Raw genomic sequence first — 52,465 nt, forward strand, 5'->3', positions numbered from 1 at the left:
TATGATTTGTGGAAAGTGACAACAGGTAAATGACATCAATAGCTTTGCGCCTTGGCGTCTTAGCGAGATTTAATTTTCTCGCAGAGGCGCAAAGACGCGAAGTTTTGCACAATGGTTTTCTATGGGCTAATCCTGATTGGGAATTTCAACTATGATTTGCGAAAAGCGAAGGCAGAGTGAGTTTTTGGATAGATAGGACCGCTGCGCTAGGGCCGAGCGTTAAGAAACAGTCCGGTGGACTGTTTTAGAGAAGGAGCCAGGAGGCGCGATGGCAAAAGACCGCTTCGCTGTAGGACAGAATCGCATTGGAACCGATAGCCCTAGCCCGGATAGCAGCGGCATCTTTTTGCGGCGGGGTTCGCCGTAAAAAATAGAGCGGACAGCCGGATGAGCTTCTAAAAAATAACATCAATTTCACAAAGTAAAAGTGTATTTTTGCGGCCTGAATCTTAGCATATGATTATCCAGAAAACACGCGAAGAAATTGAGCTGATGCGCGAAAGTGCGCTGATCGTTTCCAAAACTTTAGGCATGATTGCGGGCGAAATCAAACCCGGCGTGACCACATTATACCTTGACAAACTGGCCGAAGAATTCATTCGCGACCACGGTGCGGTGCCGAGCTTTTTGGGGCTTTACGGCTTTCCGAATTCACTTTGCATGAGCCCGAATGCGCAGGTGGTTCACGGTATTCCGAACAACAATCCGCTGCAGGAAGGCGATGTGATTTCGGTGGATTGCGGCGCTTTCAAAAATGGTTTTCACGGCGACCACGCTTACTCGTTTGAGATTGGCGAAGTAGCTCCGGAAACCAAGAAATTGTTACAGGTGACTAAGGAATCTTTGTATGTCGGGATTCGTGAATTCCGCGTTGGAAATCGTGTGGAAGATGTGGGAAATGCCATTCAGAAATATACCGAAGCGCATGGTTATGGTGTTGTTAGAGAACTCGTCGGTCATGGTTTAGGACAGAAAATGCACGAAGATCCGGAAATGCCGAATTACGGTAAAAAAGGCCGTGGCAAATTGTTCGTGGAAGGCATGGTCGTAGCCATCGAACCGATGATCAACATGGGCACACGCAACATCAAACAGCTCAAAGACGGCTGGACGATTTTAACAGCTGATGGGAAACCGAGCGCACATTTCGAACACGATGTGGCGATTATTGACGGCAAACCGGAATTGCTTTCGACTTTTGCTTACATCTATAAAGCGTTGGGCATTGAGAGTAATGAAGAAGATGAATTCAGACGTGAGCCTTTGAAGATCTAAACACAGATTTCACGGATTATCACAGATTTTGCAGAATATCAGAAAATTATACAAGCCTTAAAATGATTTTATATGCCACGTTTTTATTTGACCGAACAAACCTATCGGATTATTGGGGTTTGTATGGAAGTTCACAAAATTCTCGGGAAAGGACATTCTGAAGTGATCTACGGAGATGCAATTGAGTACGAATTTGTAAAAAATAAAATCCCTTTTGAAAGGGAAAAGAAATATAACATTACTTATAAGGATATTGTTTTGCCGCACCACTATTATTCTGATTTTGTTGTTTTCGATGAAATCATTTTAGAGATAAAAGCAATTCAATGCTTGACCAGTAGTGAAACCAAACAAACTTTGAATTACTTAGCAGCTTCCAAAAACAAATTAGGATTATTAGTAAATTTTGGAGAAGACAGCTTGAAGTATCGACGAATAATATTGTAATCAATAATTTGTGCAAATTCGTGCAATTCGTGTTTGCCTATTTTCTTTTATGAAATCTGTGTTCAAATTTATTTTAAATACCATTCCGCGCCCATTGCTAATCCGGTTGAGTTACCTCACACGGCCGATTCTGGCTTTGGCGTTGAAAGGCAACCGCTACACCGACCCGATTGATGGGAAAAGTTTCCGCAGTTTTTTGCCCTACGGTTACAGCACGCAGCGCAATAATGTATTGTCGCCGAGTACGCTTTCACTAGAGCGCCACCGTTTGCTTTGGTTGTATCTGAAAAACGAAACCGATTTTTTCACCGCGCCGAAGAAAGTGTTGCACTTCGCACCCGAGCAAGCTTTCTACCAACTTTTCCGCAATCAGAAAAATCTAGATTATACCACGACCGATTTGCTTTCTCCATTGGCTGATGTGAAAGCAGACATTTGCAACCTTCCCTTTGAAGACAATACCTACGACGTAATTCTTTGCAACCACGTTTTGGAACATATTCCCGACGATACCAAAGCGATGCAGGAACTTTACCGCGTTTTGAAACCCGGCGGATTGGGCATTTTTCAGATTCCACAGGATTTGAGCCGCGAGACCACTTTTGCCGACAACAGCATTACCGACCCGAAAGAGCGCGCAAAAATTTTCGGGCAATACGACCATGTGCGCGTGTACGGCCGTGACTACTTCGAGAAACTCCGAAGCATTGGTTTTGAGGTTCAGGAAGTAGATTATACTAAGTCACTTTCCCCTGAATTGGTGGAGCGTTATTGTTTGGCGCCGGGCGAAATCATTCCGGTTTGCAGCAAAAAATAAATGCCACAAAAGTTAATTTTCGTGGATTTCAAATCAATATAGTCTTATATTTACTGCTACAGAAATTCAAGCACTATGTTTAGAAACTTTTACGCGATTTTATTATTGGTGGTTTTTTCAATGACAACCTACGCTCAAGTAGAAACCGAAATCGTTCCGCCTTACAATATCAAAACAGTGACTTTCGTCCAAAACGGACAAAACATTATCCCGATTTTCCAACTCGGCGATACTTTCGAATTGCAGTTCGATGATTTATTCGGCAACGAAGCCAACTACTATTACCAAATCGTACATTGCGATTACGACTGGAAACCTTCGCAACTTTCGATCAACGAATACCTGCAAGGCTTCGACAACCAACGTATTTTGGATTATACCAATTCATACAACGCACTACAGCTTTATTCGCACTACAAAATCCAATTTCCGAACAAAAACACCCGTTTTCGGGTCAGCGGTAATTTCATCATAAAAATTCTCAACGAAGACCGAGAGGTAGTTTTCTCACGCAAGTTCATACTGTATGAGAATTTGGTCAGTGTTACTTCGCAAGTCAAAAGAGCACGCACCGTAGCCGATGTGAATACCAAGCAAAACATGGAGTTCACCATCAAATCTTCCAACATTACCTTTCAAAGCCCACTGAGCAACGTAAAAATTTTATTGTTGCAAAACGGTCAGTTCAACACCGCTATTACCAATGTGAAACCCATGTTTACCATTGGCAACGACCTGATTTACAAATACGACAAAGAAACCCAATTTTGGGGCGGCAACGAATTCCGTTGGTTTGAAAACAAAGACATCAGAAACGCGGTGAACAATGTGGCGCGAATCGATTCACAAGGCGGCGTTTACAACGGCTATTTGTATCCAGACGAAGGGCGCGCCGGACAGCCTTATACATATAACCCAGATTATAACGGAAACTTTCTCGTGAAGAGCATCAATACAGAAAACAGTGAAATCGAAGCCGATTACGCCTGGATTTTCTTTACCCTTTCTGCTCCTTCATACTACGGCAAAAAAGACATTTATGTGAATGGCATGTTCAACAATTATGCGCTGTCTGCCGAAAACAAAATGGATTACAACGCCGAGAAAGGTGTGTATGAAAAAGCCATCATGATCAAGCAAGGCTTCACCAACTACCAATATGTCGTGGCCGATAAATCAGGAAAGGTAGACAGCGAAAACGCCATCGACGGCAATTATTTCCAAACCGAAAACAACTATTTCACGCTGGTTTATTACAAAGAAAACAACCAACGTTACGACCGTATTATCGGTAAAACTGTAGTCACTTCTGAAAACATTATCAACTAGAAAATTTAACTTTAAATTAGCCGCTGGCATTCAATTTTTCGTAAATTTGACAGCAATTGATTAAGAAAATCATGGTTTCACAAATCACTAGAGGTATAAAAATTTCGGTTTTGACGACTTTTGAAGGCACGTACTTCAAGAATCACAAAATCCATTTTGCCTTCAGTTACGAGATTTCGATTGAAAACCACAGCAAAGATTCCGTGCAGCTCACTTCGCGCCACTGGGAAATTTTCGATTCGCTCAACGACATGGAAACCGTAGATGGCGAAGGCGTTATAGGCAAAAAACCAGTGCTCAAACCTGGCGAGACGCATACCTACAATTCCGGTTGTTTGCTGGCTTCTCCGTTTGGTGCCATGCGCGGCCACTTCAACATGATCAATTTTTCTTCGGCCAGAAATTTCAAAGTCATCGTGCCGACCTTTAAGCTTAGTGCTCCTTTTGCTTTAAATTAGCAGCTTATCCAGCCATCCGCTACAAGTTTTTGTGTGCCCATCTTTTTTTGAACGGCAAAAAAAGAGCTCCTTTTAGTTGCTTTTTTTTACCAACAAAAAATAGCCGGCCACCCAAAAAGCTTTCCACTACTGTCTGGGCTAAACCCCTCGAAACCAAAGCACACTTTTCCAAATTTTGAACATTAACTTTACAATAAACCTTTGTACTTTTGTAACCGAATTAGAAGCAAGAAGCAAGAAGTATTCTCAATCGGAACGAAATGTCTTGGCTCTCGTATCTTGACTCTTTTACCTTTCTAAAAAACAACAACTAATACCCAAAAATATGCTCAAAGGATTTTTTCACGTACCCAAAGCAGTTAACGAACCTGTAAAATCGTATGCTCCGAATTCGCCAGAAAAAGCCGCTGTGCTTGCCGCTTATAAAAAAATGTGGAACGAAAAAATCGATGTCCCGCTTTACATCGGCAGTGAGGAAATCCGCACCGGAAATACCCGCAACATGACCGCGCCACACGACCACCAACATGTGGTAGGAACTTATCATTTGGCCGAAAAATCACACGTCGAGAAAGCCATCGCCAACGCACTTGAATCTAGAACCCGTTGGGCCAATATGGCTTGGGAACAACGCGCTGCCATTTTCTTAAAAGCCGCCGAACTCATTGCTGGTCCGTACCGCGCCAAAATCAATGCGGCCACGATGATTGCCCAGAGTAAAAATATTTTTCAAGCCGAAATCGACGCTTCTTGCGAATTGATTGATTTCTTAAGATACAACGTCGAGTTCATGACGCAAATCTACAACGACCAGCCCAAATCGGATTCTGCCGTTTGGAACCGCTTGGAATATCGCCCACTAGAAGGCTTTATTTATGCCATTACGCCTTTCAACTTTACCGCAATTGCTGCAAACCTTCCGGCGAGCGCTGCCATGATGGGCAACGTAGTGGTTTGGAAACCGAGTGACAGCCAAGTATTTTCGGCCAAAGTCATCATCGATGTTTTTAAAGAAGCCGGTCTTCCTGATGGCGTGATCAACGTAGTTTTTGGCGATGCACAAATGATTAGTGAAACGATTTTTGCCAGCCGTGATTTTGCGGGCGTACACTTCACCGGATCCACACACGTATTCAAAGACATCTGGAAAACTATCGGTGGCAACATTCACCATTATAAAACGTATCCGAGAATTGTGGGTGAAACCGGCGGAAAAGATTTCGTTTTGGCCCATCCATCAGCCGATGTAAGCCAAGTGGTAGCCAACACTTTGCGCGGCGCTTTCGAATTCCAAGGGCAAAAATGTAGTGCGGCTTCCAGAGCTTACTTCCCAAAATCGCTTTGGCCGGCCATTAAAGAAGAAATGGGTAAAGAGCTCGCCAGCATGAAAATGGGCAGCCCCGAAGATTTTTCCAATTTCATTACCGCCGTGATCCACGAAGGCTCGTTTGACAAATTGGTAAGCTATATTGAGCAAGCCAAAAAAGACACCGATGCCGAGATTATCTTTGGCGGCAATTACGATAAATCTAAAGGATATTTTGTTGAACCTACGGTGATTCTCGCATCGAACCCGAAATACACCACCATGGAAACCGAGCTTTTCGGGCCGGTGCTTACGGTATATATCTATGAAGATGCCAAATGGAACGAAACTTTGAAACTCGTTGATGAAACTTCAGAATATGCTTTAACCGGAGCCGTGTTTAGCCAAGACCGTTACGCGATTGAAGAGGCAACCGTAGCTTTACAAAATGCAGCCGGTAATTTCTATGTAAACGACAAACCTACCGGAGCAGTCGTCGGCATGCAGCCCTTTGGTGGCGCCAGAGCTTCGGGAACCAATGACAAAGCCGGTTCTGCACTGAACTTATTGCGCTGGGTTTCTCCAAGAACCATCAAAGAAACCTTTGTAACGCCTAGAGATTATCGTTATCCGTTTCTAGGCGAATAGTGAAAAAGCGAATAAAATTAAGAGGTCTGGAATAGTTCAGGCCTTTTTTTATACTGTTGATTATCAGTTTTTTTTCTTACATTCGGGACGTCAATTCAAAATCCTTATTATGAAAAAAACTTTACTTTGTTCAATATTATTAATAGCCAGTTTGGGTTTCGCGCAAACGCCGATTAGTTCCTATTACGGACAAGATCAAGCGGCATACGCACTAGGTCAATCTGCCGCGCCTTTAGACCAATCTGCAACCGGAGCCAATATTAATTGGAATTTTACTCTGGAACCCGCTGGTACTTCAATCCATACTTTTGGTGACTTGAGCGCAGAAGAACTCGCCAGTTATCCGGGGTCGAATTTCGAAGAAGATGTTCTTTGGACTCCTTTGTCAGGCACACCATCAGAATCTGCGATTTACTCCCGGAATGTTTCTAGTACCGTGTCATTGACCGCTTTTAGAAACGACCTGCTCGAACTCAACTGCAACACCAACAATGCCACAATCGGAGCGTTTCCGATGAATTATGGCTTTAGCAATACCGATCCGATTGCCGGAACCTACCAATATGACACTTATAGCGGTACTTTTACCGGAAATATAGTAACTACTGTAGATGCCTACGGAACGCTGACCGTCAACATTGGTAGTGTGCCAGCAGGTAGTAGTGTGACACGACTGAAAACTGTGCAGACGATTTCACTTTTTTACGGCCCATTTCCGGCTAGTGTCGGTACGGCTACCCAAACGACTTATTCATACTACGGCAGTATCGGGGTTCCGTTGCCTTTGATGCGCACCAGTAACACCGTGATTAATGTTCCTTTGCTTTCGGTCAATACGAACACCACCGATATCGAAGTTTTTGAGGCCTTGCTATTGTCGACCGACAGTTTTACGACGTTGAATGATTGGCAGGTGCAAAACCCAATTGGTGACTTGATGGAGATTAGGTTAAAAGACCTCAGCGTGGAATCAGTTCGAATTACCGACCTAACCGGAAAATTAGTTCTGGAAGCTAAAACAAACAATGCCTCTATTGATGTAAGTCAGCTCAGCAAAGGAATCTACGCCCTGACTGTTATGACGAACCAAGGTGCCCGAACACAAAAAATTGTAAAAAATTAGCGTTTCGCTATCACTGCAAAAAAAGCCACGGAACACAAAATGTACTGTGCCTTTTTATTTACGGTTTAAACTTCAATGGCAAATGCACCACTTTTTTGGTTTCAAAGAATTCATCGTCGAAAAAATCAGCGATGTTGTATTGTGTTGCCCTCGTAAATGAAGCCAATTCTTCAGTCAAGTCGCCTCCCTTGAGGTAAAGAATGCCGTTGTGTAATTCGTGTTTGTTTTGCTTCTTGATTTTGTCTTTAATCCAAGAAACAAAATCGGGCATATTGGTCACGGCGCGGCTTACAATGTAATCAAAATCGCCTTTGACATTTTCGGCGCGAATTTGCTCAGCTTTGACATTCTGAAGACCTATGGATTCAGCTACAGCTTTGACCACATTAATTTTCTTAAGAATTACATCGATCAGGTAAAACCGCGTTTCGGGAAATAATATCGCCAACGGAATTCCGGGAAAACCGCCACCGGTGCCAACATCCAAAATAGACGTTCCGGGTTCAAACGGCTGCACTTTCGCAATGGCTAATGAATGTAAAACGTGCTTGGTATACAACGCATCGATATCCTTTCTGGAAATTACATTGATTTTGGCATTCCAATCTTGGTACAAAGCTTCAAGCTGCCTGAATTGACGGATTTGTTCGTCCGTTAGATTGGGAAAATAGCGAAGGATTTCGTCCATACTTTTTTTAACAAAAGTAATACTTTAGTGTTGAAATTTTTATGGGAACTTTGGCTATCCAAAAATTATTAATAAGTACATTTGCCGCATTATTTCCCCAATTATGAGTACAACCGTTCCGACTTTTTCAACCCAAGATAACTTGAAGTTTTTCAGAACTTTGAATTCACGCGTCAACAATTACTTCAAGGAAAACAACATCCCGAAAACCGGAAACTGGAAAATACACCTCAAGGCCATCATTCTTTTTACCGTTTTTCTGACACCTTACTTAATGATTTTAAGTTTGGAAATGTCAATATGGTACCAGCTTTTGCTAAACATCTTAATGGGTGTCGGAATGGCTGGCATCGGAATGAACGTCATGCACGACGGCAACCATGGCGCTTATTCCTCGAAATCGTGGGTCAATAAAATCATGGGCGGCAGCATTTATGTTTTGGCCGGAAATGTATACAACTGGCAAGTACAGCACAATGTTTTGCACCACACTTACACCAACATTCACGGCCACGACGAAGATCTTGAAGCCGGACGAATTATCCGATTTACGCAAGATGCGCCTTGGTATAAATTCCACAAGTTTCAGCATTATTATTCGTTCTTTTTGTACGGATTGCTCACGGTGAACTGGGCGCTCACGACCGATTGGAAACAAATGCGCAGCTATCTGAGAAGAAATCTGTCATACGGTGCGGCACAAAGCCCAGCCAAACTTTGGACGGTTTTGGTCATCACTAAAATCATTTACGCCCTCATTTGGATTGTGTTGCCCATTTTGGTTGGAGTAACTTGGTGGAAAGTGATTCTCGGTTTCTTTGTGATGCATTACACCGCAGGAATCATACTAAGTATCGTTTTCCAATTGGCTCACGTAGTAGACGATACTGCCAATCCGGTGCCGAATGAAAACGGAGAAATCGAAAACACTTGGGCCATTCATCAGTTGTACACTACCGCGAATTTCGCCCCGAAAAATAAAATCGTGAATTGGTTTACCGGCGGATTGAACCATCAAATCGAACACCACTTGTATCCGCATATCAGTCACATCCACTACGGGAAAATTGCAGAATTTGTCAAGCAAACTGCCAAAGAGTGTAATCTTCCTTATCACGAATTCAAAACAACGCGCTCAGCCATCTGGGCACATTTCAAACATTTAAAGAATCTGGGCCAGAAACCACAACTCGCCTAAATTTAAAGACGCCAACCACGCGTCTTTTGCTTTTTAATAAGACCCGAAAAATTACAAGCATGGAGCATTTCCTTTCAGAGAGAATCAATAAGTTATCGACTTCACAAACCCTCGCCATGGCAGCATTGGCCCGAGAACTCAAAGCACAAGGCAAAGACATCATCAGCCTAAGTTTGGGCGAGCCTGATTTCAATACACCTGATTTTGTCAAAGAAGCTGCAAAAAAAGCCATCGACGATAATTACAGCACCTATACGCCGGTGGATGGTTATGCTGATTTGAAGGAAGCCATTTGCCGCAAATTCAAACGCGACAACAATTTAGATTACAAACCTGCGAATATCGTGGTGTCGACTGGCGCGAAACAATCGTTGTACAATATTGCGCAAGTCATGCTCAACGACGGTGACGAAGTAATTTTACCAGCGCCTTATTGGGTAAGCTACTACGAAATCATCAAAATGGCCGGTGGCATTCCGGTAGAAGTACCGACTTCAGTCGAAACTGATTTCAAAATCACACCCGAGCAACTTGAAAAAGCCATTACACCAAAAACCAAAATGATTTGGTATTCTTCGCCTTGCAACCCTAGTGGCTCTGTTTATAACCGCGAAGAAATGACCGCATTGGCTCAGGTTTTAGAAAAACACCCGAGTATTTTTGTGGTAGCTGACGAAATCTACGAGCACATCAACTTTTCTGGAACTTTTTGCAGCATCGCTTCAATTCCGGGCATGTTCGAGCGAACGATTACTGTTAATGGAGTAGCCAAAGCCTTTGCCATGACCGGTTGGAGAATCGGTTACATCGGCGCGCCAGAATTTATCGCGAAAGCTTGTACCAAAATGCAAGGACAAGTCACCAGTGGCGCGAATTCGATTGCCCAAAGAGCCACGATTGCCGCTGTAGATGCCGACCCGAAAGTATTGCAGCACATGGTGGAAGCCTTTCACCGCAGACGTGATTTAGTCGTCGGTTTGGTGAAGCAAATTCCGGGTTTCAAACTCAATGTTCCCGAAGGCGCTTTCTACGTTTTCCCTGATATTTCGTATTATTTCGGAAAGACTTTGCGCGGAAAACTAATCAACAACGCCGACGATTTCTCGATGTATCTTTTATCTGAAGCCAATGTAGCTACAGTTACCGGCGACGCTTTCGGAAACGCCAACTGCATCCGTTTTTCTTATGCCACCAGCGAAGATTTGCTTACCGAAGCGATGAAAAGAATTAAAGAATCAGTATCTTAACTGAAAATTATTATCATGAAAAAAATAAGTACATTTTTATTGGTCTTTTTTTGTTTGGCGATACAGGCACAAACTGGAGCCAAAAGCCAAATAGTCGAAGCTTCTTGCGGCCAATGCCAATTCGGAATGAAAAGCAAATCAGGTTGTGATTTAGCAGTGCGTATTGACGGAAAAGCTTATTTCGTAGAAGGCACCGACATTCACAAACATGGTGATGCTCATGCTGCCGACGGATTTTGTTCGGTGGTCCGGAAAGCTGAAGTGACCGGCGAGGTCAAAAACGACAAATTTGTAGCGACCAGTTTCAAGTTGCTTCCCATGCAACAGCACCAACATTCGGAACACGACGGACACAAACATTAAAAGACCAGCGGAACTCACTTCCGCTTTTTTTTTATTCCTATGGATAGGATTCTTCAAAATATCTCCAGAATTGTTGCACTGACTCCGCAGGAACAGGAATTGTTTTTATCGAAAATCGAAACCAGAGACTACAAAGCCAAAACCCTTATTTTGAACGCGGGTGAGATTTGCCAGTATTCGTATTTCGTGAATTCGGGTATCCTGCGCAGTTTCAATATCAATGACAACATTGTAGAACATGTGTTGGCTTTTGCTTGTCATGGCTGGTGGATTAGCGATATGTATAGCTTGCTTTCGCAAAAACCCGGCAACCTGTTCATTGAAGTGCTGGAAGATGCCGAAGTGGTTTTGCTCTCTAAAGAAAATCAGGAACAACTGTATCTGGAAATCCCGAAACTCGAACGTTTTTTTAGGATATTGACCGAAAACTCGCTCGTCGCGCATCAGGAACGATTGATGGATAACTTGAGCTTATCCGCTGAAGACCGTTTTGAAAAATTCTGCTCAAAATATCCCACCTTGATTCAAAAAGTCCCGCAGAAACATATCGCTTCTTATATTGGTGTGACTCCTGAATTTTTTAGTAAAATGAAAGCGCGGTTGTTGAAGAAGTAGCGCTGTTTATATACCAATGCGTGAGGGATAGCAGTGAAAAGCCCGCAGCCCAGCGAGGACTTGCAACGAATAGCCCGACGGCGGCGCAATAGATTCGTTTGCAAACTGGATTGGAATGCCGCCGGCACGCCCCAACCAATAACAAACAACCGACAACTTCTTAACCTAGATTAAGTGCTTGCAAGAACTACCCCGCGTACCTTTGTATCGTAATAATACTTAAATTTATACGATATGAACAATACAGTAATTCACCCAGCCAATACCAGAGGTCACGCCAATCACGGCTGGCTCGATGCCCACCACACTTTCAGCTTTGCGAGCTATTATGATCCGAACCGCGTTCAGTTTGGTGTTTTGCGTGTTCTGAACGATGATATTATCGCACCGGGCATGGGTTTCGGAACGCATCCGCACGACAACATGGAAATTATCACCATTCCGCTCGAAGGCGACCTCGCGCACAAAGACAGCATGGGCAATACCGAAGTGATCAAATTCGGCGATGTGCAAGTCATGAGCGCCGGTACCGGAATCCAACATTCGGAATTCAACCCGAATCACGACCAAAGAACCAATTTATTGCAAATCTGGGTTTTCCCTAAACACCGTAATGTCGAGCCTCGTTATCAGCAAATCACACTTAATGTCACCGACCGCCACAACCAATTCCAGCAAGTGCTTTCACCTAATGCTGATGATGACGGCGTTTGGATCCATCAGGATGCGTGGTTCCACATGAGCAATATGGACGCAGGAACTTCGCTGGAATACAAACGCAAACTCGAAGGCAACGGCTTGTATGTTTTTGTGATTAAAGGAAACGTAACCGTGGACGGACAAGATTTATCCCAACGCGATGGTATGGGTTTTACCAATTTTGAAAAAATAACTTTCGAGGCCACTTCTGATGCAGAAATTTTGCTAATGGAAGTTCCGATGCAACAATAAATAAAATATCATGAGCGAAACAGTAGGAATGGAACGAAGCGGCAACAAAGGACATTTCTTTGTAAAAGCCGATGGCAAGCAAGAAGCGATGATGACTTTCGTTTTTGCAGGTGAAGACAAATTCATCATCGACCATACGGAAGTAAACCCAGGAAACAACGGCAAAGGTTACGGTAAGAAAATGGTGTTGGCGGCCGTAGATTACGCTCGTGAAAACCACTTCAAGATTTTGCCGCTTTGCCCTTTTGCCAAAAGTGTTTTCGACAGAACACCCGAAATTCGAGACGTTTTATAAATCTGAATCCGATGGCAAATCTTTTAGAAGACAACCTAATTGGCAGCATTAGCAAGCAGAAATACCTTTGCACAATCAATTGGAGAAACGGCATATTGGTGATGGACGAACCGGTTTCAATCGGCGGGCAGGATTTGGGCCCGGATCCTTATTCTACTTTGTTGGCATCTTTGGCCGGTTGCACTTTATCGACTTTAAGAATGTATATCGACCGCAAAGGCTGGGATGTTCCCGAGATACAAGTCTCGTTGAACATGAGTCAAGAAAACGCAAGCGAATTGATTACGAACATTGAACGGGTGATTTCGTTTCCGCAACCCTTGGCGCCAGAAATCAAAGACCGACTTTTGTTTATTGCCGAAAAGTGCCCAGTATCGAAAATGCTCAAAAATAAAATCAATATTAACTCAAAAACTTTATAACCATGGATCCGAAAAACCTCACCAAAGAATACAGCAACGGCGAAGTGACCATCGTCTGGAAATCGGGCTTATGCGAGCACGCCGCCGAATGTGTACGCCACAATCCGGAAGTTTTCAAGCCGCGAGAAAAACCTTGGATCCACGCCGAGAATTCGACTACTGAAAAAATTATCGAAACCGTAAAAAAATGCCCTTCAGGCGCACTGACTTTTTATCTGAACTCATGAAGCCACCTAAAAAATGGAAATTTGCCTTAATGGTTTGGATGGCCATTTATCCGGCGATTACCTTGCTTTCGTATGCGATTGGTGACGCACTTAAAGCGCTGCCCATTCCCGCAAGAACACTTATTATGACCGGAATTCTGGTGCCGCTAATGGTGTATTTGCTATTACCGATGCTCAGAAAAATTCTGGGAAACTGGTTAAACACTTAAAAACTAATGAAAAAAATTATTGCCTTTGGCGGTTCCTCGAGCCGCAATTCGATTAACAAACAACTGGCAGTTTACGCTGCGAATTTATTTGAAAATGCCCAAGTCGAAGTACTCGATTTGAACGATTACGAAATGCCACTGTTTTCAGTAGACCGCGAAAAAGAAAACGGCATTCACAACTTAGCCCATGACTTTTATGCCAAGCTAGGCAGCGCCGATTTAATCGTGATTTCGCTGGCCGAGCACAACGGTGCTTATTCGAGTGCTTTCAAGAACATCCTCGACTGGACCTCGCGTATCAACAACAAAACTTTTCAGCAAAAGCCGATGCTATTGATGGCCACTTCGCCCGGAGCCCGCGGTGGCGCGACCGTTTTGGATATCGCGTCAAAGCGTTTTGCGTTTCAAGGCGCTGAGTTGAAAGGAACTTTCTCACTACCGACTTTCTTTGAAAACTTCGACGCGGTGCATGGCATTATCAACCCGGGACACAAAAAAGAATTGGACGATATTATTCAATCGATCGAGTTTTGATTTAATTGTTATTTTTGTTGCTCAAACTTGTAAACTCGCAACATGAAAGCATACGTTTTTCCGGGCCAAGGCGCCCAATTTACCGGAATGGGTAAAGACTTATACGAGAATTCGCCACTGGCCAAGGAATTATTCGAGAAAGCCAACGACATTTTAGGTTTCCGCATCACCGATATCATGTTCGAAGGAACAGCCGAACAACTCAAGGAAACCAAAGTGACGCAGCCTGCGGTATTCCTACATTCTGTAATCTTGGCCAAAACATTAGCCGATTTTGCTCCAGAAATGGTCGCCGGGCATTCTTTAGGGGAATTTTCAGCTTTGGTCGCCAATGGAACCTTATCATTTGAAGACGGATTGAAACTGGTTTCACAGCGCGCAATGGCGATGCAGAAAGCCTGCGAGATTACCCCAAGCACTATGGCCGCAGTACTTGGTTTAGATGATAAAACGGTGGAAGACGTTTGCGCTTCAATTGATGGTGTAGTAGTCGCTGCGAATTACAACTGCCCGGGACAACTCGTAATTTCCGGTGAATTTTCAGCCGTGGAAAAAGCTTGTGAAGCGATGAAAGCCGCCGGTGCAAAAAGAGCCTTATTACTGCCTGTTGGCGGCGCCTTCCACTCTCCAATGATGGAACCCGCAAGAGAAGAATTGGCCGCAGCGATTGAAGCCACTGAATTCAAAACGCCGGTTTGCCCGGTTTACCAAAACGTAACAGCCAATGCCGTTTCGGATGCTGCCGAAATCAAGAAAAACTTGATTATCCAATTGACGGCTCCGGTCAAATGGACGCAATCGGTACAACAGATGATCAAAGACGGAGCCACGAGTTTCACCGAAGTCGGCCCGGGAAAAGTTTTGGTCGGTTTGGTGAATAAGATTGATAAAGACGTGGAAACCATTTCTGCTTAATTAGCAAGTTGTAGCTAAAAAATTAAAAATCCCGGACTTAAAAGTCCGGGATTTTCATTTAGATCCAAAAGAATTATTAACTATTAATTATTCATTATTAATTAACTCCTTATTTTCTGTTCCCATTTCCAGGCGTAAGTCAAAGCTTCTTCTAGAGTAGATTGTGCTTTCCAACCTAAAACCTCGTTGGCTTTGTCAGTACTGGCGTAGGCCGAGATGATATCACCTTCTCTTCTACCCACAATCTTGTAGGGCAATTTTTTGCCGCTCACTTTCTCAAAAGTATTGATCACTTCCAGTACTGAGCTTCCGGTGCCGGTACCTAGGTTGAACACTTCTACTTTCTCCAAGTTCTTTTTAGCAAGTAATCTTTGCAAGGCGACCACGTGTGCTTTGGCCAAATCAACTACATGAATATAGTCTCGGATGCAGGTACCGTCTGGTGTTGGGTAATCATCGCCGTAAACCGAAAGTTGTTCGCGCAAGCCGATGCCGGTTTGGGTAATGAATGGAATCAAATTCTGTGGTACTCCGATTGGCAATTCTCCGATATGTGCTGTTGGATGCGCTCCTATCGGATTGAAATAACGAAGTAAAATAGAATTGATGTTGCTTACTTTACAAACTTCGTTGATGATTTCCTCGCCGATTTGTTTGGTGTTTCCGTAGGGCGAAACTGCCGGTTTTACTGATGCGTCTTCAGTGATTGGCATTTTGTCGGCTTCTCCGTAAACGGTACAGGAAGAACTGAAAATAAAATGCGCTTCGGGCTTTTGCTGCAATTGTTGCAAGATATACACCAGCGTATTGATGTTGTTCTCGTAATACAATAGCGGGTTTTCGACGCTCTCGCCGACTGCTTTGGAAGCTGCGAAATGGATGACTCCGGATACATCAGCATGTCTTTTAAAGAAATCCTCGACTGCGGGTTTATCGCGTAAGTCCATTTTCTCGAAAATTGGTTTTTTGCCCGTGATGGCCACGATACCGTCGAGCACGTTTTCTGAAGAATTGGAAAGGTTGTCGATGATGACCACTTCAAAACCTTCGTTCTGCAATTCGACTACGGTGTGTGAACCGATGAAACCTAAACCTCCTGTGACTAATACTTTCATTTTCTGGATTGTTGTTGATGTTTGGGTGGAAGCCCTAGCCCTGATTGAAGCGGTTATCCTTTTGCGCCATTTTCGGCGGAAAAGATAGTAGCGTAAAGCAGGTTCCCGGCTCCTGATTCTATTTAAAAAATTCTTTAACGGTATTGGTAATGTATGCAATCTGCTCGTCATCGAGTTCGGTGTGCATCGGCAACGAAATGACTTCCTTGACGAGTTGGTTCGTGATCGGGAAATCTTCCTCTTTGTAGCGCGGGTCAAGGTAAGCTTTCTGGCTGTGCAGCGGAATCGGGTAATAGATGGCGCAGGGAATGCCTTTGTCTAGCAAGTGCTGCATGAGCCCATCGCGGTCGCCATTGATGATGCGGAGCGTGTATTGGTGGAACACATGGCAATCGCAAATATCGCAAATCGTTGGGGCGACGATGTTCGGATGGCCTTCAAACGCTGCGGAATATTTGCGGGCGGCATCTTGACGGGCAGCTCCGTATTGGTCTAAAAATGGCAACTTAGCGTTAAGCACTGCGGCCTGAATGCTGTCAAGCCTTGAATTCACGCCGACTACATCGTGGTGGTAACGCACATACATGCCATGATTCACAATGCCCCGAATGGTGTGTGCAAGCTCATCGTCGTTGGTGAAAATCGCGCCGCCGTCTCCGTAGCAACCCAAGTTTTTAGATGGAAAAAACGAAGTGGATGAAACGTGACCAATGGTTCCCGCTTTCTTTTTAGTGCCGTCTGAGAATTTGCAATTGGCACCAATGGCTTGGGCATTGTCTTCGATGACGTATAGATTATGCTCGTTGGCAATTTGCATGATGGCTTCCATATTGGCCGCGCGGCCGAACAAATGCACCGGAACAATCGCCTTAGTTTTTGGCGTGATGGCTTTTTTAATCGCCTCAATCGAAATGTTCATGTTAACCAAATCGACATCGACCAAAACCGGTGTAAGCTGCAAAAGGGCAATGACTTCAACGGTAGCTGCGAAAGTGAAATCGGCGGTAATGACCTCGTCTCCGGGTTTTAGGCCCAAGCCCATCATGGCGATTTGCAAGGCATCGGTTCCGTTGGCGCAAGGAATCACGTGTTTCACGCCCAGGTATTCTTCGAGGTTTTTCTGGAAAGCGTGTACTTGTGGACCATTGATGTATGTGGTGGTATCGAGCACTTCCTGAATAGAAGCATTGACCGTTGCAGCGATTTTGTCGTATTGACTTTTGAGGTCAACCATTTGGATTTTTCTCATCAATTGCAAAAATTTAATTCGCGACAAAATTAGCAATTTAATGCAGCAAACCACAAAATTTCTATAAAGTGGTGTATTTTAGCGACGCAATTACTCGACTATGTTTTTTTGGTACCAACTTATCGTGGCCTTCGCGGGTTTTGTGGTGAAAGTCTTGGCGGTTTTCAGCCCAAAAATGAAGCTTTTCTACGAAGGACGAAAGGTAGTTTTCAGTACTTTACGCGATAAAATCCACGCTGGTGATAAGACCATTTGGTTCCATGCCGCTTCACTGGGCGAATACGAGCAAGGCCTTCCGGTGATGGAGCAAATCAAGCAAATGTATCCGAACCATAAAATTGTACTGACGTTCTTTTCGCCTTCGGGTTATGAAATCAGAAAAAACAATACCGTGGCTGATGTTACTGTTTATTTGCCGCTTGACAGTAGAAGCAATGCCATTCGGTTTATTGAGATTGTGCAGCCCGAATTGGTGTTTTTCATCAAATACGAATATTGGCCGAATTACCTGAAAGTTTTGCAAGAAAAGTCGATTAGGACGTTTTTGATCTCGGGGATTTTCCGAAAAGACCAAGCTTTCTTTAAATGGTACGGCGGATTTTACAAAAACGCCCTGCAGGGTTTCGAGCATTTCTTTGTGCAAAACTCGGGTTCAAAAGACCTTTTATTGTCACTCGGTAAAACCAATGTAACCGTTTCGGGCGACACGAGATTTGATCGTGTGGCCACAATTCTGCAAAAAGACAACCATCTTGATTTTATTTCGGAATTCAAAAACGATGCGCTCACCATTGTGGTAGGCAGCAGTTGGCCCAAAGACGAATCGTTGTTGGTGAACTTCATCAACACCTCCAATTTACCAGTAAAGCTCATCATCGCGCCACATAATATTAAGGAAGAACAAATCGGGAATTTGCGGAAATCAATTACCAAGAAAACGGTGCTCTATTCAGAAAAGGAAAATAAAACACTGGCTGACTTTGAAGTTTTCATCATCGACACGATTGGCATCTTGACTAAAATTTACAGCGAGGCCGATATTGCTTATGTCGGTGGCGGTTTCGGAAATCCGGGCGTGCACAATATTTTAGAACCGGCAACTTTTGGTGTTCCGATTCTCATCGGGCCGAACTATTCGCACTTTGCCGAAGCAACAGCACTGGTGAATATGGGCGGTTGTGTTTCGATTTCTGATGCTTCAGAATTGCAAACGACACTCGAAAAATTGATCCTAGATGTTACAATCCGGGCCGAAAAAGGACACATCTGCAGCACTTTCGTTCAGATGAATACCGGCGCGACTGCTTCCATTTTAAATTACATCCAACAAAATAAAAACTAAACCAATTCAATTTATGAAATCACTCAAATTACTCCTTTTATTATTGGTCTTTCAGATGCAAGCGCAACAAGGCGGTATGTGGATTCCGTCGTTATTGCAAGGCATGAACGAAAGAGAAATGAAAAATCTGGGCATGAAAATGTCGGTCGAAGATATCTACAGCGTCAACAAATCGAGCCTTAAAGATGCTGTTCCGCATTTCAATGGCGGCTGTACTTCGGAGGTGATTTCGCCCAAAGGATTAATCTTGACCAACCATCACTGCGGTTTTGATGCCATCCAGACCCATTCTTCGGTGAAAAACGATTACCTGACCAACGGCTTCTGGGCCTATAAAATGGAAGACGAATTACCCAACGAAGACCTTGAAGTGACGTTCATTGTGCGCATTGAAGATGTTACCGCGAAAGTACTCGAAGGTATTGCGACACTGACTTCTGAAGCCGATAAGCAGAAAAAAATCCAGGAGAATATTGCTTCACTCAGCAAATCACTTCCGAAAGAAAGCTGGCAGGAAAACAAAATTAGAACCTTTTACGAAGGCAACCAATACATGCTGTTCGTGACTGAAACTTTTAAAGATGTGCGTTTGGTAGGTGCGCCGCCATCGGCCATCGGGAAATTCGGTTCGGATACGGATAATTGGGTTTGGCCCAGACACACCGGTGATTTTTCTTTGTTTAGAATTTACGCCGACAAAAACAACCGCCCGGCTGCTTACTCAAAAGAAAACGTTCCTTATGTACCGAAACATTTTCTACCCATTTCCCTCGACGGCGTTGCCGAAGATGACTTTACTTTAGTATTTGGTTATCCGGGAAGAACCAGCGAGTATCTTCCGGCGGTGGCGATTGAACAAATTGTCAATGAACTGAATCCGGCGAAAATCGAAGTGCGAGACAAGGCGCTTAAAGTACAAGACGGTTTCATGCGCAAAGACAACGCAATTAAAATACAGTATGCTTCTAAATATGCCGGTATCGCTAACTATTGGAAAAAATGGATCGGGGAAACCCAAGGTTTGAAAAAGTCGAATGCAATTGAAATTAAAAAGAAACAAGAAGCTGCCTTTCAAGACAAGGTTGTCAAAGCCGGAAAGCAGGCTGAATATGGCAATTTGTTGGCTGACTTCGAGAAAAACTACAAAGAAATTGCGCCATATGCTTTGAGCCGCGATTATTTTATTGAAGTCGTTTTGCGCAACACCGAACTGCTGAGCGTGACTTATAAAATGTACCAGCTCGAACAACTTCTAAACAATAAAGGCGAGCAGGCATTCAATGACAGAAAAACCAACCTCATCAACGGACTGGGTGAATTCTACAAAGATTTCAATGCGGCCGTAGACGAGAAAGTATTCGAACAATTGATTGACCTTTACATCAAAAAATCTCCGAAACAGTTTGTGCCGGAAAGTTTGAACAATGTGAACATCAAAGCCTTGACTGCCGAAGTTTACGGACAATCTGCGCTGGTAGATTATAAAGACGTACGCGAACTACTTACCGGCGATAGCAAAACCGTGATTGAAAAACTCAAAAATGACAAGGCTTATCAGTTGGTAAGGGAAATGGCCGACAAGTTCACCAAGGAAGTCGCACCCAAATATGACGAAATCAATCTTCGCATCAGCTCGTTGCAACGCACTTACATGAAAGCCCAATTGGAGCTGAACAAAGAGGCTCGAAATTTTCCCGATGCCAACAGCACTTTAAGAGTAACCTACGGAAAGGTAAAAGGATACGAACCGAAAGATGCCACGATTTATAAACCTTTCACTTATTTAGATGGTGTACTGGAGAAATATATTCCGGGCGATTACGAATTTGATGTTCCAAAAAAACTCATCGACTTATACAACGCAAAGGATTATGGTATTTATGGGAAAAACGGAAAAATGCCGGTTTGTTTCATCGGAACCAACCATACCACCGGTGGCAATTCCGGAAGTCCGGCCATTGATGCACAAGGGAATTTAATAGGTTTGAATTTCGATCGCGTTTGGGAAGGAACTATGAGCGATATTTACTACGATCCGGCCATTTGCAGGAACGTTATGGTGGATATTCGGTACGTTTTATTCATCATGGACAAGTATGCAGGCGCCAAAAACCTGATCGACGAGCTAAAAATTGTTCATCCAAAACAGAATATAAGCACCACAAAAATCAAAAAATTAAGATATAAAAAAAGATAAATAATACATATTAACTTTTTTATTGAAATTTTCATGAAAATTATTCATCGGATTTTTATGGCATAGTACTTGTAAAATGCGCGGCAGTGCAACAGATTAGATTTTTTTAAAAAAATTTTCAAAAAAAAATTTCCATATTAAAAAATTTATATCTTTGCCTCGAATTAATAATTAACCTTTTATAATTAAGTAAGATGAAAAAAGTATTTTTAAGTTTAGCTGTTATCGCTGCATTAACTGTAGTATCTTGTAAACAAGCTGAAGCTCCTGCTGAAGAGGCTCCAGTAACTGAAGAAGTAGCTCCTGCTGTTGAAGAAGCTCCTGCTGTAGCTGACACTGCTGCTGCTGCCGCTACTGAGGCTGCTCCTGCTGAGGCTGCTGCTACTGAAGCTGCTCCTGCTGACGCTGCTAAAAAATAATTAGAAGACATTCTAAAAATTTTAAAACCACACTTCGGTGTGGTTTTTTTATGTCTTTACCGAAAACACCTGAGGGACAATCTTCAAAGTTGACATATAAAAAAAGCTCCAAACGATTAATTTGGAGCTTTTTCTTTTTTTTGTACTCAGAGCGGGACTTGAACCCGCACGAACATTGCTGTTCACTGGATTTTAAGTCCAGCGTGTCTACCAATTTCACCATCCGAGCCTACTGTGACTTAATTGGAGCGAAAAACGGGGCTCGAACCCGCGACCTCGACCTTGGCAAGGTCGCGCTCTACCAACTGAGCTATTTTCGCATTTGTTTTTAAGAACGACGCAATATTTCTTCCGTATTGCGAGGGCAAATTTAAAACTTTAATTCAATTCCGCAAGCCTTTTTTTAAAAAAAGATAGTGTTTTTTTCATCTCTATAACCGACCAGAACGATTAAATCGCTAACTATTTCTTAGTCAGCATTCTTTTAATTTCGTTGAGCTTCATCATGGCTTCAATAGGCGTCAATGCGTTTAAATCAAGCGTCAAAATCTCGTCTCTGATTTCTTCTAATAACGGATCGTCTAAATTAAAGAAACTCATTTGCACTGTCGCCTTTTCATCCTTAACACCCTGAAGCGCATTACCCGAATGATTCTTTTCGAGCTTCTTCAAAATAGCTTGCGCCTTTGAAACTACCAACTGCGGAATTCCGGCCATCTTCGCCACATGAATTCCAAAACTATGTGCACTGCCACCTTTCACTAATTTTCTCAGGAAAAGTACCGTGTCTTTCAATTCCTTGACCGACACATTATAATTCTGGATTCTCGGCAAAAGATCCGTCATTTCATTGAGCTCGTGATAATGCGTGGCAAATAAGGTTTTTGGTGTTGAAGGATGTTCATGCAAAAACTCAGCAATGGCCCAAGCAATTGAAATGCCGTCATAGGTGCTGGTGCCGCGACCGATTTCATCAAGCAATATCAGGCTTCGCTCCGATAGGTTGTTCAGGATAGATGCCGTTTCATTCATCTCAACCATGAACGTAGATTCACCCATCGATATATTATCGCTTGCCCCAACTCTGGTGAAAATCTTATCTACTACACCCATCTTCACCCTTTCCGCAGGGACAAAACTTCCCATCTGGGCCAATAAGACAATTAAAGCCGTTTGACGCAAAATCGCCGATTTACCCGACATGTTCGGTCCGGTAATCATTATAATTTGTTGGGTTTCCCGATCCAGAAAAACGTCGTTGGCAATATACGGCACACCGATAGGCAACTGTTTTTCAATGACTGGATGGCGGCCGTTTTTGATTTCCAAAGCAAATCCTTCTTCCAATTCAGGACATATATATTGATTGTCAATAGCGAGTTGTGCAAATGAAGCCAAGCAATCCAGTTGAGCAACCAAATTAGCATTGCGCTGAACCGGCTGAATATAAGTAGCCATCCACTGCACCAGCTCTTCGAATAACGCCACTTCGAGTTGGTAGATTTTTTCTTCGGCACCAAGAATTTTGGTTTCGTATTCTTTTAATTCTTCTGTGATATAACGTTCGGCATTGACCAGCGTTTGCTTGCGAATCCATTCCTGCGGCACTTTGTCTTTATGCGTGTTACGAACTTCAATGTAATACCCGAACACATTATTGAACGAGATTTTGAGCGACGAGATTCCGGTACGTTCCGACTCTCGAACTTCGATGGCTTCGAGAAACTCTTTCCCCGAATTGGAAATCAACCGCAATTCATCTAATTCGCTGTGAACACCGCTTGCAATTGCATTACCCTTTGCAATAGCGACCGGTGCTTCTTGGTTCAAGGTTGATTCTATTCTGGAGCGCAATAAATCGCAACTGTCTAGATTTTCACCTATTTTCTTGACTGAAGACTGATTGCTTTGCAAAGCCATAGACTTAATGGGAAGAATGGCGTTGAGCGAGTCTTTAAGATAGATGACTTCGCGAGGAGTTACTTTTCCGGCGGCAATTTTCGAAATCAACCGCTCCATATCCGAGATTTTTTTTATCTGGTTTTGAATACTTAGAAGTATCTCTGCATTCTCTTTTAGATATCCGACCACTTCATGACGGTCTTGAATCTTTTCACGGTCTTTGAGCGGCAAGGCCAACCAGCGTTTGAGCATACGACTGCCCATAGGCGAAAGCGTTTTATCAATCACATCGAGCAATGTCACGGCGTTTGGGTTAAAACTGTGATACAGTTCGAGGTTCCGCACGGTAAAGCGATCCATCCATACATAAGCGTCTTCGGCAATGCGCTGGATATTGGTAATGTGCTGGCGTTTGTTGTGTTGGGTTTCTGACAGATAATATAGAACGGCGCCAGAAGCGATAATACCTTCGGTGAGCTCGTCAACGCCAAAACCTTTTAAAGTAGCCGTTTGAAAATGATTGGTGAGCGTCTCAATAGCGTAATCTTCCTTACAAACCCAATCTTCTAAATAAAAATGATTATAATCTTCTCCGAAAATCTCGCGAAATTGACCTTTGTGGATTTTCGCCACCAATACCTCACTCGGGCCAAAGTTCTGCAACAATTTGTCTATGTATTCCTCGTTGCCTTGAGCCACCAAAAATTCTCCGGTAGAAACATCCAGAAAAGACACCCCAATAATTTTCTTCCCAAAATAAACCGAAGCCAGAAAATTATTAGACTTGGCGTGCAAAACTTCATCATTCATGGAAACTCCCGGAGTAACCAATTCTGTAACGCCTCGCTTGACAATTGTTTTGGTCATTTTGGGATCTTCGAGTTGATCGCAAATCGCCACCCTAAGTCCGGCCTTTACCAGTTTCGGCAAATAAGTATTCAGGGAATGATGCGGAAATCCTGCCAATGCCGTTTCAGTTTCAGACCCTGCTCCTCTTTTGGTAAGTACAATCCCCAATATTTTCGATGCCCGGATAGCATCTTCTCCGAAAGTTTCGTAAAAATCGCCCACACGGAATAGCAAACAAGCGTCGGGATACTTCCTTTTAATCTCGTTGTACTGCTTCATCAGCGGCGTTTCCTTTACTTCTTTTTCTTTGACTGCCAAGGGTTCTGGGATTAGGGTTACTATAATCGAACAGCGAAAATAATTATTTTAAAGCGAATAATTGTCACCACAAAAATTAATTAATTTTAAGAAAGATTTAGGAGCTGGTATATTTTTTTTATATAGTTTTGTCTTGTAATTTTTAAAATTAAACCAACAATGAAAAAAATAGTACTATTAGCTGTGTTAACTGTTTTTGGAGTAACCACTTCAAATGCTCAAGCTAAAAAAACTGCTGCTAAACCAGTTGCTAAAAAAGAAGTTGCTGCAACCAAAGCTGACGCTCCTAAAGTAGACGGCGCTGGAATGTTGTTCGAAAGCGAAACCATCGATTACGGAACACTTCCACACAATGCTGACGGAAAGCGCGAATTCGTTTTCGTAAACAATGGTACCAAACCACTAATCATCACTAACGCTACTGGATCTTGCGGATGTACAGTTCCTTCTTTCCCAAAAGAGCCTATCGCTCCTGGAGCTAGAGCTGTAATCGGTGTAAAATACGCTACTGACAGAGTTGGCGCTTTCACTAAAACAGTTACTGTAACTTCAAATGCGGAAGGAGCTGCATCAAAAGTATTGACCATCAAAGGAACTATTCTTGGTGACGATGCGTCAAAAGAAACTCCAAAAGGATAATCTTTTCCACCATATTCTAAAAAGCTTCCATACATTTGGGAGCTTTTTTTTTGTATTTATTTAATTCCTGAAAAATGCGAAAGCTCGAAAACAGCGAACTCGACCGCAAGTCAGTAATTGACTTTAAAGCCGCCGAGAAAACACCAATCATTGTTATCCTTGACGACATCAGAAGCCTTAATAATATTGGCTCTGTATTTCGTTCTGCCGATGCGTTTCTGATTGAAAAAATCATCTTGTGCGGAATCACCGCTACGCCTCCCAATAAGGAAATTCATAAAACCGCTCTAGGTGCTACTGAAACCGTTGCTTGGGAATACTGCCAAGATGTTGTTACCGCTATAGAAAACACAAAGAGTCAAAACATAAAAGTATTTGCTATCGAGCAAGTCGAAAAGGCAATCTTTCTTCAGGATTTTGAACTGAATGCCAACCAACAATATGCTCTGGTTTTTGGCAACGAGGTATTCGGCGTGAACCAGAAAGCGATTGCAATATGCGACGGTTGCATCGAAATCCCGCAATTGGGCACCAAACACTCATTGAATATCGCCGTCAGCGCCGGGATTGTTCTTTGGGATTTTTTCAAAAAAATGCGCTATTAAGCCGGAAGCGCCCGCTGGATTTCTTCTAAAATAAAAATATAATCGCTTTGATTCTTGACAAAATCGCGGTCTGAAACATCGATTACTAGTACATTCAAATCGGTCTGCGACTTGATATAATCGAGGTAACCCCGATTGATTTTATCGAGATATTCCGCCGGAATTTCCTGCTCATAAGCCCTACCCCTGAGTCTGATATTTTCTAAAAGCCGTGGCGTATTTTGGTACAAATAAATATACAAATCCGGTTTGGGCATTTCCTTGTAGATAATTTCGAACAGCTTTCGGTACAATCGGTATTCGTCTTCAGTGAGTGTGACCTTGGCAAAAATCAATGATTTGAAGATGTGGTAATCGGCGATAATAAAATCTTTGAACAAATCGAACTGCGCCAAATCGTCGGCAATTTGCTGGTAACGGTCGGCCAGAAACGACATCTCCAACGGAAAAGCATACCGCGCTTGGTCTTCATAAAATTTAGGCAAAAACGGATTGTCTGCGAAACGTTCCAGCACCGTTTTGGCATTGAAGTCCTCAGCAATTTTGGTAGTTAATGTTGTCTTTCCGGCTCCGATATTTCCTTCAATCGCGATATAGTTGAGTTGCTCCAAGCTAATTTTACTCAGAGGCAAATCGAGTGACTGAATAAGCTTACAATGACTTTTGTCTTCGGATGCTTTAAGGATTTCGGGTAAGTGTTTCTGCAAAATAGGATGACGCCAATCTAGGTTCAAATCGCGCATCGGGAGCAATACAAACATACGTTCTTGCATTGCTGGATGTGGCACTTGAAGGTTTTTTGAATTGATGATTTCCTCGTTGAAAGCAATCAAGTCTATATCAATTGGACGCGATTCGTAACCCGGCTTTTCTGAACGCACACGCCCGAGTTGTTGCTCAATGTCAAGTATTTTTTTGAGTATGGTTTCACCGTCGCTTAAACTGTGGATGAGCAGCGCGCAATTGTAAAAAGCATCGCCTTGAAAACCCAAAGCGGGCGTTTCATAGAGTTTTGAAATTTTAATGACCGTTCCTACCTTACGGTGAATGAAATCAATGGCGGATTGGATGTTTTTTAAACGGTCACCCTGATTGCTTCCTAACGATAAAATAACTTGGTGCTGCGTGCTCATATTAACCGCAAATTAAGTAAAAGAATTTTAGAATAGGAGTATATTTGCACCGACTGTTAATAAATTTCGCGCAGGCAGAATTTGTAACTTTCAAAGCCGGATATCAACTTACCAGAAAAAAATAATGATGCGATTTTTAGGAAATGTATTGGCAACTATCATAGGACTTTTCGTGTTCTGTATGATTAGTTTTTTTGGAATTTTACTTATCGGAGCTCTTTTCGGTGGCAATGCAGAAACAGTTTACGTAGAAAGCAATTCAGTTATTGAACTCGATCTATCGCAAGTAAATCAAGATTATGCAGGAAAGTTCAACTACAAAGACTTTGACTATTTCGATGCCAGACACGATGGGCTTTCAGATGTAATAAAAGCCATCAAAGCAGCCAAAAACGACAACGATATTAAAGGAATTTCAATCCTGAATAATGAGTCACAATTAGGTATGGCGCAGATTAAAGCCGTTCGGAAAGCCCTTGAGGATTTCAAAAAATCAGGCAAGTTCGTTTGGGCTTACGGCAATACTTTTTCTCAGAAAGAATATTACTTGAATTCTGTAGCCAATACTATATATATGAATCCCATCGGAGAAATGGAATTTAAAGGCTTGTCTTCAGAGCTTCTGTTTTTCAAGGATTTTCAAGACAAATACGGCATCAAGATGGAAGTCATCCGCCACGGAAAATACAAAAGTGCCGTCGAACCTTTTCTAGAAAACAAGATGAGCGAGGCCAACCGCGAACAGATTAGTGCTCTTTTAAATTCTATCTGGAATTCGATGCTTAACGATATTTCCGTCAGCCGAAAAATTCCGGTTTCCAAACTCAATGAAGTGGCCAATCAATTGGGGGCACGGTCGCCTGATTTGGCACTTAGTCAGCATTTGGTAGACAAAGTGGTTTACGAAGATGTTTATCACGACGACATCCGCCGGATTTTAAAAGTCGATAAAGACGAAGATTACCACCGCATCAAAATTTTAGATTACGCCCAAAATATTGCTTCAACTTCGAGTGAATTTTCTTCTAAAAACAAAATTGCAATTATTTATGCCCAAGGTGAAATTGGCAGTGGCGAAGGTGATGTAAACATGGTAGGAGAAGGTTCTATGCGCCGCGCTTTGCAAGATGCGAGAAAAGATGACAAGACCAAAGCTATTGTCCTTCGGATAGATTCTCCTGGCGGTAGCGCGTTGACTTCTGATTTGATATGGCGCGAAATTGAAGTCACTAAAAAAGTTAAACCAGTGATAGTTTCCATGGGCAATGTTGCGGCTTCAGGTGGTTATTACATTGCTTGTAATGCCAATCGAATCTTCGCTGAGAACAACACCATTACGGGCTCTATTGGTGTGTTCGGACTTTTGCCCAACTTCACTTCGCTAACCACTAAAATGGGCATCAATTCTGAACAAGTAAGTACCAATCAAAATGCAGCGGATTACAGCGTTTTCAGGCCGCTAGCAGACAATTACCGGTTTATTGCCCAAGAAGGCGTGGAGAAAATTTACACCACTTTCGTAAACCGTGTAGCCACCGGAAGAAAAATGACTTTTCAGCAAGTCGATGCGATTGCGCAAGGCCGCGTATGGTCTGGTGCTGAAGCAGTAAAAATCGGTTTAGTAGATCAGCTTGGCGGATTGGACGACGCGCTGAATTATGCGGCAGAATTAGTCAAAACCAAAAATTACAAAACGCAGAACCTCCCGATTTACGAAAAGAACTTTGAAGATTGGCTCAGCGAAAGAGGCTTTCCATTTCTGAAAACCCGCGAAAGTTTCATCAAAGAAGAACTCGGAGAAGAGAATTACAAAGTGATCGAACAAATCCGTCGCGTGCAAAGTAAAAAGGGCGTTCAAGCCGCATTGCCTTTTGAGCTGAATATTCATTAATCACAATCGTATCGCATTTGCGTTATCCTAATAAAACTATACTGTCATGATCAAGAAAATCTTAAAAATCGTTGGAGTTGTTTTACTGTTATTAATCTTGTCATTAGTGGCCATTCCGTTTTTCTTTCAGGATGCGATTAAAGCTAAAATCACCGAAGCCATCAATGAGAAAGTCGATGCCAAAGTATCGTTTGCTGATGCCGATTTGAGTTTGCTTAGAAGTTTCCCTCAAGCAAGTATTGCCGTCGAAAAATTGCTGATTATCAACAAAGCGCCTTTTGAAGGAGATACGTTGATTTCAATGGGCGAACTCCATTTGAAAATGTCTGTCAAGGAACTGTTCAAAAGCAAAGACGAATCGATGAACATTGAAGCCATATCGACCGAAAATGCCTTGATCAATATTATTTTCAACAAAGATGGCATAGGTAATTTCGACATTGCGCTGAAAGATGACCAGAAAAGCGACGACGGTAAAAGCGATCCTTTGTCGTTGAAACTCAAGGAATACAAAGTCACGAATTTAAGGTTCACTTATTTCGATGAGCGTTCGAAAGTGAAAATGGTCATTGACAGTTTGAATCACAACGGAACGGGCGATTTTGCTCAGAACAAACTCGATCTCGACACACATTCATCGGCCAAAGTTTCGCTCTTTATGGACAAAGCGAATTACATGGACAAAGTCGCGCTAACCCTAGACGCGGTTTTGGGCATTGACCTGGATCAAAGCAAGTACACTTTCAAGCAAAACAAGGCGCTCATCAACCAACTGCCGCTCGAATTCGACGGTTTTATCCAAATGGTCGAGAACGGGCAGCAATATGACCTGAAATTCAAAACCCCAACTTCAAGTTTCCAGAACTTTTTGGGTTTGATACCGGCTTCCTACGCAGCGAACATCAAAGACGTAAAAACCACCGGAGACTTTACCGTAGCCGGCTTTGCCAAAGGATTGTTATCCGACACCACGGTTCCGAAATTCAATGTAGCCATTGCTTCAAACAACGCTTCGTTCCAATACCCGAACTTGCCCAAATCGGTACAAAGCATTGTGATTGACACCAAAATCATCAACGAAACCGGTGCTCCGAATGATACCTATGTGAACCTTGACCAGCTTTCGTTCCGTATTGATCAAGATGCTTTCAACGCTAAAGCCAATATTAAAAACATGGCCGAAAATGCTTTAGTAGACGCCCAACTCAACGGCGTGATTAATTTGGGTAATGTATCGAAAGCTTACCCGGTAAAACTCGAAGTGCCGCTGTCCGGAATTTTAAAAGCCGATGTAAATACCAAATTCGACATGAAATCGGTGGAGACCAATCAGTACGAAAAAATGCAGAATTCGGGAAACATGACCCTGACCGGTTTTAAATACGTAGACGAGAACAAGAAAACAATGAACATCAACAAGGCCGCCGTTGCTTTCACCAATACTCGGATTAACTTGCAAGAACTCGACATGACCACAGGCAAAACCGACATGAAAGTCAGTGGAGTGCTGGAGAATTTCTACGGATTCATGCTCAAGAACCAAGAGCTTAAAGGCAATTTTAATTTGCAGTCGAACCAATTTGCCGTCTCGGATTTCATGACTGCCGAAACGCCAAAGACCAAAACTGCCGAGAAACCGAAAGAAGCGGTAAAAATTCCGGCGTTTTTAAATTGTTCGCTCACAGCCAAAGCCAATACGGTACTTTACGACAATCTTGCCTTGAAAAATGTTTCGGGTAAAGTCATCATAAAAGACCAAAAAGTAGCGCTAGAGAATATTAAAACCGATATTTTCGGCGGACAAATTACGGCCAGCGGCGATGTATCGACCAAAGGAAAAATACCGAATTTTAACATGAACCTTGGCATGAAAGCGGTCGATATCCAGCAAACGTTCACCCAAATGGAAATGATGAAAAAGATTGCTCCAATTGCCGGTGTCATCAACGGAAAACTCAACACGAACATTAAAGTATCTGGTAATCTTAATGCAAAGGAAATGACTCCGGACATGAATACGCTCTCGGGCGATTTAATTGGGCAAATGCTTTCTACGACAGTAAACCCAAGCAATTCAGAGGTTTTAAGCAAGATAGACCAAAACCTGAAATTCATTGATTTAAAAAAACTCAACCTCAACGATTTGAAAGCAGCACTGACCTTTAAAGACGGTAAAGTCAACGTGAAGCCTTTTGATTTGAAATACCAAGATGTAAAGCTTTCCGTAGGCGGTCAACACGGTTTTGACCAGAACATGAATTATAGCCTCAAACTTGATGTGCCGGCCAAATACATGAGTTACCTTGGGCCTGAGGTAAACAAACTAATTTCAAAACTCTCACCGACTGACATCAGCAAACTAAACAATATTCCGATCAATGCCTCGATGACTGGCAATTTCAAAAATCCGAAAATGACTACCGATCTGAAAAGTGGCGTGACGAACCTGACCAATCAAATCGTGCAACAGCAAAAACAAAAACTTGTTAAGCAAGGCACCAATGCCCTGAGCGATTTGATTAACAAAAACACAAAAACTACAGATACGACCAAATCTGCTCCGGTAAAAGAAGACATTAAAAAGAAAGCCGGCGACTTGCTCAACGGTATCTTCAAGAAGAAATAAAAAGTATTGTTTTGAATACCGATTCCGCGGTTGATTAGATGTTAAATTTAGTCAATTCGTGGAATCTGTGTTTTTATAAATCAATCGAAACCACCGCGCCTTCTGAGCCGCGCACATTGAAAACTGTTCCGTCTTCGAAGATTAAATATTGTCCTTTGATTCCGATAAGCTTTCCCGTAAAACTTGGCGTTTTTTCCAAGCTCAAACTATTAATCTTACTCGGATAGTGCAATACCGGATAGTGCAACTCTTGTAGTTCTATTTGATCGGCGATAAAATAATCGCGCACTTCTTCAGGCAACCAATCTTTTACCTTGTTGCGATGTTCAATCAGATTGGCCACGAGAATGTCGTTGGTGAGCATTTTGCGCCAATTGGTTTTGTCTGAGAAATGACTCTTGAGCGCGACTTCTGTGATGCCGGCCAAATAACGGTTCGGCACTTCGATAATCGGAATGGCTTGTTCGGCGCCTTGATCAATCCAGCGAGTGGGCACTTGGGTTTTACGTGTGACACCGACTTTGACTTCACTGGACAAAGCCAAATAAACAAGGTGTGGTTGCAACTGAACTTTAGATTCGTAATCTAGGTCACGATCGGCGATTCCGAGATGGGCGCTACTGAGTTCCGGGCGCATGATCCAATCTCCGACCGCCGGGCTTGAATAAAAACAATCGTAACAAAAACCTTGACGGAAAATCTTCTTGTTTTTGCCGCAATTCAAACATTGAGAACCAATTTGTGTGATAGTAATGGTTTTTCCCAAAACTTGGTTCAGGTTCAAAAAACTAGTATCAAAGACCAGATAATAATGGATGGGGTTGCCCAGCTCGGTTTGCATTTTGGTCAGAACACCTTCGTATTTCATAGGTTTAGAATGAGTTACAATGCCGAAATCGGAATTAGAATTTCTGTGATATTTTTTGTTATTTTGGTAACGCGGTAAAGGTATCGATTTGCTCAGAATATTCAGCCGCAAAGTAAAAATCATCTTGCTAAAAAAGTCGGTTCAACATGCCTTTACCAATCATCAATTCGATTGCTTCCTGGGTTTTGAAACAGCGCATCCACCAGATCGAACTGTTTCTGAAATATCCCAATGAAGTGCAGGAAGAACTGCTGATGAATTTATTGCGTTCGGCAGAAAACACGGTCGTGGGCAAGCATTATGATTTTGCTTCGATTAAGTCCTACCAAACCTTTAAAGAAAGGCTTCCGATTTCGACCTACGAAGATTTAGAACCTTTTATCGAACAAACCCGGCGCGGCGACCAAAACATTTTTTGGAACACACCTATAAAATGGTTTGCCAAATCCAGCGGCACGACCAATGCCAAGAGCAAGTTTATTCCGGTAAGCAACGAAGCGCTCGAAGATTGCCATTATAAAGGCAGCAAGGATTTATTGTGCTTGTATCTGAACAACAACGAAAATTCGGAACTCTTTATCGGTAAAAGTTTGCGTTTGGGAGGCAGTTCACAGATTTACGAGAACAACAATACGTTCTTTGGTGACCTTTCTGCGATTTTGATTGAAAACATGCCGATTTGGGCCGAATTCAGCAGCACGCCGAGCAACCGCATCTCACTGATGAGCGAATGGGAAGCCAAAATCACAGCCATTATCAACGAATCGAAGAGCGAGAATGTAACTAGTTTCGCGGGCGTTCCATCTTGGATGTTAGTACTACTGAACAAAGTTCTCGAAGAAACCGGGAAAGACCACCTGATGGAAATATGGCCGAATCTCGAAGTCTATTTTCACGGCGGCGTGAGTTTCGAGCCTTATCGCGAGCAGTATCAGAGAATTTTGCCCCACAGCGATTTCAAATACTACGAGATATACAATGCCTCGGAAGGTTTTTTTGCGATTCAAGATTTGAATTACTCTAAAGATTTGCTGCTGATGCTCGATTACGGTATTTTCTACGAGTTCATTCCGATGGATGTTTTCGGAACCGATAAAGAAAAAGCGATTCGTTTGTCAGAGGTCGAACTGAATAAGAACTACGCGATTATGATTACCACTAACGCGGGGCTTTGGCGTTATTTGCCCGGCGATACCGTAAGGTTTACTTCTTTGAACCCTTACCGCATTCGGGTCACCGGACGAACCAAACACCACATCAATGTTTTCGGCGAAGAACTGATGGTAGAAAACACCGACCAAGCGATTTCTAAAACTTGCGCCGCGACCCAAACCCAAGTGGTCGATTATACTGTGGCACCCATCTTCATGGACGGCAAAGAAAAAGGCGCACACGAATGGATTATCGAATTCAAGGAAAACCCGAAAGATCCGGCGGCTTTCCAGAAAATATTAGACGAAAACTTACAAGCTTTGAATTCAGACTACGAAGCCAAGCGATATAATAATATGACTTTGAACCCGTTAGTGATGCATGTGGCGCGACCCAATTTGTTCTACGATTGGCTTAAAGAGCAAGACAAACTGGGCGGGCAACACAAAATTCCGAGGTTATCTAACCAGCGTGACTATATAGAACAGTTAAAAAACCTATCGCAAATTTAACGATGAAAAAGTTCCTACTGATACTTCTGATTACCATTTTCGCGGTGTCTTGCGGACCACACCGGATGGCTTGCGGGCCAAGAGGCATTTGTGAAGAAACGGTCAAATCAACAAAAAAACCAGCGGCAGTGTAACATTTTTTTGAGATGTTGGTCTTAGTGACAATCATCAATCAACCGAAGCGCGGCTGAACTCTCAGGGCGCAACGGAAAAAAATCAATCACCACATGAAATCAACAGGCCTAGCCCTACTCTTGCTTTTGTGCGCGAATGCCTTTGCACAAGAGAACAACGTCAGCCAGAAAACCCAGGATTCCGTAGCCAAAAACCAACCGAAAGAACTCAAAGAAGTCACTGTCTTCGGAAATAAAAGGCAGTACCTAAAAGTAGAATCAGACAAAAGTACCATTAGTGTTAAGAACAATCCGCTGCTTAATAGCGGTAGCAGCCTCGACGCGGTGAAAAAAATTCCCGGCGTACTGACTTCGCCCACGGGAAGCCTCACCCTAAATGCCAAAAACGTCGCGATTTATATTGATGGCATGCCTAGCTCACTCAGCGGTACCGATTTGCAAAATTACTTACTGAGTTTGCCTGCCACAGCAATTGAAAAAGTAGAGCTGATATACAATCCAGGCGCAGCTTTCGACGCCAGTTCCAGCGGGTCAATTATCAATATCATCACAAGCTCTCGCAAAATGAAAGGCGTTAATGCAAGCTTCAACATCAATTACAACTTCAACAAATACCAAAAGCCCAGCCCACAAATCCTACTTAACGGAAAAAAGAACCGAATCAGTTGGCAAACCATGATTGGCTATAATTATATCGATGGGGAAAACGTTAACAAAAATGATCAGACTTTCAACACTTTCAATCCGGATGAAATACTTAACCAGCGCAACAAAGCCGTAAGTACCAACCGAAATTTCTACTGGCGAACTGGAGCCAATTACAAACTTTCTGAAAAATCGAACCTGCTTTTGAATTACAACCTCAACCGAGCCAATGACCGAGTGGTTGGAGAAACCTCTACCCAAGGCACCGGAATTGACTTCACTAACGAGTCGCTAGCCAAGAACAAAAACAACAACCACGAGATTAGTTTGCAATACAAAACCAAACTAGACACCGTTGGCCGAACGTTAGACATCACAGGCTTTAGCAATTTCTTCGACAAAAATCCCATCACCAAATCACAAGGCCAGAACAACGGAACTTCGAGTTATTTCAATGGCGATGTTGATTTTAAACTGACCAACCATTACATCAAATATGATTTTGCCATTCCGTACAAGAAAATCAATTTCTCGATCAATACCGGCGGTAAATTCAATATGATTAAAGTACACAACAAAGGAATTTATAACCTAAATACTACAGCCAATTCCATCACAGATTTCAATTACGACGAAAACAATCTCGCTTTTTATGTTGAAACCCGAAAGAAAATCAAGAAATTCAATTTTACGCTAGGCGTGCGCTTTGAAGATTATAAAGTCGATCGCCAAGCCGTTCAAGACGGTGTACGCACCGATGTGGATTTCACCAACACCAACTTTTTTCCGAATGCGAGTGTGATGTATGAATTCAATCAGAACATGAATTTGACCGCTTCCTATTCGAAGAAAATCCAGCAGGCCGACTACAATGTATTGGATCCGAACAATTTTGCCAACTTCGACCAATATAACACTTCGAGCGGAAACCCGTTTTTAGACCCAACATTTTTCGACAATTACGAACTCAAACTTACCGCTTTTCAATATGTACAATTGGGCGGAAACTACACCGTGGCGAAAGACGTGAACAAGTTTATATTTGACGCTAAGCCCAACGAACTTGTGAGCAATCAGACTTTCAGACAGTTCGATGAGCTCAATACGCTGAGTTTTTATGCTTCGTTTCCCGTACCGTTGGATTATTTCCTGAAAGGCAAGACTGAATTCGAAAAACGCATGAATGATATCGATACGATGAACTACCTTTTCTTAAACATCAACTATATTGATTTTACCACTAAAGGCTATGATTTCCAATTCAAAACCAAACCAATAATGAGCTATACCGCCACAGCGCAAATCATGCTGCCCTGGAAAATCAAGAACTCGATGATGTATAATTATACGCCGCCGGGTACTTGGGAAATATACAACCTAACCAAAACCATTCATCAGTTCGATATTTCGTTCAACCGCGATTTCATGAACAAAAACCTGCGCATCGGTTTGCATTGTTTTGATGTATTCAATACCAATGAAATCAACGCTAAAGTTTCCTCGACTAACCTGCAAACGCAATTCTACCAGAAACAAGATTCGAGAACTTTTCGAATTTCCTTGACTTACAACTTCGGAAACTTAAAACTAGAGAAAGAAAACACCGAAATCCAAACTGAAAAAGTAGGACAAGGTGGCGGCATCCTGAAATAAGAGAAAACACGAATTTCACTAATAGTCACGAATTAAAAAATGAGTGCGAATGAGTGAAATTCGTGTTCAATAAAAAATCCCGTCTCGAATAGAAACGGGATTTTCTTTCTATAGAATCTTAAAACTTAAGAAGCGATTTCGAGGCGTTTCAGTAAGTTTTTCGTGAGTGTATCATTTGCGTAATCTTTGTCAATGTGCAAAATTTTCTCGTCGGTGCTCGGCAAATCATACATAGCATCGGTTAGAATGGCCTCGCACAATGAGCGCAATCCTCTGGCGCCTAGCTTATATTCTAAAGCTTTGTCTACAATAAAATCGAGCGCGTCGTTTGAAATGGTGAAATCAACGTCGTCCATAGCAAACAATTTCTGATATTGCTTGATTAAGGCGTTTTTCGGCTCGGTCAGAATGGCTCTTAAAGTTTCTTTGTCGAGCGGATCCATGTGCGTCAGTACTGGTAAACGACCAATAATTTCCGGAATCAGACCAAAGTCCTTGATATCTTTCGGAATAATGTATTGCAAAAGATTGTCCTTATCGATGTTGTCCGAATTCTTGGAAGTACTGTAACCTACTGCCTGACGATTCAAGCGCTTGGAAATGATTCTTTCGATACCATCAAAAGCACCACCGGCTATAAACAGAATGTCTTTGGTATTGACTTCAACAAATTTCTGGTCCGGATGTTTTCTTCCTCCTTTTGGCGGAACATTGACCACCGTACCTTCGAGCAATTTTAATAAAGCTTGCTGAACGCCTTCACCAGAAACATCACGGGTAATCGATGGGTTGTCGCTCTTTCTGGCTATCTTATCGATCTCGTCGATGAATACGATTCCTCGTTCGGCTTTGGTCACGTCGTAATCGGCAGCTTGCAATAAACGAGTTAAGATACTCTCGACATCTTCACCAACATAACCCGCTTCGGTAAGCACGGTTGCATCTACAATCGCTAAAGGAACGTCGAGCATTTTGGCGATAGTTTTGGCCACCAAGGTTTTACCGGTTCCGGTTTGCCCAACCATAACGATGTTGCTTTTTTCGATTTCAACATCATCGTTCAATTGTTGTTGCATCAAACGTTTGTAGTGGTTATAAACCGCCACCGACATGACTTTTTTGGTCTGCTCTTGCCCGATGACATATTGGTCTAGAAACGTGCGGATTTCTTTCGGTTTTTTTAGAATCAAATCGGCTACCAACTTCGAAGACCCGTGGGTTTTGAGTTCTTCAAGTACGATTCCGTGCGCTTGCTCGATGCATTTATCGCAGATGTGCGCATTGATTCCGGCGATCAATAGATTGGTCTCGGGCTTCTTGCGGCCGCAAAACGAGCAATCTAATAATTCCTTTGCCATAGTATTTTTTTTAAGTTAAGTAGGGTAACTTCGGGTTATCGTCTTAAAACTTCGTCGATCATGCCGTATTCTTTGGCTTCATCGGCTTTCATCCAGTAATCGCGTTCACTGTCTTTGTGGACTTTATCGAACGTTTGGCCTGAATGGTGCGAAATGATATGATACAACTCGTCTTTGAGTTTGAGCATTTCACGAAGGTTGATTTCCATATCGGTGGCCACACCTTGTGCACCTCCAGAAGGCTGATGGATCATCACTCTGGAATGTGGCAACGCTGAACGTTTTCCGGCAGCACCGGCACACAATAACACAGCGCCCATCGAGGCAGCCATACCGGTACATATTGTAGCTACATCTGGCTTGATATATTGCATGGTATCATAAATCCCCAAGCCAGCGTATACGCTTCCGCCCGGCGAATTCAAATAAATCTGAATGTCTTTCGAGGCATCGGCACTTTCCAAAAACAATAATTGCGCCTGCACAATATTGGCAATTTGGTCGTCGATACCGGTTCCTAAAAAGATAATTCGGTCCATCATTAAACGCGAAAAAACGTCGAGTTGTGAGATGTTCAACTGACGTTCTTCGATGATATAAGGGGTCATATTGGTTGGCGTCATTGCACCGACAATTTTGTCGTAATACAAATTGTTGACACCGTGATGTTTTGTAGCAAATTTCTTAAATTCTTTACCGTAATTCATAGCAATGCTTTCTTTTTTGTAGCTTTTTTAAAAACAAATGAGCGTCAAAACTAAAGATTTGACGCCCAAATATAAGTATTTTTTGATTTATTCTCCGTAAGAGGCCGCAATAAATTCCTGATACGTAACTTCCTTGGTTTTTGAACTCACTTTGGTTTTGAACAAATCGAGCATTTTAGCGCTCATGACTTGATCTGAAAGTCTTTTGACTTCTTCTTGGTTTGAAAGTACACGCGCCACAATTCCTTCCACGTCTGAATCGGTTGGATTCATCTGCCCGAACTGCGCCATTTGCTTTTTGATTAAGTCTGATGTGTAGGCTTTCAAATCTTCGAAAGTAATCTGCATATTGTTTTGCGACATGATTTTACCTTCGATAAGTTGGTAACGCAAACCGTTTTCCGATCTGGCGAATTCTTCCTCAGCTTGCTCCGGAGTTAATGGGTTTTCGCCAACGGTTTGGATCCATTTTTTAAGGAAAGTCGATGGCAACTCAAACTTGGTATTGCTCAGCAAAGATTCGGTCACATCGTTCAAGAACTTCTGGTCGGCTTGAGTGGCGAACTGCTTTTCCGCGTCTTCTTTGATTTTGGCCTTGATCTCTTCTACCGAAGAAACGTTTCCTGCACCGAACAACTTATCAAATAATTCTTGATTGAGTTCCGCTGGTTCGGTCGAGGTGATTTCCTCTATTTTGAAATCCACGTCAATGGCTAAACCGTGCACTTCATCGTGACCTAACTTCAGGTAATCCATAAGTTTGTGGTCATCGTCGAAAAGCCCTTTGGTATTAACAGTCACTATATTGCCTACCTTTTTGCCTAAGAAAGCGTCGGCCGCTTTTTTACTTTTAAAGATATCCAAGCTGATGCGCGCCGGACTATCAATGTTCTTCTCAGCATTCAAGAACGTTCCAGAAATATCATCGCCTTTCTCCACAGTATCTTTCTGGCTCATTTTACCGTATTGCTTTCTGATGCGAAGCACTTGGTCTTCGAGCATTTTATCATCGGCTACGATTTTATATTGCGTCAAGTTTTTCACTGAGGCCAAATCGATATCAAAAGAAGGCGCTAAGCCCAACTCGAATTCGAACTTGAAATCTTCGGCGTCCCAGTTGAAATCTTCGCTGGCTTTTGGCAACGGATTGCCTAAAATATCGAGCTTTTCGTTTTGTAAATATTGGTTCAGGTTTTCCTGCAATACTTTGTTGACTTCTTCGAGCAACACCGCTTTTCCGTACTGTTTTTTGATCATACTGAACGGCACAGCACCTTTACGAAATCCTGGAATGGTAGCGGTTTTAGAATAGTTTTTCAAAACTTTTTCTACTTGCGGCGCGTAATCGTCTTTAGCTATTTCAACGGTAACCACTGCATTTAAAGCATCTACGTTATTTCTTGTAATATTCATCTTGTTTCGTACTAAAATTGGGTGGCAAAATTAGACTTTTTTCACCACCCAAACAAAGTTTTTATCAGATTGTATTTCAGGGCTTATTTGTCTTTAGATAATCCGTAAATAATCGACTGTGAAATCGATAAGATGATGCTGAAAAACACTGCGGTCCAGAAACTTTCAACGTGAAAACCGCCAACTATTTTAGTGCACAACAGAATCATGAGCGCATTAATCACCAACAAAAACAATCCGAAAGTAATTAGAGTTACCGGCAAAGTCAGTAAAATCAAAATCGGCTTGATAAAAGCGTTGAGCAACGCCAAAACCACAGCGACGATGACCGAGGTCATGAAACTCGCCACGGCAACGCCTGGCATAAAATGCGCGATGACAATAACGAGAATGGCGGTAATGAGAATTCTAATCAGTAGATTCATATTGATTATTTTTTTTGAATAAAAATACAGATTATTTCAAAAACGCACCCGTCAGCTCAAAAAACATTTTCGGATTCTCCGCATGAAGCCAATGCCCGACATTCGGAATGGTTTCTAAAGCCGCATTGGGAAAATGCCGCTGGATTTCAGGCCAATCCTCATCTTTGATATAACTGGAATTCCCGCCGCGCAGGAACATCGTGGGTTTTTCAAAGCGCTTGTTTTCAGGCAAAGCGGTGCCAATATTTTCGATTTCTTTATTGAAAACGGCCAAGTTGAAACGAAAAGCCAGTTGCTCGGGCGTTTGCCAATACAGGCTTTTCATCAGGAATTGGCGCGTGCCCATATCGGGAATATACTCGGCGACGATTTGGTCTACCTCATTGCGCGAAGGTTTTTTCGAAAAATCCACCGCGTTCAAACCGGCTAAAATGTCTTGATGATGCGGCGCGTAATAACGGGTTCCGATGTCGCCGACAATAAGTTTACGGATCAACTCCGGGTGCTGTACCGCCAGCAACATCGCCACTTTCCCGCCCATCGAATGCCCGATGATATCGATATTCGAGAGTTGGTGTTCGGCGCAATAATCGACAATATCTTGAACCATCGCGTCGTAATTAAAAATGTCTGAATGGAAACTACGCCCATGGTTGCGCAGATCAAGCATATGCACCTGAAAACCAAGAGCGGCGTATTGAGTACCGAGCGTTTTCCAGTTGTCTGACATGCCCAGAAAGCCGTGCAGGATTAGCAGTGGTTGGCCGGTGCCTTCTATTTTGGAGTATAAAGTCATGTTTTGCATTGTGATTTTTTTTCAGAAGCCAGGAACCTGCTCTACGCTGTAGTCCTCGCTTTGCTGCGGGCTGCCGCTGCGATCAGGGCTAGGGTTTTCGGAAAAGTTGAAATTTTGTTCTCATTTTTAAATGCGCCAAAGGCTACTATTTCAGCAAAAAACCGCTGGCGATTACGAATTTTCCGCGTGAGGGATTGGAGCATTTGTCTGAGCTCTTTTTGCGGCGGCGTCCGACGTAAAAAAGCGAGTGCGGAAAGCCCGACCCTTGTGGTCACGCCCAAACTATTTTTATGTTACTTCAATTTATTTAGATACAGGTTCACGGTATTGTCAAGGCCGAGATAAAGCGCTTCGGAAATCAGTGCGTGACCGATGGAAACCTCGAGCAAGCCCGGAATATTTTGCTTAAAAAACGCTATGTTGTCAAGGCTCAAATCGTGGCCGGCGTTGATGCCCAAGCCCAATTCGTTGGCAAGTTCTGCGGCTTTCACATAGGGTTCAATCCCGGCTTTGTTGCCCAAACCATATTGGTGCGCAAAAGCTTCAGTGTAAAGTTCGATGCGGTCGGTGCCGGTGGCTTTCGCGCCTTCGATCATTTCCGGAACCGGATCAACGAAAATCGACGTGCGGATGTGGTGCTTCTTGAATTCGGCGATGACTTCTTTAAGGTACGATTGGTTTTTAACGGTGTCCCAACCGGCGCTGGAAGTAATGGCTCCAATAGCATCGGGAACCAGCGTGACTTGGGTAGGCTGGCATTCTAGAACCAAATCGATGAAGTTGTGCTGCGGGTTGCCTTCGATGTTGAATTCGGTGTAGACAATGGGTTTCAAATCGCGCGCGTCTTGGTAACGAATATGGCGCTCGTCGGGCCGCGGATGGATGGTAATACCGTGGGCTCCGAACTTTTGGATATCGGTGGCTACTTGTAGTAAATTCGGGACATTTCCGCCACGGGAATTGCGCAAAGTAGCTATTTTATTGATGTTGACACTTAGTTTAGTCATGCTTGAAAATCAGGTTTTAGGACAAATCAGCACAAAAATACAAAGTTAAAGTAGGTGGTATGCCATAAATTTGATTATTTTGCTGAACCATTATTGCCCTATGAAAGATATCAAAGACTACATCAACAACGACTTCAAGCCTATCGAAAGCCAAGACCTGATTGCCGAGGTGCAGGATTATTTTCTGGAGATGACCTATTCGCATTTTCCGGTTTTGGAAGAAGGCATTTATATCGGTTCGATTGCGGTAGACGACGTAGACACTTTCGATGCCGACAAAAAAGTGGGCGATTACCGCTACACCTTGGAGCCTTTTTTTGTCAGGACCACTACAATCTGGCTCGATGTGTTGGAGGTTTTTGCCAAGTACCATTCGAATCTGGTTCCGGTACTGGATGAAAACAACCTTTATGTTGGTTATTATGAACTGGAAGACATCATCAAGTTTTTCCATGAAACACCCTTTTTGAAAGAACCCGGCGGCGTCATCGTGGTCGAAAAACCGATGGTAGATTATTCGATGAGCCAAATTTCTCAGATTGTTGAGAGCAACAACGGGCGAATTTTAGGCATGTTTGTCTCAGAAGCTTCAGCCGACACAATTCAAGTAACGGTTAAAATCAGTTTGGGTGCCATGAACGAAATCATCCAAACTTTCCGCAGGTACAATTACGAAATCATTTCCGAGCACCAAGAAGACAATTACATCGCCAATTTGAAAGAGCGATCCGATTATTTAGACAAATACCTTAATATATAAGCGGTTCGTTCATCCAACCACTGCAACCACTACCTCATGAAAGTCGCGATTTACGGACAATATTACCAAAATTCCACCGAGCCGATTATTAAGGATATCTTCGTGTTTTTTAATAAAAACGGCGTCGAGATGGTCATTGAGGCCGACTTTCTGAATTTGCTCTACGAAAAGAAAATCGTGGCCAAACCCTACAATACATTTTCTTCGCATACGGAATTGGATAGTAGTTTCGATATGCTGCTGAGTATCGGCGGTGATGGAACCATTTTGCGAGCAGCCACGTTGGTGCGCGATTCGGGCATTCCGATTTTGGGTGTGAATGCCGGACGATTGGGTTTTCTGGCTTCGGTACAAAAGGAGAATATCGAGAACTTCTTGCAATTCGTGATTGAGAAAAAATACACAATTTCTCCCAGAAGTTTGCTTTCGCTGGATTGCATACCAGAGAATCCCGATATCAAAAACCTGAACTTTGCCATGAACGAAGTTTCGGTGAGCCGCAAAGACACTACGTCGATGATTACTATTGAAACGATGCTCGATGGCGAATACTTGAATTCGTATTGGGCCGATGGGCTGATAGTGGCCACTCCGACGGGTTCAACAGGCTACTCGTTGAGTTGTGGTGGTCCGATTTTAATGCCCGAGGTGAGCAGTTTTGTGATTACACCTATTGCACCGCACAATTTAAACGCCAGGCCGCTGGTGATTCCAGACAATACTGAGATTCGATTGCGAGTGAGCGGTCGAGAGGAATTGTATTTGATTTCGCTGGATTCAAGAATTACTTCGGTCAAAAATGAATCTATCTTGATTATCAAAAAAACGCCGTTCAAAATCAACATGGTTGAAATTCCTGAGGAAACTTTCCTTAAAACCTTGCGCAAAAAACTACTTTGGGGCGAAGACAAAAGAAACTAGTTCGCGCATACTAATTGTTTATCAAATCGCGTTTGCTCTACTGTTTTACAGCAGATTTGGCAGATTTAAATAGGCTTCACCGCTAATTTAACAAAATGCCAATAGGGATGTAGAACGAGTACTCATTATTATTATATTTGCACGCTATTTTTAAGTCAATGAATCGATTCGGGATTATATTTCTTTTGCTGCTCATCACAAGCGCATTGCAAGCGCAAATCCATGAAATTGGGGTGTTTTTAGGTGGCAGTAATATGATTGGTGATGTCGGAGCAACCACTTACATCGCGCCCAACAAACCGGCTTTCGGATTGCTTTACAAATGGAACAGAAGCCCAAGACACACTTGGCGCTTTTCCTACACGCAATCAACCATAGCCGCGTACGATGAAGATTCAGAAATTGAGTCTAGACAAGAGCGCGATTATCATTTTAAGAACAGCGTTAAGGAGTTGACCGCCGGACTAGAATTTGATTTTTTCACTTTTGATTTGCACGATTCAGAACCGCAGTTTACGCCTTACGTTTTTACCGGACTTAGTTATGTATTTTACGACGGATTGTATTTTCAAAATGGTGGGCCAAACAAAGACAAAACCTATAGAACTTTCGCCATTCCTATGACCGTAGGCTTGAAAGGACGGATTTTCAACAGTTTTGTCATCGGGTTTGAAGTAGCGGCGAGAAATGCTTTCAAAGACGACCTTGACGGAAGCAACAATGATAATTTTAAAAGCCAAAAATTCGGCAACTTGACCAGCAAAGATTGGTATATGTTTACGGGTTTTACGCTAACATACACCTTCGGGGAAAAGCCTTGTTTTTGTGCGGATTAACAACATGAGTTTATTAGATAAAATAAATACCGACAACCTTCCTAAACACCTGGCTATCATCATGGATGGTAATGGTCGTTGGGCCAAGCAAAAAGGAATGCTGCGGGCTTTTGGTCACGAGAATGGTACCAAATCAGTACGAATGACCGTTGAGACCTGTGCCAAACTAGGTATTGCCAATTTAACCTTGTATGCTTTCTCTACCGAAAATTGGAACCGACCCAAATTGGAAGTCGACACCTTGATGAAATTGCTCATCAATTCCCTAAAAAAGGAACTCAAAACACTTTCTGAAAACAACATCAAGCTGAACGCCATCGGTAATTTAGACCTATTGCCAAAATCGGCTAAAAAAGAACTTTTTGAAGTGATTAAAAACACCGAAAACAATACCCGAATGACGCTGACTTTGGCCTTGAGTTATGGCTCGCGAGAAGAGATTGTATCGGCTGTGAAAGAAATTTCTGAGAAAGTTAAAAATAATATAATTTCAATTGGCAGTATTGACGAATCGATTATTAATCAGCATCTTTACACGCGAAATTTGCCAGAGGTAGATTTGCTGATTCGCACCAGCGGTGAGCACCGAATCAGCAATTTTTTATTGTGGCAGATTGCTTATGCCGAGCTGTATTTTACGCCCGTTTTGTGGCCCGATTTCAAAGAGGAAGATTTATACGAAGCCATCATCAGCTACCAAAAAAGAGAACGAAGGTTTGGAAAAACAAGTGAACAAATTAAATAATTTTTTAGTGTACAAAAGAATACAGCTCCTGATTGCCCTTCTGTCTTTTGGGTATATTGCCCCGATAATCGCACAAGAACAAGACCGAGTTCCGTTTGATCAAGGCACTAAATACATACTCGCCGATGTCAACGTTATCGGAAAAATCAGTTACAACGACCAAACCGTAGTTACTTTCGCTGGGCTGGAAAAAGGCCAAGACATCACTGTTCCGGGTGAAGAAATCAGCAACGCCATCAAAAAACTCGGGAAACTGGGGTTATTTAGCGAGATTGATTTTTACGTAAATAAAATTCAAGGCGATAGCATTTACCTCGATTTAAACATTACCGAACTTCCAAAACTCAGCGAAGTCAAATTTGCCGGCATCAAGAAAAAGAAAAGCGAAGAATTCATCAAGGAAAATGGGCTCACCAAAGGTAAAATCGTCAACGAAAATCTAATTACTACTACCAAAAACTACATCGAAAATAAATACCGAAAAGATGGTTTCTACAATTCGAAAGTGACCATCAGAACCCAGCCTGACACCACCAGCGGCAACGAAGTGAGGATGTATGTGAACGTTTTCAAAGGCAGCAAGATTAAGGTGCGCAACATCGACTTCAGCGGAAATGAAAAATTCTCAGACCGCAAGCTGCACAAAGCGATGAAGAACACCAAGGAAATTAATCCGATCCGTATTTTTAAAGCTTCCAAGTACATCAAAGACAAGTACAAAGAAGATCTCACCAAAATCATTGACAAGTACAAAGAAAACGGTTATCGCGATGCGCGAATAATATCTGACACCGTAGCTTTCAACGAAGACAAGAAAAAAATCGACATCAAAATCAACCTGGAAGAAGGTCGGAAATACTACTTCGGAAACATCAAATTCCTCGGAAATACCGTATATCCGGATAATGGCTTGAGAAATATTCTCGGTATTAAAAAAGGCGATGTTTACAATGGGGTTTTACTCGAGAAAAGAATCGCCGACAAAACCAAACCTGACGGTGAGGACATTACCAACTTGTACCAAAACAGTGGTTACTTGTTCTCGAATATTAACGCGGTAGAGGTAAAGACATACAACGACACCATTGATTTCGAAATCCGGATTGTAGAAGGTCCGCTGGCTTATTTCAACAAGATTACGGTGATTGGTAACGACAAAACCAATGACAACGTGATTTATCGTGAACTTCGAACCAAACCAGGTCAAAAATACAGCAAAGAGGAATTGGTGCGAACCATTCGGGAAATCGGACAATTGGGTTACTTCGACCCGGAAGCTATCGAACCTATTTTTAAGAACGTAGATGCTGGAGCCGGAACGGTCGACATCGAATACAAACTTGTAGAAAAAGGTTCAAGCCAAATTGAATTACAAGGTGGATACGGCGGTGGCGGTTTCATCGGAACACTAGGTTTGTCGTTCAACAATTTCTCGGCGCGCAACATATTCAAAAAAGAAGCCTACAGGCCTTTACCAATGGGCGACGGACAAAAAGTGTCATTGCGCTTACAGGGAAGTTCTTATTTCCAGACTTATAGCCTTTCATTTGTCGAACCTTGGTTTGGCGGAAAAAAACCGATTCAATTCAGCAGTTCGCTCGCCTACAGTAAACAGTTTGCCAACACTAGTTCTGGTGTTGTGAGAAGCCGCTATTTTAATATCATTTCGGCCAGTGTCGGAATCGCCAAACGGTTGACCGTGCCGGATGACTTTTTTGTACTTTCTCAAGCGGCAAGTTTCCAGTACTATGACCTGAATAACTACAACATCGGTTTGTTTACTTTTGGTGATGGCTCTTCGCGAAACTTGGCTTACACTATTGGTTTGAGTAGAAATAACAAAGGAGTCAACCCGATTTTCCCGATGTATGGTTCGGAATTCAGCATCTCCGGAAAATTCACTTTTCCTTATTCGCTATTTAATGGTGTAGATTACGGCAATTTGTCCAATCTTCCAGAATATAAATTGCGCTACACCGCCAATTCAGGAATTTCTACACAACCTACGGCCAATGGGCAATATCCACAAGAAGGAGATTACATCGCTCAGACATTTCCTGGTTCAAGCGTTTACCAAGTAGTGAACGATTATCGCGATGCTGCTGTAGATCAAGGAAAGGTGGATCAAAAAAGATTCAACTGGCTGGAATACTACAAAATTAAATTTAAAGCAGATTGGTTCACAAAGATTTATGGAAAACTCGTCTTTAGAACTTTAAGTGAATTTGGATATTTAGGAGCTTACAACAATAAGCGTGGTATTGTTCCGTTTGAGCGTTTCTTCGTAGGCGGAGATGGCTTGGCAAATTTTGCTCAAGATGGGCGTGAGGTAATCCAGCTACGTGGTTATCCTAATAACTCATTATCTACCGATGAAGGCGGACCGATATACAATAAATTCTCGATGGAGTTGCGTTATCCGATTACGTTGAAAGCAGCAGCATCAATTTATGTGCTCGGTTTTATTGAAGGTGGAAATGCCTATGAATCGTTCAACAAATACAATCCGTTCCAACTCAAACGTTCAGCGGGTGCCGGTTTAAGAATCTTCATGCCTGCCTTCGGATTGCTCGGAATCGATTTCGGTTACGGTTTCGATCCGCTGACCGGAGCGACCAAGGCAAATGGTTTGGAAACTCACTTTATAATTGGTCAGCAATTCTAAATTTAACTATATTTGGCATGGTATTTATAACGAAATTTTGAAGAGTATGAAAAAACATATCTTATCCTTGTTGATGATAATCGCCGCATCGGTGGCTATTCAAGCGCAGTCAAGAGGCGTTAAAATTGGTTATATCGATATGGAGTATATTCTTCAAAACGTTCCTGATTATAATGAAGCCAAAAACCAGTTGGAGCAAAAAGCCCAAAAATGGAAGCAAGAAATCGAGACCAAAAAGAACGAAGTTTCGAGGTTAAAAGATTTATTAGCTACTGAACGTGTATTACTCACCAAAGAGTTGATTGAAGAAAGAGAAGAGGAAATCGCATTTCAGGAAAAAGAACTTTTAGACTATCAAGAAAAAAGGTTCGGCCCTAAAGGCGATTTGACCATCCAGAAAGCAGTCTTGGCACAACCGGTTCAAGATCAAGTTTTCAATGCAGCGCAAGACATTGCTGAAGCCAAAAAATATGATTTCATCTTTGATAAAACTTCAGACCTAACCATTCTATTTGCAGCCAAACGTTACGACATCAGCGACCAAGTGATTCGAGTGATTACTAGATCTAACAAACGAAATCAGATGTCTAAAAAACAACTCAAAGAAGAAGAAAAGAAAGAAGCGCTAGAGAATATGGAAGACGAAAGTCCGGCACTAGCCGAGAGAAATAAAAAATTGGCAGAAAGAAAAGCCGCAAGGGAAAAATTAATCGCCGATAAAAAGTTAGCCGCTGAAGAAAGGAAACAACAAGCTTTGGCAGCTAAAGAAGCCAAGAAGAACGGAACAGCAGTTCCAAAGACTGAAAGTAAGAGTACTGCGAAAGATTCCACTTCAACAAACAAAGGAACTGATTCCCTTAAACCAGCCGAAACCCCAATTAAAACTGTTGACAGTACGGCCATCAATAAAAAAATAAAAGCTGCTGAAGATCGGGCTAAAACACTAGAGGAGCGCAAAAAAGCCATTGAAGAAAAAAAGAAACAAGCACTAGAGAAAAGAGAAGCCGCGAAAAAGGCTCGAGAAGAAAAACTTAAAGAAGGAAAGCAAGATTAAAACCAACAATTAATATTTTAAAAATGAAGAAACAATTCAAAACTTTAGTAATAGCAGCACTTGTTTTTGTTGCAGGAAGCCAGAAAATTCAAGCCCAAGCCAAAGTGGCACACGTAGATGTAAGCGAATTAATGGGTAAAATGCCTGCCATGTTGGAAGCGCAAAAGCAGTTGGAAAAACTAAGCGGCACCTACGATACAGAATACAAAACTATGGTGGATGAGTACCAATCCAAACTAAAAAAATACGAACAAGAAGCCACCACTGTTACTGATGCTGTAAATGAAACTCGCTCTAAAGAAGTGCAAGACATGCAAAAAAGAATTGTAGATTACAGAGACAATGCTCAAAAAGAACTACAACAAAAAGAAGCTGATATTGTAAAACCCATCATGGAAAAAGTAAAAGCTTCGATTCAAAAAGTGGGTAAAGCCAAAGGATTCCAATATGTGTTGAATTCAGAAGGTTTACTACTGACAGACGGCCCCAACATTACAGCCGATGTTAAAAAAGACTTAGGTTTCTAATAAAATAATAAACAATAAACATACTCCATTTGGAAATTCCGGATGGAGTTTTTTTTTACCTTTGGTTGATGAGCAATAAAGATCCTATCGGCTTATTTGATTCAGGAATTGGTGGCACATCGATTTGGTCGGCCATTCATCATTTGATGCCTTCTGAAGACACTATCTATTTGGCCGATAGCAAAAATGCTCCGTATGGCATAAAATCAAAAGATGAAATAATTGGCCTAAGCATCAAGAATACCGAGTTCCTTTTAGAGCGAAACGCGAAAATTGTTGTCGTAGCTTGCAATACCGCCACTACCAACGCTATTAAAGAACTGCGAGCCAAATACGACGTGCCCTTCATCGGTATTGAACCAGCTATCAAACCTGCCGCTCTTCACTCCAAAACTCAAAAAATCGGCATATTAGCAACCAAAGGAACACTCAGTAGTGAACTATTTAATAAAGCAGTAGAAATTTATCACGACACGGAAATCATTGAACAAATAGGCCATGGCTTGGTTGAACTTATTGAAGCTGGTCATTTGGATTCTGTAGAAATGGATCAACTGCTACGATCTTACGTTGAACCGATGGTTGAGGCTAATATTGACTATTTGGTCTTAGGTTGTAGCCATTACCCCTACTTGATTCCGCAACTAAAAAAAATACTTCCCGAAAACATTCAAATCATCGATTCTGGCGAAGCAGTAGCTAGACAAACTTACAATGTATTGAAAGCCAATTCTGCCCTAAACCAACAAGAAAAAGGCAAAGCTGTTTTTTATACGAACGGTAATCCGAAAGTGTTGGATGGTATTTTGAAACACCAATACGCCGTGGAATACAAAGAATTCTAATCTTCTTTGAACCAACTTGAGTACATTACGTAATTATTGGAGATGCGCTCTATTTCTCCTGCGAAATCAGATGCGTCAATGTCTTTCACCCATTTGGCCGGAACTCCTGCGTAAATGGTCCCTGAAGGCACTCTGGTATTTTGAGTAACTACTGAACCAGCAGCAATTATAGCATTGCTTTCAATCACACAATTGTCCATAACGATAGCACCCATACCGATAAGTACATTGTCGTGAACCTCGCATCCGTGAACAATAGCATTATGGCCAATAGAAACGTTGTTGCCAATTTTGGTAGGATGCTTTTGGTATGTACAATGAATCACGGCTCCGTCTTGAATATTGACTTTATTACCGATGGTGATACTGTTGACATCGCCACGAACTACCGCGCCGAACCAAACGCTGCAGGAAGTACCAAAAACAACCTCACCAACAACTACTGCATTATCTGCTATAAAGCAATCCTCAGGAATAATTGGTGCTTTTCCGTTGACAGTTTTTATAATCATACTCTATTCAAAAAAAAAATCCCGATGGTTCGGGACTTATAATTTTATGGATTAATCGCAGGACAATTACAGTGGTATTTCTCCGGTTTACAGAAGATGTTCATTCCTAGAGTTATTTGGTGGTAACCGCCATTGTCGAATTTCACGGCGCCTGTCACTACGGAATACGTATAAGAGAACATATAATTTTTATAATTCAAACCAACAATTGGAGTGATGTATTGCAACTTCTGAACTTCGGTGCTGCCGCCTTTTCTGTACTCGGCACCATCTAGGCTTCTTCTGTAAGACAATCCGCCCCAAAGCTTACCAAAATCTAGTTGTTTGTATGCTTTTAAATTTACATCTATGGACTTTTCTTTGGTTTGATTGACCAATTGGAACATCACTGAAGGTTCCCAAAGCAAGCCTTCTTGATTTCCGAAAACATAACCAGAATTGATAATCACTTTTCTAATATTATCGTCTTCGTACTCGGTGTAGATTTTTCTTCTGGTTTCGATAGCATTCTTAACGGTTACGTGTGTATAGAACTCTAAATAATTGTACGACATTCCCAAGTCAACATTGAAATAATTGTACTTCTGAACTATCGTTCCGTTGACTGTAGGATCAAACTCTCTAAACTCGGTTTCATCTAATGCGCTCTGTACCATGCCCACGCTCAAACCAAAAGAGACTTGATTCAAGTCTACGGCATCTCTGGAAAACATAATATGGTGCGCATAAGTAGCTTTAATACCTTGTTGGGTGTGGTACCCGTTTTTATCGTTGTATACAATTACTCCGGCTCCGGATTGTTCGCTATCTCCGATTTTACCATTGAAACTCAAGGTTTGCATTGAAGGAGCATCTTTTTGTCCGAACCATTGTTGACGGCCTGTGAGTCTTAGTTTTGAACAACTCGACGCTCCGGCCATCGAAGGGTGAAGTAGGTAATAATTATCCGATAAGTAATCTGAATAAACAGCAATTCCTTCTTGTGAAAAAGAGAATTGAGAAACAAACAACACAATCAATAATAATAACTTTTTTATATTCATTTTATTTATCGTTTTAATGAAATCGGGGCGATGAAACTGCTGCATTGTATCCGTTTTTGATTTAATGTATATTATTTCAAAAGCTTATTGTTGCTGTTCTCAGTGATTTCTTTTCCTTTATTTACGAATTGGTCAAAGATATAAATTTTTCTTTAGCTTGTAGACGCCATTTAAAAATATTCGGGCATACTTATCCACCGATTTATTAGCTATCTTTTTAAAGCAAAATGGGATCTAAATTCCTTATCCTGTCCATTCTCTTTATAAAAAATCTTAAACCAATAATCGGTTGAAGGCACATCGGCTCCATTGATTTTTCCATCCCAACCTTCGCCTGTAACCGACTGTTCTCTGAGGAGTTTTCCGTATCTGTCGAAGATATAAATGTAAGCATCGGGCTGGTCTGCTGCGATTTCGGTGATGTTCCAAGTATCGTTATATCCATCGCCATTCGGAGTGAAGAACCTCGGGAAGTTCACCACTCTAAAGGTAGTGCTTGCCGTACCACATCCAAAGCGGTCTTTCACCGTTACAG

Annotated in this window: 50 protein-coding genes and 2 tRNA genes; 35 read left to right on the forward strand and 17 right to left on the reverse strand. The window is 42.3% G+C overall.

Going from position 1 to position 52,465, the window contains the following annotated elements:
* Positions 1-456 precede the first annotated feature (456 nt).
* The 7 genes from map (at position 457) to G4D82_RS13675 (ending at position 7,403) form a co-directional block, all read left to right on the forward strand.
* Positions 457-1,275 carry a type I methionyl aminopeptidase gene (gene map, locus G4D82_RS13645; RefSeq protein WP_166337855.1) on the forward strand — a complete coding sequence of 273 codons (819 nt, stop codon included), beginning with the start codon at positions 457-459 and terminating at the stop codon, positions 1,273-1,275.
* 72 nt (positions 1,276-1,347) lie between these two features.
* Positions 1,348-1,722: a GxxExxY protein gene (locus tag G4D82_RS13650; protein ID WP_166337856.1), complete on the forward strand. Its 375-nt coding sequence runs from the start codon at positions 1,348-1,350 to the stop codon at positions 1,720-1,722.
* 49 nt (positions 1,723-1,771) lie between these two features.
* On the forward strand, positions 1,772-2,539 hold the full coding sequence (locus tag G4D82_RS13655; RefSeq protein WP_166337857.1) for a class I SAM-dependent methyltransferase: 768 nt from the start codon (positions 1,772-1,774) through the stop codon (positions 2,537-2,539).
* A gap of 75 nt (positions 2,540-2,614) precedes the next feature.
* On the forward strand, positions 2,615-3,868 hold the full coding sequence (locus G4D82_RS13660; RefSeq protein ID WP_166337858.1) for a type IX secretion system plug protein: 1,254 nt from the start codon (positions 2,615-2,617) through the stop codon (positions 3,866-3,868).
* Between the two features lie 71 nt (positions 3,869-3,939).
* Positions 3,940-4,326: a Co2+/Mg2+ efflux protein ApaG gene (gene apaG, locus G4D82_RS13665; protein ID WP_166337903.1), complete on the forward strand. Its 387-nt coding sequence runs from the start codon at positions 3,940-3,942 to the stop codon at positions 4,324-4,326.
* A 325-nt stretch (positions 4,327-4,651) separates the two neighbouring features.
* Complete coding sequence (gene pruA, locus G4D82_RS13670; RefSeq protein WP_166337859.1) at positions 4,652-6,280, forward strand: L-glutamate gamma-semialdehyde dehydrogenase; 1,629 nt, start codon at positions 4,652-4,654, stop codon at positions 6,278-6,280.
* Positions 6,281-6,389: 109 nt separating this feature from the next.
* On the forward strand, positions 6,390-7,403 hold the full coding sequence (locus tag G4D82_RS13675) for a T9SS type A sorting domain-containing protein (RefSeq protein ID WP_166337860.1): 1,014 nt from the start codon (positions 6,390-6,392) through the stop codon (positions 7,401-7,403).
* A 58-nt stretch (positions 7,404-7,461) separates the two neighbouring features.
* Here G4D82_RS13675 and rsmG read toward each other — a convergent pair whose 3' ends face one another.
* Positions 7,462-8,091 carry a 16S rRNA (guanine(527)-N(7))-methyltransferase RsmG gene (rsmG, locus tag G4D82_RS13680; RefSeq protein WP_166337861.1) on the reverse strand — a complete coding sequence of 210 codons (630 nt, stop codon included), beginning with the start codon at positions 8,089-8,091 and terminating at the stop codon, positions 7,462-7,464.
* A gap of 103 nt (positions 8,092-8,194) precedes the next feature.
* On the opposite strand from rsmG, the gene G4D82_RS13685 reads away from it, so the two are divergent.
* From G4D82_RS13685 to fabD, 11 genes are all read left to right on the forward strand, one after another.
* A complete protein-coding gene (locus tag G4D82_RS13685) occupies positions 8,195-9,289 on the forward strand; it encodes a fatty acid desaturase family protein (protein WP_166337862.1) in 1,095 nt (364 codons plus the stop codon).
* A 59-nt stretch (positions 9,290-9,348) separates the two neighbouring features.
* Positions 9,349-10,536, forward strand: a complete 1,188-nt coding sequence (locus tag G4D82_RS13690; protein ID WP_166337863.1) for a pyridoxal phosphate-dependent aminotransferase — start codon at positions 9,349-9,351, stop codon at positions 10,534-10,536.
* A 15-nt stretch (positions 10,537-10,551) separates the two neighbouring features.
* Positions 10,552-10,899, forward strand: a complete 348-nt coding sequence (locus G4D82_RS13695) for a DUF6370 family protein (RefSeq protein WP_166337864.1) — start codon at positions 10,552-10,554, stop codon at positions 10,897-10,899.
* A 39-nt stretch (positions 10,900-10,938) separates the two neighbouring features.
* On the forward strand, positions 10,939-11,514 hold the full coding sequence (locus tag G4D82_RS13700) for a Crp/Fnr family transcriptional regulator (RefSeq protein ID WP_166337865.1): 576 nt from the start codon (positions 10,939-10,941) through the stop codon (positions 11,512-11,514).
* Between the two features lie 234 nt (positions 11,515-11,748).
* Positions 11,749-12,465, forward strand: coding sequence for a pirin family protein (locus tag G4D82_RS13705; protein WP_166337866.1), 717 nt, complete (start codon positions 11,749-11,751; stop codon positions 12,463-12,465).
* Positions 12,466-12,475: 10 nt separating this feature from the next.
* Positions 12,476-12,760 carry a GNAT family N-acetyltransferase gene (locus tag G4D82_RS13710; RefSeq protein WP_166337867.1) on the forward strand — a complete coding sequence of 95 codons (285 nt, stop codon included), beginning with the start codon at positions 12,476-12,478 and terminating at the stop codon, positions 12,758-12,760.
* A gap of 11 nt (positions 12,761-12,771) precedes the next feature.
* Complete coding sequence (locus tag G4D82_RS13715; RefSeq protein ID WP_166337868.1) at positions 12,772-13,182, forward strand: OsmC family protein; 411 nt, start codon at positions 12,772-12,774, stop codon at positions 13,180-13,182.
* A gap of 2 nt (positions 13,183-13,184) precedes the next feature.
* The gene (locus tag G4D82_RS13720) at positions 13,185-13,409 is read left to right on the forward strand and encodes a (4Fe-4S)-binding protein (protein WP_166337869.1); all 225 of its coding nucleotides are present in this window, start codon (positions 13,185-13,187) and stop codon (positions 13,407-13,409) included.
* A complete protein-coding gene (locus G4D82_RS13725) occupies positions 13,406-13,618 on the forward strand; it encodes a hypothetical protein (protein ID WP_166337870.1) in 213 nt (70 codons plus the stop codon). Before G4D82_RS13720 ends, G4D82_RS13725 begins: the two co-directional genes overlap by 4 nt.
* Before the next feature lie 6 nt (positions 13,619-13,624).
* A complete protein-coding gene (locus G4D82_RS13730) occupies positions 13,625-14,152 on the forward strand; it encodes an NADPH-dependent FMN reductase (RefSeq protein ID WP_166337871.1) in 528 nt (175 codons plus the stop codon).
* Between the two features lie 42 nt (positions 14,153-14,194).
* Positions 14,195-15,067 carry an ACP S-malonyltransferase gene (fabD, locus tag G4D82_RS13735; protein WP_166337872.1) on the forward strand — a complete coding sequence of 291 codons (873 nt, stop codon included), beginning with the start codon at positions 14,195-14,197 and terminating at the stop codon, positions 15,065-15,067.
* Between the two features lie 101 nt (positions 15,068-15,168).
* On the opposite strand, the gene galE is transcribed toward fabD, so the two are convergent.
* Both galE and G4D82_RS13745 read right to left on the reverse strand, forming a co-directional pair.
* A complete protein-coding gene (gene galE, locus G4D82_RS13740; RefSeq protein ID WP_166337873.1) occupies positions 15,169-16,182 on the reverse strand; it encodes a UDP-glucose 4-epimerase GalE in 1,014 nt (337 codons plus the stop codon).
* A 118-nt stretch (positions 16,183-16,300) separates the two neighbouring features.
* Positions 16,301-17,431 carry a DegT/DnrJ/EryC1/StrS family aminotransferase gene (locus G4D82_RS13745; protein ID WP_166337874.1) on the reverse strand — a complete coding sequence of 377 codons (1,131 nt, stop codon included), beginning with the start codon at positions 17,429-17,431 and terminating at the stop codon, positions 16,301-16,303.
* A 100-nt stretch (positions 17,432-17,531) separates the two neighbouring features.
* Here G4D82_RS13745 and G4D82_RS13750 point away from each other — a divergent pair, with 100 nt between their 5' ends.
* The 3 genes from G4D82_RS13750 to G4D82_RS13760 all read left to right on the forward strand — a co-directional run bounded on the left by G4D82_RS13750 (position 17,532) and on the right by G4D82_RS13760 (position 21,389).
* Positions 17,532-18,773, forward strand: a complete 1,242-nt coding sequence (locus G4D82_RS13750) for a 3-deoxy-D-manno-octulosonic acid transferase (RefSeq protein ID WP_166337875.1) — start codon at positions 17,532-17,534, stop codon at positions 18,771-18,773.
* A 13-nt stretch (positions 18,774-18,786) separates the two neighbouring features.
* Positions 18,787-20,970 (forward strand): S46 family peptidase, encoded by a 2,184-nt coding sequence (locus G4D82_RS13755; RefSeq protein WP_166337876.1) that lies wholly within the window; start codon positions 18,787-18,789, stop codon positions 20,968-20,970.
* Between the two features lie 194 nt (positions 20,971-21,164).
* Positions 21,165-21,389, forward strand: a complete 225-nt coding sequence (locus G4D82_RS13760) for a hypothetical protein (protein ID WP_166337877.1) — start codon at positions 21,165-21,167, stop codon at positions 21,387-21,389.
* Positions 21,390-21,532: 143 nt separating this feature from the next.
* Here G4D82_RS13760 and G4D82_RS13765 read toward each other — a convergent pair.
* From G4D82_RS13765 to mutS, 3 genes are all read right to left on the reverse strand, one after another.
* Positions 21,533-21,618: transfer RNA gene (locus G4D82_RS13765), tRNA-Leu, on the reverse strand.
* A 15-nt stretch (positions 21,619-21,633) separates the two neighbouring features.
* Positions 21,634-21,709 (reverse strand) — tRNA-Gly (locus tag G4D82_RS13770).
* 142 nt (positions 21,710-21,851) lie between these two features.
* Positions 21,852-24,458: a DNA mismatch repair protein MutS gene (gene mutS / locus G4D82_RS13775; protein WP_166337878.1), complete on the reverse strand. Its 2,607-nt coding sequence runs from the start codon at positions 24,456-24,458 to the stop codon at positions 21,852-21,854.
* A gap of 159 nt (positions 24,459-24,617) precedes the next feature.
* Here mutS and G4D82_RS13780 point away from each other — a divergent pair, with 159 nt between their 5' ends.
* Both G4D82_RS13780 and G4D82_RS13785 read left to right on the forward strand, forming a co-directional pair.
* A complete protein-coding gene (locus G4D82_RS13780) occupies positions 24,618-25,097 on the forward strand; it encodes a DUF1573 domain-containing protein (protein WP_166337879.1) in 480 nt (159 codons plus the stop codon).
* 74 nt (positions 25,098-25,171) lie between these two features.
* A complete protein-coding gene (locus G4D82_RS13785; RefSeq protein WP_166337880.1) occupies positions 25,172-25,702 on the forward strand; it encodes an RNA methyltransferase in 531 nt (176 codons plus the stop codon).
* Here the strand turns inward: G4D82_RS13785 and folK are convergent.
* A complete protein-coding gene (folK, locus tag G4D82_RS13790; RefSeq protein WP_166337881.1) occupies positions 25,699-26,835 on the reverse strand; it encodes a 2-amino-4-hydroxy-6-hydroxymethyldihydropteridine diphosphokinase in 1,137 nt (378 codons plus the stop codon). The two genes, G4D82_RS13785 and folK, sit on opposite strands and share 4 nt — an antisense overlap.
* A 127-nt stretch (positions 26,836-26,962) precedes the next feature.
* On the opposite strand from folK, the gene sppA reads away from it, so the two are divergent.
* Positions 26,963-28,726, forward strand: coding sequence for a signal peptide peptidase SppA (gene sppA / locus G4D82_RS13795; protein WP_166337904.1), 1,764 nt, complete (start codon positions 26,963-26,965; stop codon positions 28,724-28,726).
* A gap of 46 nt (positions 28,727-28,772) precedes the next feature.
* Positions 28,773-31,352, forward strand: coding sequence for an AsmA-like C-terminal region-containing protein (locus G4D82_RS13800; RefSeq protein WP_166337882.1), 2,580 nt, complete (start codon positions 28,773-28,775; stop codon positions 31,350-31,352).
* A 73-nt stretch (positions 31,353-31,425) separates the two neighbouring features.
* On the opposite strand, the gene G4D82_RS13805 is transcribed toward G4D82_RS13800, so the two are convergent.
* Complete coding sequence (locus G4D82_RS13805; RefSeq protein WP_166337883.1) at positions 31,426-32,220, reverse strand: DUF2797 domain-containing protein; 795 nt, start codon at positions 32,218-32,220, stop codon at positions 31,426-31,428.
* Positions 32,221-32,366: 146 nt separating this feature from the next.
* Between G4D82_RS13805 and G4D82_RS13810 the strand changes: the two genes are divergently transcribed.
* A complete protein-coding gene (locus G4D82_RS13810) occupies positions 32,367-33,884 on the forward strand; it encodes a GH3 auxin-responsive promoter family protein (protein WP_166337884.1) in 1,518 nt (505 codons plus the stop codon).
* Positions 33,885-34,111: 227 nt separating this feature from the next.
* Entirely contained in the window at positions 34,112-36,316 is a 2,205-nt protein-coding gene (locus tag G4D82_RS13815; RefSeq protein ID WP_166337885.1) for an outer membrane beta-barrel family protein, read from the forward strand.
* 125 nt (positions 36,317-36,441) lie between these two features.
* Here G4D82_RS13815 and clpX read toward each other — a convergent pair whose 3' ends face one another.
* The 6 genes from clpX to G4D82_RS13845 all read right to left on the reverse strand — a co-directional run bounded on the left by clpX (position 36,442) and on the right by G4D82_RS13845 (position 42,022).
* Positions 36,442-37,674: an ATP-dependent Clp protease ATP-binding subunit ClpX gene (gene clpX / locus G4D82_RS13820; RefSeq protein WP_166337886.1), complete on the reverse strand. Its 1,233-nt coding sequence runs from the start codon at positions 37,672-37,674 to the stop codon at positions 36,442-36,444.
* A gap of 35 nt (positions 37,675-37,709) precedes the next feature.
* The gene (clpP, locus tag G4D82_RS13825) at positions 37,710-38,381 is read right to left on the reverse strand and encodes an ATP-dependent Clp endopeptidase proteolytic subunit ClpP (protein ID WP_166337887.1); all 672 of its coding nucleotides are present in this window, start codon (positions 38,379-38,381) and stop codon (positions 37,710-37,712) included.
* Positions 38,382-38,468: 87 nt separating this feature from the next.
* Entirely contained in the window at positions 38,469-39,794 is a 1,326-nt protein-coding gene (gene tig / locus G4D82_RS13830) for a trigger factor (RefSeq protein WP_166337888.1), read from the reverse strand.
* Positions 39,795-39,877: 83 nt separating this feature from the next.
* Positions 39,878-40,219, reverse strand: a complete 342-nt coding sequence (locus tag G4D82_RS13835) for a phage holin family protein (protein ID WP_166337889.1) — start codon at positions 40,217-40,219, stop codon at positions 39,878-39,880.
* Between the two features lie 31 nt (positions 40,220-40,250).
* On the reverse strand, positions 40,251-41,015 hold the full coding sequence (locus tag G4D82_RS13840) for an alpha/beta fold hydrolase (RefSeq protein ID WP_394352294.1): 765 nt from the start codon (positions 41,013-41,015) through the stop codon (positions 40,251-40,253).
* A 293-nt stretch (positions 41,016-41,308) separates the two neighbouring features.
* On the reverse strand, positions 41,309-42,022 hold the full coding sequence (locus G4D82_RS13845) for a pyridoxine 5'-phosphate synthase (RefSeq protein ID WP_166337891.1): 714 nt from the start codon (positions 42,020-42,022) through the stop codon (positions 41,309-41,311).
* A gap of 100 nt (positions 42,023-42,122) precedes the next feature.
* Between G4D82_RS13845 and G4D82_RS13850 the strand changes: the two genes are divergently transcribed.
* From G4D82_RS13850 to murI, 8 genes are all read left to right on the forward strand, one after another.
* Entirely contained in the window at positions 42,123-42,782 is a 660-nt protein-coding gene (locus G4D82_RS13850; protein ID WP_166337892.1) for a CBS domain-containing protein, read from the forward strand.
* 36 nt (positions 42,783-42,818) lie between these two features.
* Positions 42,819-43,703 carry an NAD kinase gene (locus G4D82_RS13855; protein WP_166337893.1) on the forward strand — a complete coding sequence of 295 codons (885 nt, stop codon included), beginning with the start codon at positions 42,819-42,821 and terminating at the stop codon, positions 43,701-43,703.
* 158 nt (positions 43,704-43,861) lie between these two features.
* Positions 43,862-44,539: a type IX secretion system protein PorG gene (porG, locus tag G4D82_RS13860; protein WP_166337894.1), complete on the forward strand. Its 678-nt coding sequence runs from the start codon at positions 43,862-43,864 to the stop codon at positions 44,537-44,539.
* A 4-nt stretch (positions 44,540-44,543) separates the two neighbouring features.
* Positions 44,544-45,284 carry an isoprenyl transferase gene (locus G4D82_RS13865; RefSeq protein ID WP_166337895.1) on the forward strand — a complete coding sequence of 247 codons (741 nt, stop codon included), beginning with the start codon at positions 44,544-44,546 and terminating at the stop codon, positions 45,282-45,284.
* Positions 45,256-47,949: a BamA/OMP85 family outer membrane protein gene (locus G4D82_RS13870; protein ID WP_166337896.1), complete on the forward strand. Its 2,694-nt coding sequence runs from the start codon at positions 45,256-45,258 to the stop codon at positions 47,947-47,949. Before G4D82_RS13865 ends, G4D82_RS13870 begins: the two co-directional genes overlap by 29 nt.
* A 46-nt stretch (positions 47,950-47,995) precedes the next feature.
* Positions 47,996-49,003: an OmpH family outer membrane protein gene (locus G4D82_RS13875; RefSeq protein WP_166337897.1), complete on the forward strand. Its 1,008-nt coding sequence runs from the start codon at positions 47,996-47,998 to the stop codon at positions 49,001-49,003.
* A gap of 23 nt (positions 49,004-49,026) precedes the next feature.
* Positions 49,027-49,530 (forward strand): OmpH family outer membrane protein, encoded by a 504-nt coding sequence (locus G4D82_RS13880; RefSeq protein ID WP_166337898.1) that lies wholly within the window; start codon positions 49,027-49,029, stop codon positions 49,528-49,530.
* Between the two features lie 68 nt (positions 49,531-49,598).
* On the forward strand, positions 49,599-50,375 hold the full coding sequence (murI, locus tag G4D82_RS13885; protein WP_166337899.1) for a glutamate racemase: 777 nt from the start codon (positions 49,599-49,601) through the stop codon (positions 50,373-50,375).
* Here the strand turns inward: murI and G4D82_RS13890 are convergent.
* The 3 genes from G4D82_RS13890 to G4D82_RS13900 all read right to left on the reverse strand — a co-directional run.
* Complete coding sequence (locus G4D82_RS13890) at positions 50,372-50,887, reverse strand: gamma carbonic anhydrase family protein (RefSeq protein ID WP_166337900.1); 516 nt, start codon at positions 50,885-50,887, stop codon at positions 50,372-50,374. The two genes, murI and G4D82_RS13890, sit on opposite strands and share 4 nt — an antisense overlap.
* Positions 50,888-50,931: 44 nt before the next feature.
* Positions 50,932-51,930: a PorP/SprF family type IX secretion system membrane protein gene (locus tag G4D82_RS13895; RefSeq protein WP_166337901.1), complete on the reverse strand. Its 999-nt coding sequence runs from the start codon at positions 51,928-51,930 to the stop codon at positions 50,932-50,934.
* Between the two features lie 209 nt (positions 51,931-52,139).
* Positions 52,140-52,465, reverse strand: a 326-nt coding sequence (locus G4D82_RS13900; protein ID WP_166337902.1) for a T9SS type B sorting domain-containing protein, incomplete at its 5' end; no start/stop codon positions are given.

This window comes from Flavobacterium lotistagni, assembly GCF_011392125.1.
Taxonomy (GTDB): domain Bacteria; phylum Bacteroidota; class Bacteroidia; order Flavobacteriales; family Flavobacteriaceae; genus Flavobacterium; species Flavobacterium lotistagni.

Coding starts and splice junctions, on each gene's coding strand:
- G4D82_RS13720 (WP_166337869.1), top strand. CDS start 13,185: ATGGATCCGAAAAACCTCACCAAAGAATACAGCAACGGCGAAGTGACC.
- G4D82_RS13880 (WP_166337898.1), top strand. CDS start 49,027: ATGAAGAAACAATTCAAAACTTTAGTAATAGCAGCACTTGTTTTTGTT.
- map (WP_166337855.1), top strand. CDS start 457: ATGATTATCCAGAAAACACGCGAAGAAATTGAGCTGATGCGCGAAAGT.
- G4D82_RS13845 (WP_166337891.1), bottom strand. CDS start 42,022: ATGACTAAACTAAGTGTCAACATCAATAAAATAGCTACTTTGCGCAAT.
- G4D82_RS13705 (WP_166337866.1), top strand. CDS start 11,749: ATGAACAATACAGTAATTCACCCAGCCAATACCAGAGGTCACGCCAAT.
- G4D82_RS13730 (WP_166337871.1), top strand. CDS start 13,625: ATGAAAAAAATTATTGCCTTTGGCGGTTCCTCGAGCCGCAATTCGATT.
- G4D82_RS13695 (WP_166337864.1), top strand. CDS start 10,552: ATGAAAAAAATAAGTACATTTTTATTGGTCTTTTTTTGTTTGGCGATA.
- G4D82_RS13685 (WP_166337862.1), top strand. CDS start 8,195: ATGAGTACAACCGTTCCGACTTTTTCAACCCAAGATAACTTGAAGTTT.
- G4D82_RS13675 (WP_166337860.1), top strand. CDS start 6,390: ATGAAAAAAACTTTACTTTGTTCAATATTATTAATAGCCAGTTTGGGT.
- G4D82_RS13805 (WP_166337883.1), bottom strand. CDS start 32,220: ATGAAATACGAAGGTGTTCTGACCAAAATGCAAACCGAGCTGGGCAAC.
- G4D82_RS13840 (WP_394352294.1), bottom strand. CDS start 41,015: ATGACTTTATACTCCAAAATAGAAGGCACCGGCCAACCACTGCTAATC.
- G4D82_RS13650 (WP_166337856.1), top strand. CDS start 1,348: ATGCCACGTTTTTATTTGACCGAACAAACCTATCGGATTATTGGGGTT.
- folK (WP_166337881.1), bottom strand. CDS start 26,835: ATGAGCACGCAGCACCAAGTTATTTTATCGTTAGGAAGCAATCAGGGT.
- fabD (WP_166337872.1), top strand. CDS start 14,195: ATGAAAGCATACGTTTTTCCGGGCCAAGGCGCCCAATTTACCGGAATG.
- G4D82_RS13725 (WP_166337870.1), top strand. CDS start 13,406: ATGAAGCCACCTAAAAAATGGAAATTTGCCTTAATGGTTTGGATGGCC.
- G4D82_RS13815 (WP_166337885.1), top strand. CDS start 34,112: ATGAAATCAACAGGCCTAGCCCTACTCTTGCTTTTGTGCGCGAATGCC.
- G4D82_RS13800 (WP_166337882.1), top strand. CDS start 28,773: ATGATCAAGAAAATCTTAAAAATCGTTGGAGTTGTTTTACTGTTATTA.
- porG (WP_166337894.1), top strand. CDS start 43,862: ATGAATCGATTCGGGATTATATTTCTTTTGCTGCTCATCACAAGCGCA.
- G4D82_RS13780 (WP_166337879.1), top strand. CDS start 24,618: ATGAAAAAAATAGTACTATTAGCTGTGTTAACTGTTTTTGGAGTAACC.
- G4D82_RS13835 (WP_166337889.1), bottom strand. CDS start 40,219: ATGAATCTACTGATTAGAATTCTCATTACCGCCATTCTCGTTATTGTC.
- G4D82_RS13785 (WP_166337880.1), top strand. CDS start 25,172: ATGCGAAAGCTCGAAAACAGCGAACTCGACCGCAAGTCAGTAATTGAC.
- G4D82_RS13660 (WP_166337858.1), top strand. CDS start 2,615: ATGTTTAGAAACTTTTACGCGATTTTATTATTGGTGGTTTTTTCAATG.
- G4D82_RS13895 (WP_166337901.1), bottom strand. CDS start 51,930: ATGAATATAAAAAAGTTATTATTATTGATTGTGTTGTTTGTTTCTCAA.
- G4D82_RS13710 (WP_166337867.1), top strand. CDS start 12,476: ATGAGCGAAACAGTAGGAATGGAACGAAGCGGCAACAAAGGACATTTC.
- G4D82_RS13855 (WP_166337893.1), top strand. CDS start 42,819: ATGAAAGTCGCGATTTACGGACAATATTACCAAAATTCCACCGAGCCG.
- G4D82_RS13810 (WP_166337884.1), top strand. CDS start 32,367: ATGCCTTTACCAATCATCAATTCGATTGCTTCCTGGGTTTTGAAACAG.
- G4D82_RS13690 (WP_166337863.1), top strand. CDS start 9,349: ATGGAGCATTTCCTTTCAGAGAGAATCAATAAGTTATCGACTTCACAA.
- tig (WP_166337888.1), bottom strand. CDS start 39,794: ATGAATATTACAAGAAATAACGTAGATGCTTTAAATGCAGTGGTTACC.
- G4D82_RS13875 (WP_166337897.1), top strand. CDS start 47,996: ATGAAAAAACATATCTTATCCTTGTTGATGATAATCGCCGCATCGGTG.
- G4D82_RS13715 (WP_166337868.1), top strand. CDS start 12,772: ATGGCAAATCTTTTAGAAGACAACCTAATTGGCAGCATTAGCAAGCAG.
- G4D82_RS13655 (WP_166337857.1), top strand. CDS start 1,772: ATGAAATCTGTGTTCAAATTTATTTTAAATACCATTCCGCGCCCATTG.
- sppA (WP_166337904.1), top strand. CDS start 26,963: ATGCGATTTTTAGGAAATGTATTGGCAACTATCATAGGACTTTTCGTG.
- rsmG (WP_166337861.1), bottom strand. CDS start 8,091: ATGGACGAAATCCTTCGCTATTTTCCCAATCTAACGGACGAACAAATC.
- G4D82_RS13745 (WP_166337874.1), bottom strand. CDS start 17,431: ATGAGAAAAATCCAAATGGTTGACCTCAAAAGTCAATACGACAAAATC.
- G4D82_RS13865 (WP_166337895.1), top strand. CDS start 44,544: ATGAGTTTATTAGATAAAATAAATACCGACAACCTTCCTAAACACCTG.
- pruA (WP_166337859.1), top strand. CDS start 4,652: ATGCTCAAAGGATTTTTTCACGTACCCAAAGCAGTTAACGAACCTGTA.
- G4D82_RS13700 (WP_166337865.1), top strand. CDS start 10,939: ATGGATAGGATTCTTCAAAATATCTCCAGAATTGTTGCACTGACTCCG.
- apaG (WP_166337903.1), top strand. CDS start 3,940: ATGGTTTCACAAATCACTAGAGGTATAAAAATTTCGGTTTTGACGACT.
- galE (WP_166337873.1), bottom strand. CDS start 16,182: ATGAAAGTATTAGTCACAGGAGGTTTAGGTTTCATCGGTTCACACACC.
- G4D82_RS13750 (WP_166337875.1), top strand. CDS start 17,532: ATGTTTTTTTGGTACCAACTTATCGTGGCCTTCGCGGGTTTTGTGGTG.
- clpP (WP_166337887.1), bottom strand. CDS start 38,381: ATGAATTACGGTAAAGAATTTAAGAAATTTGCTACAAAACATCACGGT.
- G4D82_RS13850 (WP_166337892.1), top strand. CDS start 42,123: ATGAAAGATATCAAAGACTACATCAACAACGACTTCAAGCCTATCGAA.
- G4D82_RS13760 (WP_166337877.1), top strand. CDS start 21,165: ATGAAAAAAGTATTTTTAAGTTTAGCTGTTATCGCTGCATTAACTGTA.
- G4D82_RS13890 (WP_166337900.1), bottom strand. CDS start 50,887: ATGATTATAAAAACTGTCAACGGAAAAGCACCAATTATTCCTGAGGAT.
- murI (WP_166337899.1), top strand. CDS start 49,599: ATGAGCAATAAAGATCCTATCGGCTTATTTGATTCAGGAATTGGTGGC.
- clpX (WP_166337886.1), bottom strand. CDS start 37,674: ATGGCAAAGGAATTATTAGATTGCTCGTTTTGCGGCCGCAAGAAGCCC.
- G4D82_RS13755 (WP_166337876.1), top strand. CDS start 18,787: ATGAAATCACTCAAATTACTCCTTTTATTATTGGTCTTTCAGATGCAA.